Below are 57,671 nucleotides of genomic sequence, written 5' to 3'. Positions count from 1 at the left end.
TCCTTTGGGAGATTTAACGCTCGGGATAATTGGGAATAGAGATTTAACAGATTTTGTGGTTAACTCTCAAATAACAGAAAATGGTATAGAGAAATTGGGAGTTGTTGGTAATGTGTTAAATACCGGAGGAACTCCACAAGCTAATTTACTAGTTAATTTTAGTGATTTTAAATTGCACCCTTTTAGTCCGCTAGGGCAGAATGTTATTGGGAACATACGGGGTAATTTAAGTGGTAGTGCAAGATTAACAGGACCGGTTAATAATCCTGAAATAAATGGATTGTTGTCTTTGGATAATTCCGGAATAAGTATCCCTTATTTAAATGTAGATTATGATTTTGCCCCTGATTCTAAGGTTCGATTATATGAGCAAACGTTTAATTTTGAGAATATCTACCTAACCGATGTAGATAAAAAAACGCATGCAAATATTGATGGTACAATTTCGCATAAGTATTTTGATAGTTGGGTGTTAAATTTAGATGTGGATACTAACGATGACCGTTTTCTGATTTTAAACACAGAGTTTGATGAGGAGCAATTGTTTTATGGAACGGGGTTTTTAAACGGAACAGGAAGAATTTATGGGCCAACTACAGCTCTAAATATAGATGTTCTTGGAACAACAGCAGAGGGTACTTCTTTAAAAATACCATTGAGTGATGTTGCTAGTGTAGGGGATTATTCTTTTATAACATTTGTAGAAAAAAATAGGGTTAAGAATATTGACGAAGGAAGAGTTCTTAAGGATTATCAAGGATTAGAGTTAAAGTTTGATTTAGATGTTACTCCGGATGCTGAAGTAGAAATAGTTACAGATCAGAAAACTAAAAGTTCCTTAAAAGGAACCGGAGTAGGGACTATATTAATGCAGATTAATACCCGTGGTAAGTTCGAGATGTATGGAGATTTTGTTGTTGTTACTGGGCAATATCATCATAAATTTGGAGGTGTTATAGATAAAACATTTACAGTAAAGCCTGGAGGTACTATTGTTTGGGAGAGAGATCCATTGGCGGCAGAGTTAAATATGCAAGCAGTTTATTCTTTAACTGCTAACCCAGCTCCTTTGTTAGATAATGCCGGCTCTTCTACTAGAAGAATACCAACAGATGTGGTTATTAAGTTAACCGAAGAATTACAAAGCCCTAATATAGATTTTGAAATAGAATTTCCAGGGACAAATTCTATAATTCAGTCAGAATTAGAGTATAGGTTACAAGATCCCACTATAGAAGAGAAAAATGCTTTGTTTTTACTGGCTCAAGGTTCTTTCGTTAATGAGCAATCGGGAATTAATCAACAAGCTGTAACAGGAAATTTATTGCAATCGGCTTCTGGAATTTTAAATCAAATGTTAGGGGGAGATAATGATAAATTTAATTTAGGATTGTCTTATGAACAAGGGATAATAGATAGGAGTGCAGATATAGAAACGGATGATAGAATTGGAGTAACAGTATCTACAAAAATTAGTGATAGGGTTTTGTTTAATGGCAATTTTGGTGTTCCGGTAGGTGGTTCTAGTGAAACTGTGGTTGCGGGTGATGCAGAAATACAATTGCTGTTAAATGAAGAAGGTACCCTCAGCGCCAAGTTTTTTAATAGGCAAAATGAAATTCAAGAGTTCTTAGCGGATAATCAAGGGTATACGCAAGGAGCAGGACTTTCTTATGAGGTCGATTTTAATAATTTTAAGGAACTTTTTCGGAAAATTCTAGGAAAGGATAAAGTGAAACAAAAAAGGAATAAAAAGAAACCAATTCCAGATTCTGTAATGGGAAAAGATAGTCTTCTTAGGTTCTATTCTAAGGATCAAATGAGTCCAATAACCAACTAATTTTAGTGTTCAAAACCTATTATTTTATAGGAACGGAAATTATTTTCAATACGAAAACGTTTGAAGTTGTATAGTGTTGAAAATTAAAGCTTAGAAGCCTCAATTTATTGAATTAAGTTTGCTAATTTCGTTGGCATACAACTTGACAATGACTACAAAAATTGAAAAAATAGGCGTTCTAACATCCGGAGGAGATTCTCCAGGAATGAATGCTGCAATACGTTCCGTAGTTCGTACCTGTGCTTATCACAATATAGATTGTGTAGGTATTTATCGTGGATATCAAGGCATGATTGAAGGTGATTTTAAACCTATGGATGCACGTAGTGTTAATAACATAATAAATAAAGGAGGTACTATTCTAAAAAGTGCCAGATGCATGGAGTTTAGGACCAAAGAGGGTAGGAGCATGGCCTACGAACAATTAAAAGCGGAGGGTATAGATGCCTTTGTTGTAATTGGTGGTGATGGCAGTTTTACTGGGGGGATGATTTTTAATCAAGAATATAATTTCCCAGTAATAGGAATACCCGGAACAATTGATAATGATATTTTCGGAACTACATTTACTTTAGGTTTTGATACGGCTCTAAATACAGTTGTAGATGCTATAGATAAGATTAGAGATACTGCTAGTTCTCATAACCGTTTATTCTTTGTTGAAGTAATGGGAAGAGATGTAGGGCATATTGCATTAAATGCTGGTGTAGGTGCAGGAGCAGAGGAAATTCTTATTCCGGAAGAAAATTTAGGATTAGACCGTTTAGTAGAGTCTTTAAAAAGAAGTAAAGAATCAGGGAAATCTTCTAGTATCGTTATTGTTGCGGAAGGAGATAAAACAGGAAAAAATGTTTTTGAACTTAAAGAATATGTAGAGAAGCATTTACCGGTATATGATGTGCGTGTATCTGTTCTAGGGCATATGCAACGCGGCGGTTCCCCTTCGTGTTATGATAGGGTTTTGGCCAGTAGAATGGGAGTAAGAGCGGTAGAGGCATTATCCGAAGGTAAAACAAATTTAATGGTTGGTATAAAAGATAATAAACTTACGCTTACTCCATTAGAAATGGCCATAAAGGGGCATACAGAAATAGATAAAGAGCTTATAAGAGTTTCAGATATAATGACAATATAAATTAATTAATATAAAGCAATAAAAATGTCAAATTTAAAAATAGGAATTAACGGATTCGGTAGAATAGGTAGATTGGTTTTTAGAACTACTGTTAAAAGAGGAGATGTAGATGTAGTAGCCATTAACGATTTATTAGATGTAGAGCACTTAGCATATTTATTAAAGTACGATTCTGTTCACGGAAAGTTTGATGGAACTGTTGAGACCAAAGATGGAAATTTAATAGTTAACGGGAAAACGGTAAGAATTACTGCTGAAAGAGATCCAAAGCAAATTAAATGGGATGCAGTAGGAGCTGAAACTGTTGCTGAATGTACAGGTATATTCACAACATTAGAAACAGCACAATATCATATTGACGGAGGTGCTAAAAAAGTGGTTATTTCTGCTCCATCTAAAGACGCTCCGATGTTTGTTTATGGTGTTAATCATAAAGATGTAAAAGCTTCTGATTCTATCGTTTCTAATGCATCTTGTACTACAAACTGTTTGGCACCTTTAGCTAAGGTTGTTAATGATAACTTTGGTATAGAAGAAGCTTTAATGACAACAGTACACGCAACTACTGCTACGCAAATGACTGTAGATGGCCCATCTAGAAAAGATTGGAGAGGTGGTAGAAGTGCAATGTTAAATATTATTCCGGCATCAACAGGTGCTGCAGTTGCTGTAACTAAAGTAATCCCTGCCTTAAAAGGAAAGCTTACTGGTATGGCATTTAGAGTTCCAACTGCGGATGTTTCTGTAGTAGATTTAACTGTGAAAGTTAAAAAAGAAACTTCTTTAGATGAAATTAAAAAGGCATTTAAAACAGCTTCTGAAGGTGAATTAAATGGTGTTTTAGGATATACAGAAGAAGCAGTTGTTTCTCAAGATTTTATCGGAGATGCAAGGACTAGTATATTTGATGCAGGAGCTTGTATTGAATTAAATGCTGGGTTCTTTAAATTAATTTCTTGGTATGATAATGAAGCTGGTTTTTCTAATAAAATGGTAGACCTAATGCAACATGTAAACACTTTATAAGTTTATATATAGTATAATTAAATCCTGAAAGTAAAGAAACTCTTTGTTTTCAGGATTGTTTTTAAAATTTGAAGATTATGATATTAATTGTTGATAGCGGAGCTACTAAATCAGATTGGATTGCCTTAGGAGAAAAAGGAGAGAAACTTTTTTTTACCCAGACTTTAGGATTAAGTCCAGAGGTTCTAACTCGTGAAGTTATTGAAGACCGATTAGCAAATAATTTTGAACTTTCTAAAAACAAAGATAATGTTACGCATTTGTTTTTTTACGGCGCTGGCTGTGGAACGGATCGTATGAAAAAATTTTTAAAAGAGATTTTTAAAGATTATTTCCCAAAAGCAAAAGCGGTAGTTAAAGAAGATACGTATGCTGCTATTTATGCCACAACAGAACTTGGTCAGCAGGGTATTGTATGTATTTTGGGAACAGGTTCTAATTGTAGCTATTATGACGGACACCAATTATTCCAGAAAGTAACTTCTTTAGGGTATATACCTATGGATGATGGTAGTGGAAATTTCTTTGGACGTAAATTAATTAGAGATTATTATTTTCATAAGATACCATCTGATTTGGCTATTAAGTTTAATAATGAGTACGATTTAGATGCTGATGTTATCAAAGAAAATTTATATAAGCAGCCAAACCCTAATACCTATTTAGCTACTTTTGCTCGTTTTTTAATAGAAAATAAAGACCACCCGTATTGTAAAGGAGTTATTGATAAAGGATTTCAGCAGTTTATAAATAACTACGTTATGCAATTTGAATTGGCTACCAAAGTTCCTATTAATTTTGTAGGTAGTATTGCTTATTACTTAAGAGAAGAATTAACGGCTGTTTTGGAGCGTAATGATTTAGTTGTAGGTGTTATTCGTCAGCGACCTATAGATGGTCTTGTGGAGCATCATAAAAATACAATGTAAGTAATATTACTTTATTGCTATCATTGAAATTTCTACATTAACAAATTTAGGTAAATTGGCAACTTCAACTGTTTCTCTTGCAGGAGCTGTTTCTGGGTTGAAATAAGTGCCGTAGACTTCATTAACTTGGGAAAATTGATTCATATCATTTAAAAAAATAGAAGACTTTACAACATTTTCAAAAGTCATGCCTGCCTCTTCGAGAATTGCTTTCAGGTTCTCCATGGATTGCTTGGTTTCTTTCTTTATGTCTCCCTCTATTAATTTTCCGGTAGAAGAATCGATTGGAATTTGACCAGAAATGTAAAGTGTATTTCCGCTTAGAACGGCTTGATTGTATGGCCCTATAGGAGCAGGAGCTTTTGCTGTATTAATTATTTTTTTCATTTGGTTTTTAATCTTTAAGTTAAATATTACCTAACTCTTTGGCTTCTGTTTTCCCACTTAAGGTCTTTTAGGATAGAGCTTTTAATACCAATAAAGAAATACCATCTTTTGTATTGCCCAAAGGGAGTCCAGTTAAAACGCATGGTAAAACTTTTTAAATCTCTCTCAAAGCGTAATTGGGTAAGAGTAAAGCCTTGGTTTTTAAAATCGTACCCGGAAGAGCCTCCAATTTTCCATCTAGGGGAGAGTTCAATATCGCCGGAAAACATTAATGAGTGACTACTAAATTCGTTTTGTCTGGCGGTATTAGCATAACTAGCGGAGTACGCGAACCGGAAGTTCCAAGGTATTTTGGTGCCAAAAATAGGATTATCTACATCTTCACCCTTGTTTTCGTCGTCTTCCCTGTTTCTTGGGCTATTGAAATCGTCTCCTTGTCCAAAAAGATCATCTGTTCGCCCGCCACTTGAAGCTACGTAGTCAAACGGGTCTGGTTCCTCTTCTTCTTCATCAGTATCATTCTTTTCAAATGCCTTGCTGTCAATAGAATAAGAAACATTTACATTAGCTCTTGTTAAGCGAAATAAGCTACCTCCATTATCAATGTTAAACGTGTTTATTCTTCTATTGTTATTGTCAATGGCATATGGGTCTAAACCTGCCGAAAAGTTAATAGACATTTTGTTGTCAAGTATGTTAGTTCCTCCGTTGACGCTTAAGGGGCTTATTTTTAAGGAGTCGGATTCAAAATTGTATCCCGTGGAGATGTTAAAATTGCTGAGGATAGGTATTTTTTTAGCTTCGGTGGCTATAGAGTCCTTGTCCGTAACTTTAGCTTCTAATGTGTTCGCTAAAGAAAAACTTAAATTGTTAGATTTTCCTAAACTGGGTTTTCCAAATAAAGTTCCTTCGAAACGAGTAAATTGATCTATAATTGGATTGCCATCTACGTCGGTTTTTCCAGTATTAAATTCGTCATAAAATTGCTCAAAAGAAGGCGCGTAGCCGTAGCTTAATGATGGTCGCATAACATGTCGAATGGCTTGTATTTTTTTGTCTTCTCCAAAGTTAAAAGTGCCATATACTGTAGTTCCTACACTTGCACTAAAATTATATTTGTTAAATCTATCAAAGCCAGGAATCGTATCTATTACCACTTTTTCCGTAGTGGAGTCAAACCTTTTGTCAAACGTATCCAATGTCCATACATCTTCATAGCTACCACCAAGGCTGACACTAAAAAATTTAGCTACTTTAAAATTAGTGCTAATTGGAATTTTGTGTCTTGCTCCGATTTTAGAATCTGCCAGAGAAAAATTTTCGCTATCCGTCACTACACTATTTCTCGCATTTAAATCATATTGAAAATTTATATTTTGAATTATACCTTTTTTTATACCATCTCTTTTTGCAAAAGGAAAAATACGTTCCATACTAGCTTGTAAGGTTGGTAATGTTAGGTTAACGGCATCCGTATTAGTGTTTTGGCTATGTGTAGCAGATAAACTCATATTTACGGAAGGATACGCAGGAAAGGTTTTGGAGTATGAAATAGAAGATGATAGAGTATTGTTTTGAGTGTTGGGTAAATTTTGTTGTTGTAATGAGTTTCGGTAATAATTACTACTACCTAGGTTTACAGAAGCCGAAAATCTGGAATTTGGACTTGCTTTTGTGTCCTGAGAATGGGAAATTTGGATATTATAACTAGTGCTATTACTATAATCGCTGAATCCTCTTTGACTATTTATTTGGTTTTCGTATCTGAAATTTACATTTCCTCTGTATTTGTACCTTTTTGCGTAGACCGATTGTGTTCGTATGCCATAGCTACCATTGGTATAATAACTTCCATTTATAGTAAGGTCGGCAATTTCTCCAATAGGTATGTAGTATCCTAAATCTTGTAGAAAATAACCAGTGTCTGGGTCGCTACCGAAAGTAGGCATCATAACCCCAGCAGATCTACCAACGGTTAATGGAAAATAAGCAAAAGGGAGAGCTACAGGTGTGGGTACATCTGCAATGTATAGGTTGCTATAACCGGCAATTACCTTTTTCTTAGGAACAAATTTCGCTTTTCTAACTCTTATATAATAATCGGGGTTAATGGTATCTGCAGAAGTAGTAAGTTTTCCTTCACTTAAAAAATATACAGAATCATTTTCCTTTTTAGTAATATCTGCATACACCTTCATGGCATCACTGCCTAAAGAACCAGCAGCCGCTTGTTGTTCTGTTCTAGAATTCCAGATTAACGCCTTTTGGGTGTCAAAGTTAAATCGAATGGAATCAGGGATAACCTCGTTGGTTCCTTGTTTAAAAAAAGGTGTTTGAGAATAATTTCCTAAAGAATCTTTTAATCTTCCGGCGTAGACTTCATTTTTTATGTAATCCATTATTATGACACCAGCTTTCAATTCGGTGTCCTGATAATGAATTTCGGCTTCATTGTATAAATATATTTTTTGGTCTTTTTGACTCAATTTCACATAATCTTTCGCCTTATAGGTTATTTTATCTAATAAAAGAGCGGGCTTTTTATTTAAACTATCTGTAATTGTAGAGTCCCTTATTGTACTGTCTTTTAATATAGGAGGTGGAAATAACGGTGCGGTTATTGAATCTGTTACTGCTTTTATTGGGAGCGTAACTATTTGGTCTTCTTGTGCATACAAGAAATCTATGCTAGTGATTAATAGCAAAAAGAAAAGTAAAAAATGTTTATTTGATTGCAAGGCTATATGTCCTATTTTTGTAAAAGGTTTGGCTCAGCTTTTAGAGTTCAAAACTACATATATTTTTTGTTCCTCTTGTAGGGTATTACAATAATTTTAACCTTATCAAGAACCTCAAATCAGAATACTAGTATGAAAATTAAGTTGTTTTTTGTTTTTTCGATTGTTTTTTTTGCGGACTCATTGTCTTCTTTTGCTTTGTTTAATGGGGGTTTGCAGGAAGATGATCCATTCGTAATTGTTTTGGATGCTGGTCATGGAGGCCATGATCCGGGGAACTTAGGAAATGGTTATTTGGAAAAAAATATAGCACTAAATATTGTTCTTAAAGTTGGTTCTATTTTGGAACAGCATAAAAACGTTAAAGTTATTTATACTAGAAAGGATGATACTTTTATAGACTTATTTGTTCGCGGAGAAATAGCAAATAAAGCAAATGCCGACCTTTTTGTATCTGTACATTGCGATTCTCATACTTCAGATGCACATGGAGCAGGAACTTTCGTGTTAGGTTTGCATGCTAATAAGCAAAATTTTGAAATTGCAAAAAAGGAAAATTCCGTAATCTACTTGGAAGATAATTATGAAACAACTTATGCTAATTATGATATAAATTCTCCCGAATCGGTAATTGGGCTAACTATAATGCAAGAGGAATTCTTAGATCAAAGTATAGCACTTGCTAAAATGATTCAAGATCAGTTTTCAGGAAAGTTGAAGAGGAACAATCGTAAAGTAAAACAAGCTGGTTTTATTGTGCTCCATCAAACTTTTATGCCAAGTGTTTTAGTAGAAACGGGTTTTTTGACTAATAAAGAAGAAGGAGCATTTTTAAACTCTAAAGAGGGGCAGGCTAAAATGGGAAGGGCTATCGCGGATGCAATATTAAAATACAAAGAAGGAGTTTCTTCTAACGTTTCTCAAAATAGCGCAGTTATTTCTAATGATGTTTCCTTGAATACTCCTGCAGAGAAAAATGAAGATAAGAAGAAAACGGAGGAGGTTATAGAAGCGGTTGTGATCAAAAAGACTGTCACCAAAAAGGCAGAATCGAAAAAAGAAGAAGTTATTTCGACTCCCGGAGTAAAGAAGGAGATGGTAGTGAATAAAGAGGGAGGCAAAGCTTTAAAAGAAGAAGCTAAATCATTACCAGTAAAAGAAGTGATTAGGTCTTCTGATGGTGTTAGGACTAAAACTTCTGAAATTAATGAAGGACACGAACCGAAAGAAGCAAAAAAAGAAGAAGTTGGTATTAAAAAAGAGGTGTCAACTGTTTCAAAAAAAGTTAATATCGTTTTTAAAGTGCAAATTTTAGCAAGTGCCAAGAATATAGCTTTAGAGGCAGATAATTTTAACGGTTTAAATAAATTATCCAAAGAACCTATAAAAAACTTGTATAGATATATGTATGGTAATACAGAATCTTATTTGCAAGTAAAATTGTTGAAAAACAACGCAGATTTAAAAGGGTATACCAGTTCGTTCATAGTAGCTTACAAAGATGGGGTGCGTATTTCTTTAGAAGAAGCTCTTAAATACGTGTCTCAATAATAGTAGACATTAAAAAATATTTATAATTTAGTAACTCAAAATCTAATCATTTGAAATTATCTAAGGAAATTAAGACAGGAATTATCGTAATAGGAGGTATTCTGTTGTTTATAATGGGTTTTAGTTATTTAAAGTCTACGCCGCTTTTTGATAATAGTAATAAACTATATGCCATATATCCTCATGTTGGAGGATTGCAACCAGGAACACCAGTTTCTATTAATGGTTTTAATGTTGGCTCTGTTAATGATATACATTTTAAAGATGATTTGGGTAATTTACTAGTTACTTTTACGGTGAATCAAGATTTTGTGTTTTCGAAAAATAGTAGAGCAGAACTATATGATACTGGAATAATTGGAGGTAAAGGGCTTCAGATAATTCCAGTTTTTGATGGATCTCGTAACGCACAGAGTGGAGATACTTTGGTAACGGAAACCAGGCCGGGGTTAACAGAATTAGCACAAGAAAAATTGACACCATTATTTAAGAAGTTCGAATCTGCTGTTACCGATGCAGATTCTGTTTTATTAAATGTAAATGAGGTTTTAGATACTAAAACCAAGAGAGATTTACAAAAAGCAATTACCGGATTAAGTGAATTAATGGAGAGCCTTAATGGTAGTGCATCGGTGTTAAATAATATTTTGAAAAATAATGAAAGTAAGTTAGATAGTTCTTTGACAAACTTTCAGTCTATAACATCTAACCTAAGTAGTATTACCGATTCTATTAACAATGCAGGATTAGGAAGAACATTGGCAAGTTTAGAATCTACTGTAGGGAATTTAGATAAGCTAATGGCTAAGATAGAAAGAGGGGATGGTACAATAGGAAAGTTAATGGAAGATGAAGAGTTATATAATAATTTAAATAATGCTTCCAAAGAACTCGATTTGTTATTGCAAGACTTTAGATTAAACCCTAAGCGTTATGTAAATGTTTCTGTTTTTGGTAAGAAACAAAAAGAATACGCAGTTCCAGAGGATGATCCCGCGGAAAAAATTGAATAGTTTATATGGACTACATTTCAAACATTTTATTTGCAATACTCTTAATTGTTGGTGTTGGCTTTTTTGTAAAAAATATTAAGCGTCTTTCTAGAAATATAAAACTAGGAAAGGATGTTAAAGTAGATGATAATAAGTCCTTACGATGGAAGAATATGGCTAAAATAGCCTTAGGACAAACCAAAATGGTAGTAAGGCCTGTAGCTGGCTTTTTGCATATTATAGTTTATGCAGGTTTTATTATTATTAATATTGAGGTTTTTGAGATTATTATTGATGGTCTTTTTGGTACCCATAGAGTTCTTTCTTTTTTAGGCTCTTTTTATAATGTATTAATTGGCTCGTTTGAGATTTTAGCATTACTTGTAATAGTTTCTGTAGTTATTTTCTGGATTCGTAGAAATGTCATAAAGATTAAAAGGTTTGTAAAACCGGAAATGGAAGGCTGGCCAAAGAATGATGGTAACCTAATATTGTATATTGAATTACTTTTAATGACTCTTTTTTTAGTCATGAATGCAGCAGATTATCAATTACAATTATTAGATACTCCGCATTATACCAAAGCAGGAGCTTTTCCTATAAGTCAATTTATAACATCAATTTTTGGAGACATGTCTGTTTCTTCTTTAATAATTATAGAAAGAGCTACATGGTGGTTGCATATCGCCGGTATTTTGTTTTTTCTAAATTATTTATATTACTCTAAACACTTACATATTTTATTAGCCTTTCCAAATACGTATTATGGTAGTGTAAAACCAAAAGGACAGTTTACGAATTTAGATGCCGTAACTAAAGAAGTTAAACTTATGATGGATCCAAATGCGGACCCATTTGCGGCTCCAGCTGAAGATGCGCCAATTCCAGAAAAATTTGGAGCTTCCGATGTTCAAGATTTAAATTGGGTACAGTTACTAAATGCATATTCTTGCACAGAGTGCGGAAGGTGTACCTCCTCTTGTCCAGCAAATTTAACAGGTAAAAAACTATCTCCGCGTAAAATAATGATGGATACTAGAGATCGTTTAGAAGAAGTAGGAAAAAATATAGATGCAAATAATGGTGTTTTTAAAGACGACGGTAAACAACTTTTAGGAGATTACATTAGTTCTGAGGAACTTTGGGCGTGTACAAGCTGTAACGCCTGTGTGGAAGAATGCCCTATAAGTATAGACCCTTTATCTATTATTATTGACATGCGTCGTTATTTAGTAATGGAGCAGAGTGCAGCCCCAACAGAATTAAATAACATGATGTCTAACATAGAAAACAATGGAGCCCCATGGCCGTACAATCAAATGGATAGATTAAATTGGGTAAAAGAATAAAATAATAAGTGCGTTTCCCATTCGGGTCGGGCTTTCGGCAGTCGCTCTTTGCAAGGAGCTCCAACAAATGCCTCAATCCCTAACGCAAAACATTAAAAGTTATGAGCGATCAATTAAAGGTTCCTACAATGGAGCAATTTATGGCAGAAGGTAAGCAACCCGAAATATTGTTTTGGGTGGGTTCCGCTGGTAGTTTTGATGATAGAGCAAAAAAAATAACCAAAGCCTTTGTTAAAATATTAAACAAAGCTAATGTAGATTTTGCTGTTTTAGGAACCGAAGAAAGTTGTACTGGAGATGTTGCTAAACGTGCGGGAAACGAATTTCTATTTCAAATGCAAGCAGTAATGAACATAGAATTACTAAATGGGTATGAAATAAAAAAAATAGTTACCTGCGATCCACATTCTTATAATTGTTTAAAAAATGAGTATCCAGGTTTAGGCGGTACCTATGAGGTAATACACCATACGCAATTCATACAAGAATTAATAAAAAATGGACGCCTAACTATTGAAGGAAATGCTTTTAATGGTAAACGAATAACTTTTCATGATCCATGTTATTTGGGGAGAGCCAATAATGAATATGACGCCCCTAGAGCACTGTTGAATACCATTAAGGCAGATGTGGTAGAAATGAAAAGAAGTAAGAGTACGGCATTATGTTGTGGGGCAGGTGGAGCCCAAATGTTTAAAGAACCGGAAAAAGGAGATAAAGATATAAATGTTTTAAGAACAGAAGATGCACTAAAAACGAGTCCTAATATTATAGCAACAGGATGTCCTTACTGTAATACAATGATGACAGATGGAATTAAAAGTAAGGAAAAAGAAGAATCCATTAAAGTTAAAGATATAGCCGAACTCATTGCGGAATCCGAGAATTTATAGCCGTTTGGAATACTAAAGAAAATAGAAAAGAAAATGTTAGTAGATTTTAAAGAATTGCCAGATACTTCTAGAGTATGGGTATATCAGTGTAGTAGGTCTTTTTCGGAGCAAGAATTAGAAAAAATAAAAGAAGAATTAAACGCATTTATTGAAGACTGGACCGCACATGGAGCCGATTTAAGAGCAGGTTATGAAATACGCTATAACCGTTTTATAATATTAGCATTAGATCAGTCTATTAATGCAGCTTCTGGTTGTTCAATAGATGCTTCTGTTCACTTTATAATGAATTTAGAAAAGAAATATGAAGTACTCCTGTTAGATAAAATGAACGTATCCTACAAACAAGGAGAATATGTGGCTTATAAAGCGCTAACAGAATTTCGTAAAATGGCAAAGGATAAAGCGGTTTCATTGAATACTGTAGTATTTAATAATTTGGTAGCTAACAAAGGAGAATATTTAGAGCATTGGGAAGTGCCAGCTTCAGAAAGTTGGCATAGTCGTTTTATGTAATTTTTTTTGGTATAATCCTTGAACTTAGTGTATAAGTTCTACAGTGATAAAATCGTTATGATGCAATATTGTAGTACGTTTTAAGTTATTTTGATACAGATTTTTTATATGCGTTTTTATCTAGTTTTTAGTCTTACATTTTTTAGTTTTCTTTTTGTTAATGGGCAATCTAATCCTTTAGTTACAAAAGATAGTATAGCGCAACAGAAATGGGTGAATATTACCTATGAAAAAATGACTTTAGAAGAAAAGTTGGGACAACTTTTTATGGTTAGCATATCTTCGAATCAAGATAAAGCTAGTATAAATAAGACTATTTCGCTTATTAAAGATCAGAACATAGGAGGAATCATATTCTCTAAAGGAGGTCCCGTTCAGCAGGCTAAGCTTACCAACAAATTTCAATCTAGTGCAAAATTGCCTTTATTAGTAGGTATGGATGCGGAATGGGGTTTGGCAATGCGTTTAGATTCTACTTATGCATTTCCATGGAATATGACACTTGGAGCAATTAAAGACAATGGCATTGTAGAAAAAGTAGGTAGACAAATAGGCAAGCATGCAAAACGAATAGGAGTGCATATTAACTTTGCTCCGGATATTGATATAAATACCAACCCTAAAAACCCAATTATTGGAAACCGTTCTTTTGGAGAGGATAAGTATAATGTAGCGGCAAAAGGAATTGCATTTATGCAAGGAATGGAAAGTGCTGGTGTTCTTTCTAGTGGAAAGCATTTTCCTGGTCACGGTGATACATTTATAGATTCGCATATAGCCTTGCCAACCATTAATTTTACTAAATCTAGATTGGATAGTGTAGAACTATATCCTTATAAACAATTAATACAAGCAGGCTTAAGTAGTGTTATGGTAGCGCATTTAAATGTGCCAAGCTTAGAAATAAAGAAAAATATGCCATCTTCTTTATCAGAACAAATTGTTACTGGGGTTCTAAAAGAAGAATTAAAATTTAAAGGATTAGTTTTTACAGATGCTTTAAATATGAAAGGGGTATCTACAACGGGAAAAAATGGAGAGGTGGAATTGGCAGCTTTTATGGCAGGCAATGATATTCTTTTGATGCCTACAGAAGTAGAAAAAGCGAAAGAAAAACTTATAAAAGCTTATAATAAAGGAAAAATATCGGAAAACAGATTGGCATATTCTGTGAAGAAAATTTTATTGTCAAAGTATAAAGTAGGATTACATAAATATAAACCTATTGCGATTAAAAATTTATATGAAGACCTAAATAGTTTAGAAGACGATTTAATTTATGAAGAAGCAATAGAAAAAGCTATTACGGTTGTAAAGAATAAGTTTTATCTTATGGGTGTTAAAAAACTGGAAAATAAGAAAATAGCTTATGTTAAGTTCGGAGACGCCGACCATAAACCGTTTTTAGAAGAATTAAATAAGTACGCAAAGGTTACAGAGGTAAGTGGAAAAGATATTGCTACTCTAAAAAGCAATTTAAAAGCCTATAATTTAATCATTGTAGGTCATCATAGAAGTAATACTAGTCCATGGAAAGCTTATTCTCTTTCTAATAAAGAAAAAAATATTCTTCAAGAAATAGCAAAAGATAGAGGTTCCAATTTAATTTTAAGTTTATTCACTAAACCATATGCCCTTCTAAATATTAGCTCTTTCGATAATATTGATGGTGTTGTTGTAGGGTATCAAAATAGTAAAATAGCTCAAGAAAAGACAGCGCAAGTAATATTTGGAGCTATAGGAGCAAAAGGGATATTGCCGGTATCTGCCAATGACGCATTCCCTGTAAATACTGGAGTACCATTAAAATCATTACTAAGATTAGGATATAGCGATTTTCCGGAGAGAGTGGGTTTAAGTTCATCGAAACTTGCGGAGATAGATAAATTAGTTCAAAATGGCCTAGATTCTCTAATGTTCCCAGGAGCTCAAGTATTGGTAGCGCGAAAAGGAAAAATAATTTTTAACAAAGGATACGGGAAACCAACCTATAAGTCTGAAGTGAAAATTACACCAAATCATATATATGATTTAGCATCTGTAACAAAAATTTTGGCTACACTTCCCATGATTATGAAAATGGAAGAAGAAGGTAAAATAGCTTTGAATGATACTTTTCAAGAGTTAATCCCTGCTTATGCAAATACCGAGATAAAGAATGTAACAGTATTGAAAACTTTGTCGCACTACGGGAGATTACCCGCTTGGATAGCTTTTTATGCTAGTACTTTAGATAAAAAAAGAAAGCCATCTAAAGAATTTTATAGAGAAAAAAAATTACCCGGATTCTCTATAAAAGTTGCGGATAATTTGTATTTAGCAAATGCATATAAAGACTCTATTTATAATAGAATTGGACGTCAAGATTTGAAATCTAATAGATATAGATATAGTGATGTTGGGTATTACGTTATGAAAAAATATATTGAAGACACCTATAAAAAAAGGTTAGACGTTCTTGCAGCCGATTTTATTTATAAACCTATAGGAGCCTTCCAAACAGGATATAATCCTTTAGAAAAGCACCCTAAAAAGAGTATTGTTCCTTCAGAAGAGGATTCTTATTACCGTTATCAAACCGTGCAAGGTTATGTGCACGATATGGGTGCAGCGATGCAAGGTGGAGTAGGAGGGCACGCAGGACTTTTTAGTAATGCTAATGATGTTGCTAAAATAATGCAGATGTATTTACAGAATGGTTATTATGGAGGAGATAGATTTTTAGATTCTAGAACTGTAAAAAAATTTAACACCTGTTATTTTTGCGATAAAAACGTAAGGAGAGGTGTTGGTTTTGATAAACCACAATTGGAGAAAAGTGGTCCAACATGTGGTTGCGTGTCAAGAAAAAGTTTTGGGCATAGCGGCTTTACAGGAACATATACTTGGGCAGATCCAGAAGAAGAAATAGTTTATGTTTTTCTATCTAATAGAACATATCCAACGGCATCCAATACACTTTTAGTTAAATCTGGGTTAAGAACAAGAATTCAGAAGGCTATTTATGAGTCTATTTTAAATTAATCTCTAAATTTACTTTTTATGACTAACTCTCTATGGTAAGCTAGGAAACATAAATTGGAAATTAACTTGTGTTTTGTGATAAGCCTTAATAGATTTAAATTTCAGTTACCGAGTAAGTTTTTATTGTTTTTTAGGACATATAGAATAATTTTTAGATTGATTTTTTTGAAACGAAAATAATACATGAAAATAGCAATTGTTTGTTATCCAACATTTGGAGGTAGTGGTGTAGTCGCTACAGAATTAGGTATTGCATTGGCAAATAGAGGACATGAGGTTCATTTTGTAACCTATAAGCAACCTGTACGTTTAGAATTGTTAGAAAACAATATACATTTTCATGAAGTGCACGTTCCTGAATACCCTTTATTTCATTATCAACCATATGAGTTAGCATTATCTAGTAAATTAGTAGATACGGTGAAGCTTTTTGGAATAGAACTACTGCATGTACATTATGCCATTCCGCATGCGTATGCAGGGTATATGGCAAAAAAAATGTTGGAAGAAGAAGGATTGTGTTTACCTATGATAACAACCCTCCATGGGACAGATATAACTTTGGTCGGAAAACACCCTTTTTATAAACCTGCTGTTACCTTTAGTATAAATCAATCAGATGTAGTCACCTCGGTTTCAGAAAATTTAAAACAGAAAACACTGGAGCTTTTTAATATAAAAGGAGAAATTGAGGTTGTCCCTAATTTTATTGATAAGAGAAAATACAAACCATCTTTTACGGACTGCCAACGAACGGCAATGGCAGAAGAAGGAGAGAAAATAGTTACCCATATTAGTAATTTTAGAAAAGTAAAACGCATACCAGATGTAATTCATGTATTTAATAAAATTCAGAAAGAAGTGCCCTCTAAGTTAATAATGGTAGGAGAAGGACCTGAAAAAGAAAATGCAGAGATGTTATGTGAGGAGTATGGTATTACAGATAGGGTTATATTCTTAGGAAATAGTAATGAGATTGACAAAATTCTTTGTTTTTCAGATTTATTTTTGCTTCCTTCAGAGACAGAAAGTTTTGGTTTAGCAGCTTTAGAGGCTATGATTAATAAAGTTCCCGTTATATCAAGTAACGCTGGAGGTATTCCTGAAGTCAATAGGCATGGTGTTACAGGATATTTAAGTGATGTAGGTAATGTAGAGGAAATGGCAGAGAATGCTGTTTCTTTATTGAGTAATGACAATACTTTGGAATTGTTTAAAAATAATGCTGTAGAAGTAGCAGAAGAATTTGATATTATAAATATACTTCCTTTATATGAAGCTATTTATCAAAGAGCTTATGATGGCAGGTGTGATAATAAATAAGATACTATGAAGAATACCTTATTACTATTACTGTTTTTTTGTTTTGCTTGTAAAGGTCAAAAGGAAATGCTGAAAAAAGAGCCGCCAAATAAAAATAATGATTTAACTCTTTTAATAGAGGATAATTACAGTGGATTAAATACTGCAGAAAATATAATAATTAGAGATCAAAAAACTTTAGATAGTTTTTTTTCTAAAATTAATAGAACAAGAAAACCTGGTATTCCAGTACCTAAGACTAATTTTTCCGAAGAAGTTTTGATTATTGTTTGTGAAGGCGAACATGTCCAAAGCAAAAGTACAGGTCTAGTGGTGTTAAAAGAAACGGAGAAAGCAATAGAGTTACAAATTGTAAAACAGACTACGAAAAGTGATTCTAATGCTTTGGTAAGCCCTTTTAAAGTGTATAAATTTCCTCTTTCTAAAAAAGAAATTGTCTTCAAAAAGTAGATTTTTTATCGATAATTATAACAGTTAATCTATCCATCGAGAATACATACAGTTGATAGGGTATTTTCTTTATAATAGTCTCTTTTTCATAATTTTACGTCATATAAGCCCCAAATTATTAGTTATGAAAAACGCAAAACACTACACACTAATTACTGCACTCTTTTTGAGTGTTACCATGTTTGGTCAAGAAAATTTACAACTTACAGCAAAAGATAGTATTGTCAAAAGTTCCTGGATGTTTGGATTAGGTTATAATTTTGTTGATGATTCAGGAGATGTTGCTGATGGACTATTTAAATTTAAGGATGAATGGAATGGTTTGGCGTTTCCCAATAGATTAAGTATAGGGCGTTATTTTAAGAGTGGAATTGGTATAGAGGCAATTGCTACGTATAACAAATATAAAGAAGGTAAAATAATTGACCAGGCTGTAGTAATAGATGAAAGTGATTATATAGGGTTTGACACTCGATTAACATATGATTTGAATAAACTGATAGGGCAAACTGCTTGGTTTGATCCATACCTCGGAGGAGGTTTGGGATATACGGACGCTAATAATGTAGGAAGAGGTACTTATAATGCTGTAGTAGGTTTTAGAACATGGTTTTCAGATAGAGTAGGTTTAGATATTAATTCCTCTGGTAAATGGGCTATGGGTAATAATGATGCCACCAATCATTTACAACATTCTGTAGGGGTTGTTTATCAATTTGGTATAGAGAAAGGTTTGTCTAAAAAAGGAGGGGAAAAGTTAGCTCTGATACAGGAACAAGAGAAAGAAAAGCAACGTGTAAATGATTCTATTGCGAATGCTAATAGAATAAAAGAAGAAGCACTACTAGCAGAACGTTTGGCTCAAGAAAAAGAAAAAGCAAGGTTGGCTGCTATTGAACAAGAGAAGATAAAGGCAGAAGAACTGCGTAAAAAGAGAATAGAAGATAAAATATCTAATTTAGGGTATGTTTATTTTAATTTAAATTCTTCTTATATAACTCCTAATTCTAAGGATGTTTTAAATGATTTAGCGATAATTTTAAAAGAAACTCCGGACTTAAAATTAAAAGTAACATCGCATACAGATTCTAGAGGAACTTCTACATATAATAAATGGCTCTCGGAAAGGCGAGTTAAAAACACCAAGAATTATCTTGTAAAACAGGGTATATCGGAAGAAAGACTAGAATTACAGGCCTATGGAGAAGAGAAGTTATTAAATGAGTGTTCCGATGCTGTTTATTGTCCTGAAAGTAAGCACAAAATTAATAGAAGGTCTGAGTTTATTGTTGTAGAGTTTTAATTTTTCTTAATTAAACTTTTTAAATAATTCCTTAGAGGATGTTCCCTAAGGAATTGTTTTAATTTTAAGTAGTATATGTGTCTATAAGCAGTTATTTTTGTTAGAAATGAGCTTGAATCAAAAATAATATGATGTTCGAAATGATACGGCGTATTACACCAGGTTTTTTTATAAGGGAAATACCCTTTAGAAAAATCAAATTTCTTGATTCCTTTAGAAAAACACCATTCTAATTGTTTTATTAGCATGATAGTGCCCACATTAAATTTTGAATATGAAGAATCATATACTGTAGAGTCACCAAAAAGAATAGTATCGGAATTGTAATTTAAAGATATACCAATAGGGATTTTGTCGTTATATATGACGAAAATTGATGCTTGTTGTAATTGTATTAAATCAAAAAGAACTTCCCTAGTAAAAGCAAAATTTTTAGGAATAAGCTTTGTATTTTTAATTTTCTTTTTATTAAAACTAATAATTGATAAATCATAAAAATATTTCATTATGGAGTCGTATTCAATTTTTGTTATTTCTCCAAAAAACATTTTATATTGAATATTAAAAGTGGCTTCTATTTTTTTTATATACCCTTTTATTTGAGTTCTTTTTTTAGAACTAAAACGACTTTTGATATATGATTCTAGGGAGGTTACTCCGTTAGTATCTATAAGGTATCCTATATATTCTTTTACTTTAACTATTTTTATTTTAGGATTTTCAAACCTATTATTTATTACAAAATAGTTTGGAACATCATATATTATGATTGTTTTTTTGTTTAATTCCTTAGAATGTACTGGGTTATTTATGCAATAATAATGTTGCAGAGTAAAATTACTACCCGTATTGTAATATATGCTTCTCCGTTTTGTTTTTAGAAAGCTTTGGCCGCTAATAGATTCAAAATCAATCACATTCGGAGGTGATGTAAAATGTTTAATCCATTTAGTTCTAAAAATTTGGGAAGAGTACGGGTGTCTATCCATAGTAATTATCAACAAGGTGTAAGTATTTTAAAGATAATCTAAGTTTATTACAATTTCGGCACTTCTGCAGAGACCTTCGAATATGTACGTGTTTCGTTTGTCTTTAAGGTAATAAACTTTTGTAGAATTAATTGATTCCGTATTTAGATAAAGAAACTCATGTAAGAATGGTTTTAAAAAATTATTTTCTTTTTCATTTAAATGAATCAGTTCTAATTTTTCTTCTTTATATGGTTGAGACAAAGAGATCGACTTATAACCCTTCTTCGTCTTCTTCTTATTTGTTTTGTGGTAATTTTTTAATTTATAAGAAAATTTATGCAGCGTATCATTCACCTTTTTATCTCTCAAAAATTGTTTAAACTCAAATACGTTTTTAATTATAAAAGCAATAAACGTGGCGGTATATGATTTAGAATCATATAAAAGGTGATATTCAAAATCATATTTATTGGAAGCCCATCTCTTTTTATAGTCAAAGTAACCTTTGGAGAAATCGAAAATCTTAAATTTATGAGATATGCTCCATTCTATTAACTTCATTATTGTAACTGAGCCTAAATGAAATTTGGAGTAATCAATATCAAAAACTGTAATGGCATCAAAAATAATCTCATCGGAGAAGTAACATAAAGTTACTCCAATGGGTTGTTTTTCATTATAAATTACAAAGAGCCCTGCTTTTTTTTCTAGAATCATAGGATAAGCCACTTCGTAATAGAAACCCCATTCTTTTTTTTCTAAATTGTTGTTGGTTATCTTTTTGGCGTCAAACCTTTTTTTTAGTAATGTATTGAAGCTGCTAAATATATAATCATATTCTTCTTTAGATATCTCACCACGAAACATTTTATAGTCTATATCAAAACATGTTTCTAGTTTTTTTGCATATTTTTTTAATTTGTATCGGCTACTTTTTTTGAAAGTAATTGCCATATATTCGTTTAAATCCTGAAAAAGTTCTAAATTTATTAGGAAACCAGGGTATTGCTTTATTTTATGTGTTTTTAATCTGTTCTTAGAGATTTCCTTTAGATTAAAAAAAGTAGGAATGTCATACATTAAAAATACTTTTCCATCTATTTCAGTAGTGTCCGATGTATCAACAGCGTAACTAATTCCTTTAGTGTGCGTTTTTCCAACATTAATATATAACGGTAAGTTCTTAAATTTTACAAAGCGCAATTTTTTAAAATTAGAAAAGTGAAACTCTTTATTTTCTTTATTAAAATGATTGAGCCAAGTCTTTTTAAAAATATCAGACAAAAAAGGGTTGTTTGTCATTCTCTCTTTTTTTATAAGTCGCACCTATAACAAGGGAAATAATGTGTGCACTCCATGTAATTAGTTCTACATGATTTTGTTTCTTTTTGCAATATCAATTCTTTATATATTTCAGGATTTATAACGTATTTCCACAGTTTAAAGTTTCTGAAGTTTTTTGAAAAACCAGATTTAAAATGTAGCAACGAATCATCTTTATTGTTTAGGCCTCCTCCAAGATTAAAGTATTTATACCCCTCTTTAGTGGATTTGATTCTCATTTCGTCTATGAGTAATTTAATAGCGTTGAAATGTAAATATTCAGTTTTTGTGCCAGATAAATGATATTGTACGATGCCTTTTTGTTTAATAAACATTGCTCCAGCAATTATTTTATTGGTGTTATTACATATAGCTATTAAAATCTCCGTTTTAAATGAATTAGAATTTACTAAATTAAAAAAATAGTCCTCAGTAAAAAAATAGCTATTCTTAGCATTGACCCTTCTCATATTTTGGTGATAAATTTCAATAAATTCTAAAATATCACTTTTGCTTTCGGCTTTTTTTACATAACATAATCTTAATGATTTGTTTATATAAGTTTTATATCTTTTGTTGTATCCCGCTCTTTGAGATTCTAAATTCTGCTTAATATCAATATTCACAATTTTACCTGACGTATCTACTCCTCCAATAGTATCTAAAATATTTTCTTGAAAAGGAATATATGGGTTAAGTCTTGAGAAAATTGTTATTATTTTATTATCAGAAAGTATTTTGTTAAATGCTGTTTTGAAATTGGAATTATCAAAATTAGCATTAATATTTCGTGATATAGGGCCAGGATATCCGTAAACGGATGTAGCATCTAAATATGGTGTTTTTGCTATTTTACGTATAAGTAGCGGAATGCATATTATTTTATCTTCCTCTGTATAGGAAAAAAGCATGGGTGTTTCATCCCTTTTTTTGGATAATTTGTGATAATCATAAGTATGATAAAAATCGAAATTTTCACATGAACTTACTAACGTATCCCACTCTTCTTTATGTTGAATAATTTTAATGAACAATTATAAGGTTTTTTTGGTAAAACGATTAAAATAAAAATATAGTGTTGTATTACATTTATTTCTTTGTAGGTTATAGTGAAATTATTTGGTTTATGATTACATTTAAATCAAGAACTAGGAATAAAACTTTTCTGCCCCATCATCAATTAAACACATGGTTTTCCATCCTACTGGGTTTGGTGTCATAAAACCTTTTTTTTAGTATTTTCATCAACGTAAAAGTTATATTTTGGGGGTAATTTATCCTCTCTGTTTTTAAAGTTTTTTGTTTGGTCATTCTGCCCCCAAAATGTTTATAAATATAAGCACAATTAAGATATTTAGATATTCTCAAGGTATCAATTTTATTATTTTGAGCTATGTTTAGGTTACCAGTAACAGTGCTTTTGTTAAAATGTTTAGGTATTATGTAGAACATAAAATCATTGATTTTGGAAATGGTTAATGCTAAAGGGTAATAAATTCGAAAAATGAACGGAAATCGATTAAGAGGTTCAGAAAAAACTTCAGTTACGTTGAACTTGGGTGCCTATATATCTCCTGAGAATATACAAGAGTTCGTGGTTTTTTTAAACTCAGAAATTTGTATGTAAAAACTACAAAATAGTAGTGCTTCAAGATTGGCATTCATGGATTTAAATTTTTAAGGATCAAATATTGGCCCATTTTCACCTTGAATGGCGAGTTATTCAAATAGATTGTAAAAGCTAATTCAAAGACAAGAAATCATTAAGCTTTTTTTTAAATTAAATTTGGGAATATTTGCGGTGCATTTTTGGATTTTTAAGATACTTTGTCAGCTTCCAATTGTTTTTTTCTGTAAATATTGAACCAGTCTAGAAATTCATCTTGGTCAATCGCAACATCAGATTTTGACAATATTTTCAGTAAGGTCCAGTACAGTATTTTTATATCTAACGAAAAACCCAGGTTTTCTACATAATGGACATCAAAGTCAAAGCGGTCTTCCCATACTAGATTGTTACGACCCTTTACTTGTGCAAGCCCTGTTATACCTGGTCTCACAGAGTGTCTTTTACGTTCCTTGTCATTGTAATATGGGAGGTAGATTACAACAAGAGGCCTTGGGCCTATTAAGCTCATGTCCCCTTTAATGACATTAAGTAATTGCGGAATTTCATCCAGAGAATAGCGTCGAATATACTTGCCCAGCTTTGTTGTGCGAATTCTATTGGATAGCAAATTGCCACTTGCATCCTTTTTGTTATTCATCGTCTTAAATTTTATAATCTTAAAAATTTTCTCCCCCTTGCCTGGACGCTCTTGTAAAAAAAAAGGAGAGCCCTTATAGTCAATCAAGAGAATTATCATCAAGAGGATGAATATTGGAGACAATACTAAAAAACCAAGAACAGAGGCAGTAAGGTCAAAAGCCCGTTTGAAGTAAGCAGAGTATAAATTGTTGGTCATGACAGTAAAGGGTTTAATGATAAATTATCACGTTGTTTATTGATAACAAATAAAAACAAATAATTTGGTCGTTGCCAATTTAGACGATGAATAAGCCAATTCATAGGTTATAACACAACTATTTAATCATTCCCCCAATTTTTGAAATTTGTCTGAAATTAATGAATGGGTAATTGACGAATTATAGTTTTACAACATATTCCAATTTGAAAATTTAGAAAGACATAATATTGTCTTTCTAAATTCAAAACTTTTGAAAATAGCTGTAAGAACAAGAGGGAGAAATTTGGATATTGAATTTTCAAGAGATGATAAATCCCAAAGTTAGTTTTTCAAAAGAATCGAGGAATTCCATTATATTCAAAACCTGCGGGCACCCTTCTACGAGTTAAAATTTGGACAGGTACACTGTGTTTTCTACCAAGAAGCTGGTGGAATTCAAAATTTTTCTTACAGAATAAAAGACCATTCAAGGTTGTTCGGGTCTGATCCAAAACGATGGTTGCGGTTCATGTTGTCGAAAAGGCCTATATCTGCTTTGGATAGTTTAAAATCAAACATGCTAGCATTGAATAATATGTTCTCTTTTGGACGATTTGGGAATGGTAATATCCACTTTCTATAAGTTGTATCGCAATACAATTAGAGCAATACTCCTATCATATTTAGTTGCTAATGGTGAAATTCAAGTAAATCCTGCTGAACCAAATAAGGAGGAATTCCATTTGGTTAACCTTTGGAGATATCGAAATAATCAAGTGCACATGGTATTCCTGAACGTTTAATTCCTCAACATCATACCCCTTCCATTGGTAAAAGGAACGGATATCGGATTCAAGCAAATCACGAATCAATCTTTTTAGAACTCTAAAAAAATGATAGTCACCTTTTTATACCTACCTATGATTATATATAGACATAGGTAATTATAACATTACCAACACTTATGTAGTTGGTTTTTCAATGATGAACAATTTATTGACTTCTAATATCTGACTCCTGTAGCATTTATTATTTCAGATAAACCACCTTTTATCGACACTTTGGGATAATAGTTAACCTTTTTATAAATGGTCTCATCGTATGTAAATACATTTCCTATGGCTTCTTTGTTTTTTATAAGTTCAATGGCAACATTATTATTCGTTAATTCAAAGACGATATGAGCAATCTCCAAATAAGTATTTGGAGTTATTGTGGTACAATCGTATTCTCCTAGTACACCATTTTTGACTACCCTGTAAAGCACTTCTACAAAATCCTTAATATGAAGATAGCTTGCACTTGCACCATGCTTTCCATATAAAGAAATTTTCTGACCTTTAGATGCCATTTCTATCATTTGATAAAGAAATGGATGATGATTTATGAAAGAAGGGTCATTACCATATAACTGAGAAGGCCTTAAAATGGTGTATGGAATTTCGTCCCTTTTCAAACAAAATTTTACAATTTCTTCCGAATGTCTTTTAGAAATAGAGTATATACCGTAGTTTGGTGATAGTTCTTGCAAATGAATAAATATACTCGAAATGTGAATAAAGTGTTTTACATTCATTTTTTTCAACTGAAAACACAAGTTCATTGTATTCAATACATTAAATTTTTCAGTTTCATATATCTCCTCTTCTGTCTTACCGCCAAATGCAGCAGCTGTATGAATTACAATGTCTACATGGTTAGGTAGCTGATCAGCTAAAGGTCTATTTGGGTCTAAATTAATATCACAGTCTCTACGACCAATTGTAATTATTTCGTAATCTTTAGAAAGCAATGGCTTTACATACCTTGAAACGCTAGAATTTCCTCCAGTAATAAGTATTCTCATTTGTTTTTAACAATTAGCACCTATTCCCTGAGGTGAGTTAAATATTAATAATAGCAAAAGTAAAACAAATATTTGTTTAATCCGTAGTGCTTTTAGAGGTTGCGTGTAATTTGTTTAAAATCAGTAAATTGAAATATTTTAACTTCAATTTACATGTGCGTTTAGGAATCAAATTACTAAAAAACAATGAAGGTTTTGCATATTCTAGATGAAAAATTAAGTTTTCTATTTAAAATGCGAAAACCAAGACTCAATGATAAGGAACAGTTTTGTGAGAACCTTCTGGTTCCTCTTTGAAAATCTATTAATTTTGTATATGAAAAAGGGAATTTGTCGCGCACCAGATAAAGGGGTTATTTGTCGAATATGAACTTGCGAAATAAGAGTTTTTAAAATAATAACCCTAACTTTATTCCCTTTTAGCTATTCCAATTCATATGAGTTGGCGTATTTGATTAATTTAAATAAAACAATAACCGAAATTAAGACTTAAATGAAAGAAGAATATTTGAAAAGTGTGCAAACCATAGACGATTTAATAACAGCATTTTATGCTTGCTTAGGAGGTGAACCTGGTGAAAAAAGAGACTGGGATTTCTTTAAGTTTTTATTTCATCCTCAAGCCTACAAAATTGGCTACGAGAAGGATATAAATCGCAACTTTAGACTTCAATGGATACACCCAAATGATTACGTTGAGCGTATTGGGTATTGGTTTGACAATACTCGAGAAACAGCTTTTTACGAAAGAGAAATAGGTAGGGTGGTAGAATCTTATGCAAATATTGGTCATGCATTTAGTCATTGCGAAGCTTTCCATAGTAAGGAAGATATGGCGAACAATAAGCCTTACAAGCAAGATGTAAAAAGTATCCAATTGGCCTACTACCAAGACAGATGGTGGATTGTCAACATGTTTTGGCACGGAGTTACACCAGAATTTCCGGTTCCTGATAAGTATAAAAAAATTCAATAATTCTTTTAGATTGTTTTTTTTCAGATAGGTCTACGAGATTATTAGGCTAATAAGTATAGTAAATTTTGTTTCCATACAAGCTTCAATGCTAGTTAACTAGGTTGTAGGTTTTTCTGAAATCAATTTTTAAGATATTAAAACCAAAAAAAACGAAATTTATATAAAGAGATTATTACCAAAATTATTAATTTATTATGTATAAAAAGCTTTTTAAAAGAATTTTAGATTTTTCAATATCACTTGTGGCATTGATTTTATTATCACCGGCTATTGTTATATTAATCATTCTATTGATGTTTGTTAATAATGGAAAACCGTTCTTCTTCCAAAAAAGACCCGGGAAGAATACAAAAATATTCACTATCATAAAGTTCAAGACCATGAAGGATCCAAAAAATAATGAAAGTGAATTAATCAATCAAGAACAGCGTATTACAAGAGTTGGAGCATTTGTTAGAAAAACTTCCTTAGATGAGCTGTTGCAATTGGTCAATGTTTTAAAAGGAGATATGTCACTCATAGGCCCTAGGCCCCTATTAATTGAATATCTTCCATTATATAATAAAGAACAAGCAAGAAGGCATTTGGTTAAGCCAGGTATCACAGGATGGGCGCAAGTGAACGGTCGCAGTGCGTTATCATGGAAGGAAAAATTTAGTCATGACATCTGGTATGTTGATCATTTAAGCTTCAATAATGATTTAAAAATCTTGTTGAAAACTATTCAAAAAATATTTAATCAAGAGGCTATATCTTCCATTGAACGGGCTCCGTTTGGTGCTTGGGATGGTAACACTTAATAAAGAATTTAATTAATCACAAAAACTCTGTATACTACAGCCTAAAAAATCCTAAAGATTAAGTTTGTTGGTTTTTACATTGTACTTAACTAATAAAATGTTGTTATACAAGGGTATGATTTTTAATATAACAATCCAATCTTGGTATTAAGTTTAGAACAACGAACATAAAAAAAAGTGGCAAGTTCTATTGTTTTAAACCACAGGTATTATAGACCTTATTATTGCTTTAAACGATATTATTTCAATTATGTAGAAAAAAAATTTGAGACTAGTAATAAATAATTAGATTTGGTCAGTAGTACAAATTAAACCAGAAAATTAAATATAATGAAGACAGTAATGATTTTAGGAGGGACCAAGGGCGTTGGTAACGAGATACTAAAATCCTGCTTAGATAAGGGGTATAACGTGTCTTTTTGCGGAAGAAACTTTGATGAAGGTAATAAAATAATCCAATCATTACAATCTGCCGATAAGCTTTATTTTCATACGATTGATTTAAATAGTATAGAGGGAATTGAAGATTTTTGCATACAGACAATAAAAAAATTCGGAAAAATAGATGCATTGGCTTTATATGCGGGAATAACACCTGTTTCATCTATCATTGAAACTGAAGAGGATGTTTATGATAGTGTTTTTAATATTAATTTAAAGGCGGCATTTTTTTTAGTAAAACATGTGTTAAAATCAATGATTAAATTTAAATTAGGGTCAATTATTTTCTTTGGGTCTCCTCATATGGATTATGGAGATATTGATAGGGCTCCATATGCCCTTACTAAAAGTGCACTTTATACTCTGTCAAATCATATTGCACATCATTATGCTAAAGATGGAATTCGGTCAAATTATGTAGTTATGGGGTGGACGGATACTGAAGGAGAACTTGAATTAAGAGCAGGAGAGGGTGTTGGTGAAGAAGAATTGAAAAATAAAGCAAGTAATGTTATTCCTATGGGACGTTTGTTGAATAGGTATGACCCAATACCCGCAATAATGTATTTTATTTCTGATGAATCGGCTATGACAACTGGCTCGGTACTAAGAATTACTGGAGGACATTATATTTAATAATATGCTAACATGAATTCAAATCCATCACTTATTTTTCACCTCAATTCGGAGCTTTTAGAAGGGCCTGTTTTTGATCATAAGGAAAATCTACTTTATTTTGTATCTATATTGGATTGCTTGGTTTTTTGTTACAATCCATATAATAGGGAGATTTTGAGCGTAAAATTAGATTCTCCTGTGAGTTGTATTTTCTTATTGGATAAGAAAAGAGTTATGGTCGCCTCTAAAAACGGTTTTTTTGAAGTGGATTTTAATACATTGCAAAAGCAATTTTCTTTTCAAATAGATATAGCAAATTCCGTTAGGTATAACGATGGAATCAAAGACCCAGAAGGAAGGTTTTTAATTGGAACAATGGGGTTTCCCGAAGTCAAGGATAATATAGGAAAGGTCTATTCTTATTCAGAAGGAAAATCCAAGGTTATAATCAAGGATACGACAATCTCTAACGGTTTGGCATTTTCGCAAGACGGTTGTAGCCTTTATTTTATAGATACTCCTACGAAAAAAGTGGCTAAATATGCTTACGATATGAAAACAGGGGCAGTGTTATTTGAGTCTTACGTGATAAAGTTTAATGGAGAAGGAAGTCCAGATGGTATGTGCATGGATAAGGAGGGAATGTTATGGATTGCAGAATGGGGGGGGGGCTGTGTATCTCGTTGGAACCCTATAAGTGGCAAAAAAATAGATGAGCGAAAATTACCATGTTTAAATGTTACATCGTGTTGTATTGACAATCAATTAAACCTATATGTAACGACTGCAAAGTCTTCCAAAGATGATATGAATGGGGGGGGGCTTTTTTATGTTGAATTAAATTAACTGTTATTATGAATGATGTTAGTATTAGTGTTATTGTACCTATATATAAGATAGAACCCTATCTTTCTAAATGTATTGATAGTATTTTAGATCAATCTTTTACAGACTTTGAGCTGATTTTGGTCGATAATGAAAGCCCTGACAATTGTCCTCAAATTTGCGATGAATATGCAGTTAAAGATAACCGGATTAAGGTAATTCACAAAACTCACGGAGGACTTTTGAGTGGTAGAAAAGCAGGACTTAAACAGGCTAAAGGTAAGTATGTTGCTTATATTGATGGGGATGATTGGGTTGATAAGTTTTATCTCGATATTTTATTTAAACTTGCCGAAGTTAATGATTCCGATCTTGTTGTGTCTGGTCATTTCAGAGAATTCGACGGAAAAATTGAAACAGTAAAGCCTTCATATACAGGTGTTTTTGAAGAACATGAAATTAAAAATTCAATACTGCCGAAAGCTATGTATAATGGTGTCTTTTGTGAACACGAATTATCTACTTATGTGTGGAGTAAACTATTCAATAGAGAATTGCTCAATAAAGTATTATTTGATGTTCCTGATGAGATTGTTATGGGTGAAGACGCAGCCATTACTTATACTTATTTAACTATTTCAAAAAAACTAACAATAAGTAAAATACCGCTTTATTACTATCGGCAACGAAATGATTCTATCCTAAAAACGATTAAAAATTTAAGTTTAGAATATGCTAGATTGGGAGTTTTGAAAAAGTTTTTAGAAATTAAATTAAGCCCTTTCCTTGATAAGGATAATTTAAATACACAGATACTATATTATCTTTACTCCTTAATCTTGGTAAGATCTGGAGGTTTAATTCATGATGTTTCGGGAAATATTACTTTCAACCCTTTTTTAAAAGCAACAAAAAATTCCAAAGTTATTGTTTATAGTTCGGGTTCGTTTGGGCGTCATCTTTTGTCATCTAATAGTAAAAGCAATTTTTTTCAAATTGTTAAATGGATAGATATTGATTTCCATGAACTGAATATGGGGGACAATTTTGTTAAGCCACCTAGCTCTATTATCAATACTGAGTATGATTTTTTAATAATTGCTACAACGAATCCATCTATTTTTAAATCAATAAAAGCAGAATTGGCACTTATGGGGACTGACCCTGATAAAATTGTGCAAATTAATACGGATGAAAAAGAAGTCTATAATCTCTTACAACAATTAGGCTTTGATAGCAACTTAACATAGTAGTTGTAATATTACTTCGGTATTATACAAAGTTTTAAGAACTGCACAAATTTTTTCACTAGCGCAACAAAAGCAGTAGAATAAACTATTAGATTGATGTTTGATTCAGGGTCCGCAAAAGACCTTGATTAAGTGTGTAATTTGGTTTCCACCCCCAGGAGGTAAGCAAGTTAGGTATGGCTTTTGCTTCCATAATTTCATTTTCCCGATAGGGCAATTTTCCAAATCGAAGTTCAGTCTCGGTATTTCCGGATACCTCCTTAAGAGTCTCTAGAAAATAACGTAGCGTATGGGATGAACCAGTGCCTAAATCTGTTTGAGTATAAGCGGTTTGTAAATCATCAAATCTATTTAAAGTCAATTCAATGGCAGACACTACATCTTTTATATAGATAAAATCTCTTTTTTGCTCACCAGGGGTCAAGTCGATAAAAGGTGTTCTTTTTTTTATAGTCTTTACCATATTGGTAACGAACTTAGAATCTGAATCGCCAGGTCCATATGGGTGGTATAAGGTAAAGTCGATTACTTTACAGGTGTTAACTTTATTTGCTATAAGTCGAAGCCATTCGGAACATTGCTTTTTAGATAGTGCGTAATCTTGCAAATAGTTATATCCTTTGCCTTGGGTGATGAAACTTCCAATATTAATGAATGCTTTGGAGTTGTATTTTTGCGATAGTTCTAGTAGGTGTACTGGTAAATCAACATTTACATCAAGCATACTGGGAACAGACTCCTCGGTTCTCCCGTATTTAGTTGCTGTGTGAACAATTCCGACAGGTCGGTATTTGTCAAAAACTTCGTTTAGAGATTCATCGGTACTGCATAGTGTTATCTGCCCAGTTCTTAGGCGTTTAAGGTTTTGAGGGGATCTAACTAAGCCAATGATATGATAGGTTTTGCCTAATTGTTGGACTAGGTGGTGACCTAAAAAACCATCGGCTCCAGTAATAAAAAGAGATTGTTTCTCCATATTAAATTAATGTTGAAGGAATTCCTCTATTTGCTTTTGACAAAGTTCTAAGGCGTCTTGCCCTTCGGAAAAAGCTTTATACCAATCTACAATTTGTGTTACAGTTTTTTCCATGCCCCACTTAGGCTTCCATCCTAATTCTTGTCGAGCTCTAGAAATATCTAAACGCAATAAACCTGCTTCATGAAAAGTATCATTGCCTTCAATTTTATACGAAGCTGATTCCCCCCATGCTTTACAAACTTTATTAATAAGAGATTCCACCGTTCTAATATTGTCATCTTCTGGACCGAAATTAAAACTCGTTTCTGTTTTTTTGTGAGTAGATAATTTTGATATAAGATGTAAGTACCCACCTATGCAATCTAGAACATGTTGCCAAGGCCTCACAGCTTTTGGGCTTCTTATTACCACCTGTTCACCAGATTGGATAGACCTAATAAAATCAGGTACTAATCTATTAGCCGCCCAATCACCTCCTCCAATAACATTTCCTGCTCTTGCTGTAGCTATTATCGTACTGGAATCAGTAAAAAAAGAATCGCGATAGGATTGTGTTACTAATTCGGAACAAGCCTTACTGTTGGAATAGGGGTCGTGCCCTCCTAAAGTATCTGTTTCGCGATAGCCCCAAAGCCATTCGTTATTTTTGTAAACTTTATCCGTGGTAATGTTTAGACAAATATCTACATTGGGCAATTGACGAACTACCTCAAGTAAATTTGCAGTTCCCATTACATTGGTCCCATAGGTATATAAAGGGTTTTTATAAGATTCCAGAACCAGAGGTTGAGCAGCCATATGGATTACTATTTCAGGATCCGCTTTTTTCATGGCATCTTGTAAAGCGGAAAAATCCTGAATATCCCCAATATGAGAGTATATCCTTTTTTCTAAGCCAGCAGAATCGAACAGGTTTTGTTCTTGATCTGGGGAAAGCGCGTAACCCGTTATTTCAGCTCCAAGAGCTTGAAGTAATAGGGTCATCCATGAACCTTTAAAACCAGTATGTCCGGTTAAAAAAACTCTTTTTCCTTTAAAAAAATCATCATATGCTACCATGTTTTCCATTTTGCTGTATTGTTGGATAACATTTCTTCTAGTTGGTTTTTGTCTCTAAGAGTGTCCATCGGTTTCCAAAAACCTGTGTGTTTAAAGGAGTAGAGTTCTTTATCCTCTGCCATCCTTTCTAAGGGTTTTCTTTCAAAAATGGTGGAATCATCATCTAAATAATCCAAAACTTTAGGGTCGCAAACAAAGAAACCACCATTAATCCAGCCTCCATCACCTTTGGGTTTTTCTAAAAACTGACTAATACGATCTCCTTCCATTTTAAGGGAACCAAATCTCCCATCAGGTTGCACAGAGGTCATGGTAATACAGCCAGAATGACTTCTATGATATTCTTCTAAGGCTTTAATATTTACATCAGATACTCCATCGCCATAGGTAAGCATAAAGGGCTCATCTCCAATATACTTTTTGGCTCTAAGTATTCGCCCACCAGTCATGCTATGCATACCGGTATCCAGAAGAGTAATCTTCCAGGGCTCTGATTTATTATCATGAATTGTTATTTTATTTTCTGCCAAATCCACAGTAACATCAGAATTATGCATAAAGTAATTGGCGAAAAATTCTTTTACTACATACCCTTTGTAGCCTAATAGAACAACAAATTCATTAAAACCGTAATGAGAATACATTTTCATAATGTGCCATAAAATTGGCTTTCCTCCAATTTCAACCATAGGCTTCGGCTTCAGGTGTGTTTCTTCAGAAATCCGTGTTCCAAGCCCACCGGCTAACAATAAAACTTTCATTTTTTATAAATAATATTAAACGTTAATTCAAAGCATAATCTTTGAACAATATCAAACTTATAATAATTCATATTATTGCATGATGTTAATACAAATCTAATTCCTTTTTTTTATAAAAGTTCATCTGTTCATCTCTTTTTTTTGAAAAATAAGTATCTTTGCCGAAAAGTATAATTTGGTTAACGGAAGACTTTTTAGACAACAACTTTGAACTAAGCTTTTTTTATTTAAATAATCCTATTCATTTATAGTATATGCAAAAAAAACTAATAATACTTGGTGGAAATCCTGAGACAGGGGTTTTGGTTGATATTGCCGAGTCTATGGGTATTTATACCATTGTTATCGACCCTAACCCCAATGCTCCTGCAAAAAAAAATGCTTCAGAAACTTACGACATAGATGGTTTTGATATTGATAAAATAGTAAGTGTTGCCAAGGAAAAAAAAGTAGATGGAGTTTTAGTTGGAGTTGCTGATATTTTGGTAAAGCCATATAGAGAGATTTGTGAGAGGTTGAATTTTCCTTGTTACGCTACAGAAAAGGCGGTAGAAGCTTTTTGTAGTAAGGATGGATTTAAGCGGTATTGCGAAAAGTATGATATTCAGGATATTCCAGGAATTTACTTAACCAAGGATTCTGAAATTGTAAAACCGCAAAACATTAGTTACCCCTTAATAGTAAAACCAGTAGATAGTGGAGGTGGGGTTGGAGTGAAGATTTGTAGAAATAATGAAGAATATATTGCTACGGTGGAAACCGCCTTAAAATATTCGAAGAAAGGAGTGGTTTTAGTAGAAAAATATATGGATACTAACTGTGATGACATGGCCGTATATTATACCTTTAGAAACGGTATTCCTTATCTTTCGGCTACTTTTGATAGGCAGCTTACAAGACTGCAAGGTGATTCAAGTCCTATTGCTTTAGGTACGGTATATCCGTCTAAGTTTACAGAAAAGTTCGAGAAAGAGGTTCATCCTAAATTGTGTACAATGTTTGAAGGCTTAAATATAAAAGCCGGAGTGCTCTGTATTCAGTTTTTTGTTGAAAACGAAGAGTTCTATATTTATGACCCTGGATTTAGATTGCAAGGCGAAGCTCCGCATATTCATCTGGCTCATGTTAATGATTTTGATCATCGAAAAATGCTTATTAATTATGCTTTAACAGGTGTTTTTGGGGAAGACGATTTTTCCCAAAAAAACGATTTTATGTTTCAAGGTAAAGCAGCTTGTTCAGTTTGGGTTCTCTTAAAAGGAGGAAAAATTGATTCAATTGAAGGGTTAGATGAAATGAAAGGACATGAGAATGTTCATTTTGTCGTAGAACGATTTCATGAGGGTGATATTGTAAAGGAAGAGTTTATTGGTACCGAAAGACAGGTCTTGTATAGAATTTATACAGCTGGGGATTCAATTCTTGAGGTTAATCAGACGATTGAAGACATACAAAATTTACTAAAAGTTACGGATTCTAATGGAAATGATATGGTTTTAGAATGGTTAAAACCATGGAATACGAAAGAATATAGTTTTAATTTGAAAAATTAATTGATATAAATAAAATATATGATAAATAATATTTTAGACTCTTTTGGTCTAGAGGGGAAAAAAGCAATAGTTGTTGGTGGAGCAGGAGATCTTGGGAAAGCAATGGTTGAGGCAATATCTCAAGCGGGAGCCCAAACGGTTGTAATTGATTTTGATGAAAGAGTGTTTGGTATTTGTAAAGATTTAAGAAATGATGGTCTCAATGTGAGTCCTATAAAGGCGGATGTCAGTAAAATTACAGAGATTAAAGAATCTTATAAAAACGCATTAGAAATACTTGGTGGCACAATAGATATTTTAATAAACTCTGCTGGTATTCAAAGAAGATATTCTAGTGAAAATTTTCCGGAAGATGAGTGGAGTAAGGTTATAGCAATAAATTTAGATGCTATTTTTTACTATTGTAAATATGCGGGTAATACTATGTTAGAAAATGGTGGAGGTAAAATTATAAACATTGCATCCATCATGAGTTTTTTAGGAGGTATTACTATTCCTGCCTATGCTGCCTCAAAAGGAGGTGTTGCGCAATTGACCAAAGCTTTATCAAATGATTGGGCTGCAAAAGGAATTTGCGTAAATGCTATCGCTCCAGGGTATATGGATACACAGTTAAATACAGCCTTAATAAACGACAAAAAGAGAACAGATGAGGTGTTTAATAGAGTTCCGATGAAAAGATGGGGAAATGGGGAGGATTTAAAGGGGTTGACTGTTTTTTTGGCTTCTGCTGCTAGTGATTATGTTACCGGTACTGTTATTCCTGTAGATGGAGGTTATTTAGCCAGGTAAAAGTAGCATCTAAATTTGATGGTGTGAACTACGAACATTATTTTGGATTGAAAATTTGGTTTAATGTATTAAAAGTTTTGATTTATTGGGGTAAATAGAGTTTTGTTAGTTTTAAAAAAGTAGTTAAAACTTGGACTATAGTGCCTTAGGTCTTAACTTCTAAAAAGACTTAGCTTTGGTTTACAGAGGGATAAAGGGCTAATGAACATAGTGTTTCGAGATTGATAGCTCACTTAGTTTTGAGTACAAAATATCGTTATTCTGTTTAGAAAGGAGATATTTGGATTAGTTGTCACGCAATATTAATACAAGTATGTGACGCTGAAGCTGTTGAGGTATTGAAGGGAGTTGTCTTCAAAGATTATGTTTATATGTATATAGAATATGGTTCTTCTATGAGTTTGAGTTATTTGGTTAAGAAGTTAAAGGGAAGAAGTTCTGGTAAACTTCAGAAAAAATGCGCTGTGTTGAAGTTTAAATATAGGGTCGTCATTTTTGGAGAATAGGTTATGGTTGCTCGAGTACAAGGGCAAATATAACTGATGAAATGGTACATCAACATGTGGAACATCATAGAAAATCAGACGATGGGAAAAGCATAAATTTCATATTAGAACTATGACCTTTGGGTTACTTTAATTACCAGCCCGAAAAATATGGACTTCAAGTCCATAGTGGTTCATTTTATTTTATGTCATAACAAGGTTGTCAGCCATTGCTTTATTTTGGGTATACTTTATTATTTTCCCTGGATTCCCGACAACAACTGCATAATCGGGAATATCTTTAATAATTACGGCGCCAGAGCCAATAATAGAATCCTTGCCAATAATTTTCACCCCAGTAGTTATAATTGCACCTATACCAGAAAAGGCTCTTTTCTTTAAAATAACATTTGCACCTATGTTGGCTCCAGTAGCAACAAAAGTACCTTCTTGAAGAACAGTATGATGAGCAATTTTAACTCCCATGCTAATAATAACAAAATCGTCAACTTTGGTATGTGGCATTACTATTACTCCTGGAAGTATGTACGATCCATTACCAATTTTCACATCTTTGTTTATTATAACGGAGCTATGAATAAAATTTGGAATTTCAAAGCCTTTGTTTTGCAATTCTCGTAAGTATCTTGTTCTTGTTTTGTTATTTCCAATTGGGCAAAAAACTTGATGTATTTTTTTTTCATAGTTATTTTTTAATAAATCGTTAAAATTACCAAGAACAGGTACACCATGGATGATTTCGCCTTTTTTCTTTTTATCGATATCAAAAAAACCGATTATATTATAGCCCTGCTCTATTAAATAAGTTAAAAATACTTCGCCATAAGAACCGCTACCAAGTATTGCTGCATTTTTCATTGAAATCTTTTAGTGTAGTTGAAAAAAAAGTTTTTGTTCAATTTTTTAGTTAGTCGCGGCAAAAGTAGTCATATTTTATTTTTTATTGGCTTAGTATATTTTATTATGATTGCTTTTTTTCGTTCGGAATAAAAAAATATCTCTAAATGAGGGGAGGGTATAATACATATACATGTATATATATTATACCAAAAATCAAATTCAAATTTTGTTCGCAAGAAATGGTATTTCTGGTATTTGATTGTGTTTAACCTTTTAGTTATAGATTTTAAATCGTGTCATTACTTTTGTTCTATACTATAGAAGGATAAGTATTATAGTGTGTAAGGAAAATAGCTATAGGTTAATAGTCAGCCTAAAAATATAAGTTAAGTTTCAATTATAATAGGTTATATTTTTGAATAAAAATAAAGCTCTTACTATTTTATAAAATTGGGATGTTTTTTAGGGTAATTAGAAAAAAAAAGTTGCATTTCATCGAATAAATGAACTTCTTAACGTCCAAAGATTGCTTTCTGCCCGTACAAGCTAAGTACTTGTTTAATGAAAATTAAGAAAAAAGTGCATTTCATCGAAAATATTGAAGTTTATATCGATGATCTTTAAAATTTAAATATTTTTACAACCCAAATCAGTAATGCTTTTAAGACAGACCTACAAATTATGAAATACTCCCGAATTAATTTTATATCCATGTCGCCGTTATTCTTTCTTTTTATTTTAGTGTCTTCATGCTCTAAAGATTCCGATTTATTAACGGATTATGTGCTAGCAGATTCAACAGATAGTAAAGAATTGGGGCTTATTGCTGTAAATGATAGTTATTTTTCTGTGCCAAATTCAAGTACTGTCTTAGATGTTTTAGCAAATGATAATATAGAAAATGGGCAAGAGGTTGAAATTGTAAAAACATCTAACCCCATAAATGGAATTGTTGTTATAAATAGTAACAAAACCTTAACCTATATTCCCGCTGATGCTCCGGAGACTACAACTACAGCTGCACCGGATACTTTTACATATACTACACAAGTGACTGATAACGGGAATGCTACAACCCAGCAGGCTACAGTTACCGTTAATACAGCTACCCCAACTTCTGGAGAAAATGTATATTATGTTACTACTTCTGGAAAGGGTACTAATACGGGTAAAAGTGAGGCTGAATCTTGGAGTATCGCTCATGCGTTTGCTAATGCTGTTGCGGGTGATATCGTATATGTGAAAGCCGGTAATTATGATAGTCCTATACTTACAACAGTTCGGAATGGTACAGCTGCAAGTCCTATTAAATTTATTGGTTATAAAAATACCCCTGGTGATATTATTAGCGTTAACAGACCAACATACACAAAGGCTATGTTTGATGCAGATAATACGGTATTGGACGGTGTTGATATGCCTTTATTTAATAACGATAGGGGCTCAGATTTAAATCCAGATTCTACAGACTGGGCTATACGTATAAGTCACAATTATATTCACATTGAGAATATTAAATCACAATATTATAGATATGGTATTATATCAAATAATAATTGTATTGGTCTTACTATAAAGAATTTTATATCTAATGAAAATGGAGACTGGGATCCAAATGGTGCTGGTTATGATTTACCATATTCAACGAGTAATTTAACCGGTCAGGGAATATATTTGTTAAATGTTAGTGATTCTTTTGTTTACAACTGCTCGGTTTTTAATGCAGGAGCGGCCGCTTACTTTACTAGTAATGTTAACAATGTTTTGATAGACGGATGTGAAGCTTATAGTACTAAGACAGGAAACGCAAGTGATTATTTATTTGATTTGGCAGGCTTTGTTAATTCTACATTACGTAATTATTACGCATATAGGGAAGATTTAGATACTTCAAAAATGCACTTATCAAGAGCTGTAATGCTTCAATTATATTCTTCTGGTAGTGTTATTGAAAATGGTACCCATGTAAATACACGGACGCAGGTTTCTACATTTTCGGATAATAATATACTTAGAAATATAAATGTAATTGGAAACGGTAAAGCTAATCAAGGTAATATACAGGTGTCAGGTGAAAGTGATAATAATGTATTTTATAATTGGACTATTGATGGTACAGAAGGTATACAATTTGTTGGAGAAGCTGATTCGCGATCTCCAGGGAATAACCCTGCATTTTCAGGAAATGATAACTACTTTATTAACTTTAAGATAACAAATGTGCCAGCTGGAACTGGCAATGCTGTTTTTAGTTTTCATAGATTAAGTTTTTCTCAAAAAGATCCGGGGGGAACTAACTATGTAGTTAATATGACAGCTGATAAATCTGTTGCATTAGTAAATACAAATACAACAGGAACTTTAAATATTTATAATAGTACATTTAGTAATGTTACTAATTACGATACTTTTAGTACAAGTGGAGGGGCAACAGATGCTTTAGTGCAATTAAACTTTACAAATTGTAATTTCTATAACAATGGATTTTCTACTCCTACAGATGATGCTGAAAGAACCTTAATAAATACTAAGGCATTAAATCCTTTATTTAATGCTGATTATACTTTGCAATCGGGAAGCCCTTTAATAGGTGCTGGAATGGATGTAAGTGGAATACATTCAGAAGCTGCAAAAGACATTTTAGGTAATATAAGATCGTCATATGATATAGGAGCTTATGAGTATTAATTTTGTTTTAAATGACTATTTTTTTAACAAATAACTAGTATTATATTTTGTTTGGGTAATGAAAGCTTGTCAAATTGATTATCCAAAGATTTTTGGAAGCTAATTTTCATAAAAAGGTGTAATCTGATAAAAGTGACAAGGGTTAAAATGTAGTAACAGTTGTTTTTTTAAAGAAAATGGACTGTGTCTTATATAGCTAACTAATAACGTTTCCTTCACAAGATAGTATGGTGATAATGAAGTTTTATTTATTCTATATTTCTTCATGAGAACTTTTTCGTTTTGTAGGTAGTTTAAGAATAATTCTTTTTTAGACTATGAAGAAAAGTAAACCTAAATAGATAATGTTTATGCTTTGTAAGTATGATTGGAGAATATAAGTAGCGGATATCTTATCTATTGAGAGAAAGTGGGTTAATGCGGTTCTTTAAAGATGGAATTGCGAATAGGGCGGTATTGATATCTGGAAACTAAAGGAAATGAGTTTCCTTTAAGAAGAGAATCATAGTTTGATGTAAATATGTGCTAATCTAGATATTGATTTAGAAATCTAAATGATATAGACAAAACGACTTTATCCTTGTGAGTGCAGATAGTTAGTTTAAATAGTTGTCAATATTAGAAATTTTATATGAGTCGACCTACAAAGTGTTACAAGTCTTGAAAGGAATATATAGAGGTAATAACAAGTTAATTAGGCAAAGTGAAATGAGTATTATACTGTCTAATCGAATAATATGCTATGTATGCGGAGGTTTGTATAAAAGAGAAAAGATACTAAGATGCTCTGAGCTTCTATTTCTTCAGGAATTTTGAAGAAGTGTAATCACAATCCGCTTGTCATAGGGGAGTTATAATGGTAATCATTCTCTGGAATTCTTAGATAGGGAGATTTTGAAAAATATTCTGTTAACTTATATCTTGCGTAAAGAAGTTGTAGCTCAAGGGTTTCTTTAAAATTGATTAATTTGTTCTTTTAAATCTTTTATTTAATTTATTAATGTTTTTATAAAAACGAAAACGAAAAACACTTCGTATGTTCCTAATTCAATAGTATTAATTTAGTTAATTATAATAGTTTTTTTATAGTATATTTTATTTTTTGATCATATTTGTCAAATAAATATTGATTTAAGATAAGATTATGAAAATAGTTTTTTTTGCACTATATCGGTTTTTTGGTTATTACTTGCCTAAGTCAGCTACACCGTTTATTGGGAAGTATTGCAAAAAGATTCGTGGTGTATTATGTTCACATATATTTAAATCCTATGGAAAAAATATAAATATTGAAAAAGGAGCTAAATTTGGCTATGGCGCAAATATCATAATAGGTAATAATTCTGGAATAGGAATAAATGCTTCAATTCCACCGAATACGATTATTGGGGATGATGTAATGATGGGGCCAGAGTGTATAATATATGCTTCAAACCATCAGTTTTCAGATTTGTCTATCCCTATGAATAAACAAGGGCACTCTCCAAGTAAACAAACATTTATAGGGAATGATGTATGGATTGGGGGAAGGGTCATTATATTACCCGGAAAAAAAATAGGGAATGGGGTTATTATTGCAGCTGGAAGTATTGTGACGAAAGATTTGGAAGATTATGGTATCTATGGGGGTAATCCAGCTAAGTTAATTCGTAAAAGATCTTCTGAGTCATTAGTGTAATTTGTAAAATACAAAGTGGTTATTATAGTTAATGAAAATTAAACATTTTTTAACTAGTTAAGATTTTCATCTCCATTACAACTCCTAAAATTATTAAAAAAGATTCCAATTTTGGATATTTTCCGTTAATCGGTTTTCTGTCCAATTTGAACCATTAAATGTTCAATCGAAATTATTATAGCTATATTTGCGTAAAATTAAAACGTTGATTTCTTGAAAAAAAAAGCTTTCCTGGATTTAGAAGGGGTTATACTATTTGTTTTCATAATTTTTAATGTAGTGCTTGGGAAATATTTAGGTGAAATTTATCAACAATTCGCCACATTACTTTTGCTTCCAGTATTAACTATTTTAAGTTTACAAAATGTTTTTCACCAAAGTAGAGGTAGTGCTGGTAGTACAATTTTAATGTACTTTGTGGTTCTTGTTTTATATGCACTTATCGGAGTCTATTTTTTGGAGGATTATACCCGGTTTTCTGATGAATTTAGGAAAATGATTTATACTTTAATGGCAAGTATTTCGGCTTATATATTAGTTAGAACTAAAGGGCTTGAAAATTATATTCATATTGGTTTTGTTGTTTCAATTTTGTTACTTATTTATATTGCATATATAAATGGAAATTATCTTTTAGAAGGCTTTGCTAGCTTAAAAGGAAGAAGGAATCGATTCTTGTTTAATGCGAATTATTACTCTTATTTAAGTTATTTTGCAAATATCTCAATTCTCTGTATCTATGTCAAAAATAAATCGAAAGTGGTGTTTATTTTATGCATGATTTTGCCTATTTTGTTTTTAGTTCTTGCATTTGTTACTCAATCTAGGTCTGGATTGTTATTTGTTTTATTGATAAACGTAACTTTTTGGTTTTTAATAGACAGGCAAAAGGGTGGGCAGTCTTTTAAACAAATTTTTCGATTTATATTAATTTTTGGGCTAAGTATAGTTTTTATACTTAAGCTAATTGATACATACTCAAATTCTAATATTGCAAATAGAGTATCTAATTCTGCTGAAGATAGTAGAAGTGTACTGGCAAAAGAAGGTATGGAGGTTTTTTCGGAGTACCCTTTGACTGGAGTTGGACTAGGGCAGTTTCCTCTATATACTCCACTACGACAGTTTACTCATAATTCCTATGCAGAAGTTCTTTCAGAGCATGGTATTATAGGGGGCATATTACTTATATTATTATTATTCACGCCATTTTTTAGAAGTATTGTTCTCTTGAAAAAATCAAAGGATTCAATGTTGAAACTTCTTTTATTATTTTTCTTCACTTTTATTCTATATAATAATTTTTACGTTTTCTATAAGTTTCCCTACGCAATGTTATATTTTTTTATGTTTGTTGCATTATTGGAAAACGAGTCTTTAATTGTAAAAAACAAATTTTCCGAAAATGTCATTGAGAAATAAGGCAATAAGTGGTTTTGGATGGACTGCTTTTGAAGGTGTTTTTGGTCAAGGAGTAATTTTTCTGGTTGGGGTTATCTTAGCAAGATTGCTTACTCCTGAAGATTTTGGAATTATAGGTATTATTACAGTTTTTGTTGCTATAGCTAGTTCTTTGGTGGAAGGAGGGTTTAGTGATGCTTTAATAAGGAAGTCAAATGTAAACAGCAAGGATTATAATACTGTTTTCTACACGAATCTTATTGTGAGTATTGGTATTTACATCATAATCTACGCATTCTCAAATAAAATTGCTGATTTCTTTCATGAAGATATTTTAGAAGAAATACTAAAATATTCAGGAATAATAATTATTATAAATGCTTTTACTATTATACAAAATTCAATTATAATAATTCAATTAAATTTTAAGATTTTATCTATAGTAAAAATCATTTCATCAATTTTAAGCGCTATAGTTGCGATTTATATGGCTTATAATAACTTTGGTGTATGGAGTATGGTGGCTTTGTCTATTTTGAGACCTTTAATAGTGTGTATATTACTTTGGGTTCTCAATAGTTGGAGGCCTTCATTTGTATTTTCCAAAAGTAGTTTTAAAGATTTGTTTAGTTTTGGGTACAAAATATTAATATCAAAATTGATAAATACCATATATAAAAACATATACTATTTCTTAATTGGGAAGTATTTTTCTCCCGCGGATCTTGGGTATTATACTAGAGCTGATCAATTTCAAAGGCCTTTTTCAGTGAATATTACTCAAGCCATATCAAGGATTAGTTATCCGATATTAGCTACTTTTCAAAAAGATCTTTTAGGGTTAAAATCTGTGTTTCGTAGATTTCTTAGATATAGTGTACTTTTAAATTTCACTATAATTCTTATGATTGCTGCAATGGCCAAACCTATTATTTTACTAACAGTTGGAGATAAGTGGTATCCGTCCATATACTATTTACAGCTTTTGTGTATTCCTGGAGCTTTATATCCTTTACAGATTTTAAATATCAATCTATTGACATCCCTTGGCTACTCTGATTTAATGCTTAGGTTAGAAGTAATTAAGAAGATTATTTTAATACCATTATTGCTTAGCACAGTTTTTATCAGTATAGAAGCTATGCTGTATGGTTTAATACTATTTTCAATAATAGAATATTTTATCAATAGCTATTATGCCAAGAAATTGATTTCATATTCATTATTGGAACAAATTAAGGACATAATCCCCTTCCTTATAACTCCAGTTGTTATGTTTGTTGTGATGTTTATAATCTCAAAATTTGATTTTTCTTTGTTATTAATGCTAGTATTACAAATTTTTGTAGGCCTAGTTACCTTTTTATTGATTAATGAAAGACTACAATTAAAGGAGTATATAGAGATTAAATCGAAGGTAATATCAATAGTTAAAAAGTAATTTTATGAGTTCCGTTGTAAAGAAAAAAAATATTGGGTTTTTAATGGGGAGACTTGCTGAAAGAGGGGGTATTTCTAGAGTTACTTCAATTGTAACTCAATCTCTAGTCAATACTGAACTTTACGAAATACATATTTTCAGTTTTCATCCAAGTAATAGAGACGGTTATGAATGGTCAAATGAAATAATATATCATGATTTGTTGAGCGATAGGCTTTCAATGAAGAAAGGAATAATAAAGGCGAGTTTTAGACTACGAAGCCTTCTACGCCAAAATGACATCTCCATACTAGTTAGCTGCGGTCACCTCGTAGGTCCTTTAGGGGTTATTAGTTCCTTATTCAAAAAAAGTAAATTGGTTTATTGGTCTCATTCAAGTTTTAAAGGTGAAAAGCATTTTTTTAAAATGTTTAATGAAAAATTTACTTCATTTTTTTCTGATACGGTAATTACGCTAACAAAATCTGGCAAAAAGGACTATGAGAATAATACTCTAGCAAAAAAAGTTGTCCAAATTTACAATCCTATTGACAATAAACTTACATCTAGAAAGTTATCTTATAGCGCGGATTCAAAAAAAATACTAAGTGTAGGAAGAATTACCGATTCTAAAAATTTCGAATCATTATTATTAGAAGTAGCTTCTATTGTTTTAGTGAATCACAAAGATTATACTTGGCATATTTTTGGTTCAGGAGAATTGGAGGAGGTGTTAAAGCAAAGAATTATTGAAATGAAACTTACAGATCGAGTTATTTTCGAAGGCCACACTTCGAATATTTATGATGTTTATCAACAACATTCGATATTAGTAATGACTTCGTCATTTGAGGGATTTCCTATGAGTTTACTTGAAGGAATGGCGAATGAACTACCTCTTGTGAGTTTTGATGTGCCTACAGGGCCTAGTGAAATAATCCATAATAGTATAAATGGTTTTTTGATAAAACCATTTGATACTGAGGAGATGGCTAATAAAATTTCCTTTTTAATAGATTCTAGAAAAACTAGAGTTAATTTTTCTAGAAATAATCAAAACTTTATTCAAGAATTTAAACTTTCCAATATTTTGGAGCAGTGGAAAAATGTTTTAAATTAATACTAATAATCTGTAAAAAGATATCATTTTGATGCTATTGTTGGTTTTTACGAATGATATATTGGCTAATGAGATTATTGCTTTTTTCTATCAAATATTATATTAAACTAAAAAATGAGATACCTATATTATATAGCTTCAATTTTTTCTTATAAAAAATTGTTCTACAAAGACATTTCGTTCCTGTCCTATTGGGATAAAGATTCAACTTTTACCAATGTTAGCAAATTGGGGCCTTTCGTAAGATTACTTAAATCCAATATTGGAAAATATACAAGGGTTAGTAAAGGCTGTTCTTTATTGTATACTACAGTTGGTAATTTTAGTTCATTTGCTGACAACGTGCAATTCGGAGCAGGAAGACACCCGATAACGCATGGCTCTACCAGTCAATTATTCTATAATCGAAACTCATTGTTTAATAAATGGGTAAAACCCATTAAGTATGAACAGAATCGCCCTATTAAGGTAGGTAATGATGTGTGGATTGGAAGCAAGAGTCTTATTATGGGAGGGGTAACTATAGGAGATGGGGCAGTGGTAGGTTCCAGGTCCTTAGTTACAAAAAATGTACCTCCTTATGCCATAGTGGGAGGTGTTCCCGCCAAGATAATAAAATACAGATTTGACCAAGAAACAATTAAGCGATTGTTGGAAATAAAATGGTGGAATTTTACGGAAAATGAAATTGATGAACATATTGGTTTCTTTAGGGAGTCAAAAATTGATATCAATACATTAAATAAGTATTTCCGCGAATAAACTAGAGTAAATTGTTGTCTCCTGTTTTAAATTAAATCAGTTTATTGTTATGAATTATAAAGTTGCAATGATTCCTATGATTTCTCCATTATATAGGCTTTACATATGGGAAAAAATGAATAGTCTAGAAAATATGGATTTTGTTTTCTATTTGGAAGCTAAAAATACGCACAGTAATATTGAGTATATTCCAGTTGACACCTTAAATGAGAAATTCAATTGGAATGAAGTGAAGAATATGTTTTTTAAGAAGCAGTTTTATTGGCAGAAAAATGTAGTGAAAACAGCATTCGAAAAATATGATGCTTTGATATTTAGTGGAAACCCTAGAGGAATATCTACATGGATTACAAGTATATTGGCAAGGATGAATGGCAAGAATGTATATTTTTGGTCTCATGGTGCGTACGGTAAGGAGGGCAAAATAGAAATGTTTATCAAAAAACTTTTTTTTTCCATTCCCAATGGTATTCTATTATATGGTAATCACTCAAAGAAAATTTTGGAAGCAAAAGGGATTGAATCAAATAAATTAAAAATAATTTACAATTCCTTGGATTACGATTTTCATAAAGAGCAAAGATCAAAAAAAATAGAAAAAGGAGTGTTTAAAAATTATTTTAATAACGATTTTCCTGTTCTACTGTTTATCGGTCGCCTAACGGCTCAAAAAAAATTGCATCAGCTATTTGAAGCTTTGAAATTGATTGAAAGTGATACTCTTAGATTTAATATTGTGTTGATTGGTGATGGTGATGAAATGGAAAAATTAAAGATTCTCTCGAAAACAATAAAATCGCAGACATGGTTTTATGGCTCCTGTTACAATGAGTCAGTCTTGTCGGATTTAGTGTACGAAGCAGATTTGTGTGTTTCGCCAGGTAATGTAGGTTTAACTGTAATCCATTGTTTTAGTTACGGAACCCCTGTAATTACCCATGATAATTTTGCTTACCAAATGCCAGAGGCCGAGGCAATCCTTCCTGGTGAAAACGGAGATTTTTTTAAGATGAATTCAATTGAGGATTTAGGTGGCAAGATTAGTACATGGTTTAATCCTAATAAGCCCAAAAATAGAAATAATATAAGAGAAAACTGTTATAAAATAATAGATGAGAAATATAACCCATATTATCAATCAAATTTAATAAGTAAAGTTTTAGAACATGATTTAGATAAATCAAGGAAATAATTCTTAAAAAAAATAGTTATTAAAAGAAAATAAAAAAATTAACAAGGCATATATTATGTTTAAAGATAAAACATTACTTATTACAGGCGGTACAGGGTCCTTTGGGAATGCTGTATTAAACCGTTTTTTAGAAACTAATATTAAAGAGATTCGCATTTTTTCTAGGGATGAGAAAAAGCAAGATGATATGCGTAATACACTAAGGAATGAAAAAATAAAATTTTACATAGGAGACGTAAGAGATTATAAAAGTATTGCTAAAGCAATGAAAGGCGTAGATTATGTATTCCATGCAGCGGCTTTAAAACAGGTGCCTTCTTGCGAGTTTTTTCCTTTAGAAGCCACTAAAACAAATGTTTTTGGTACTCAGAACACAATCGATGCGGCTGTTGAAAATAATGTAAAACGTGTTATTTGTTTAAGTACAGATAAGGCTGCTTACCCTATTAATGCAATGGGAATAAGTAAAGCGCTAATGGAGAAAGTTGCTGTTGCAGCTTCCCGTAATATTCCAGAGGATAATACTATTGTTTGTCTAACCAGATATGGTAACGTTATGGCTTCTAGAGGTTCTGTAATACCATTATTTGTAAAACAAATAAAAGAAAAAGCACCGTTGACAATTACAGATCCAAATATGACTCGTTTTTTGATGTCTTTAGAAGATGCTGTGGACTTGGTGATATTTGCTTTTACACATGGTAATCAAGGAGATTTATTTGTTAATAAGGCTCCGGCAAGTACCATAGGAGATCTGGCAGAATCAATAAAAGATATTTATAAGGCGGACAATGAAATAAAAGTTATAGGAACCAGGCATGGTGAAAAGTTATATGAAACACTTTGTACTCGCGAAGAAATGCAAAAAGCAGAGGATATGGGAGAATTTTACAGAATTCCTGCAGACAATAGAGACTTAAATTATAGTAAATTTTTCTCAGAAGGAAAAGAAGATGTAAGCGTTATTGAAGATTATCATTCCCATAATACTGAACAGCTAACCAATGATGAGCTTAAGCAAACCTTATTAAATCTAGATTTTATTAAGGAGAATTTGTAGTTATGAAAATTACAAATATTCAGGGCGATGCCCATAATGATGAAAGAGGGAAACTCGTTTTTTTTAATGAATTTTCTATGGAACCAATAAAACGATTTTATGAAATTAACCCTAGTAATACAACAAGCATAAGAGCTTGGCAAGGGCATTTGTTAGAAACTAAGTGGTTTTATTGCAGCGCAGGGTCATTTGTTATTCATTTAATAGCGTTAGATAAAGAAGGAAATTTGAGACCTGACTTATTAATAGAGCGTTTTGTATTGAGTAGTGCTAACCCTCAAATATTGAAAACTCCTGGTGGTTATGCATCTGGTTTTAAGGCAATAGATGAAAATTCTAAATTACTTGTTTTTTCTGACGTCACTTTGTCAGAATCCATGGGAGACGATTATAGGTTTCCGGAAACAGAATACAACGCCAATTGGCATAAAAAAATATAAATGAAAAAAGTAGGTATAACTGGTCAAGCAGGCTTTGTTGGAAACCATCTATATACAACCTTATCTTTAGATGATACTATTGAATTAATACCGTTTAATCGATCATTTTTTGAAAACACCAAAAATCTTGAAAATTTTGTAAGCTCGTGCGATGTTATTGTTCATTTAGCAGCCATGAATCGCCATGAGGATGCTAATGTTATTTATGCAACTAATATAGCATTAGTAGATAAATTGATTGCGGCTTGTGAGGCTACAAATGTAACTCCGCACATTATATTTTCTTCTTCTTCGCAAGAAATAAATGATAACCTATATGGAAAATCAAAAAAAGAAGGGAAAGAAAAATTTATCGCTTGGGCGGATAAAAACAACTCTAAATTTACATCTTTGACGATACCTAATGTTTTTGGTCCTTTTGGTAGACCCAACTACAATTCGGTTGTGGCAACATTTTGCCATAAAATTGCACGTGGAGAAGAACCTACTATTATAAATGATTCGGAAGTTGGTTTAATTTATATTAATGAATTAGTAGCACTGTTTATAGCTGTAATTAAAAATACAGAAAATACTATAAGTCTTAGTAGGACAAGTTCTGAGCTAAATATAAAGCCTAATCATTACAAAAAAGTATCCGAAATATTAAATCTTTTAAAAAGATATAAATCGGACTATATGGAAAACGGAATTTTCCCAAGTTTAGAAGCTGCTTTCGAAAAAGCGCTATTTAATACCTTTAGGTGTTATGTTCCTGAGACGCATTATCCTGTGAAATTTACTAAGCATACGGATCCCAGAGGAAGTTTTGTTGAAATAGCAAGAACGCAGACTAGTGGTCAATTTTCTTTTTCCACAACTGTACCAGGGATTACTAGAGGAAATCATTTTCATACTAGAAAAGCAGAACGTTTTGCTGTTATAAGTGGTAAAGCACTTATACAATTACGTAAAATTGGTACAGATGAAGTAATAGATTATTATTTAGACGGTAAAGAGCCTGCCTATGTAGATATGCCTATTTGGTACACACATAATATTAAAAATATAGGAGAAGAAGAATTAATTACATTGTTTTGGATAAATGAGCCGTATAATCAAGAAGATGCGGATACATATTTTGAAAATGTTTAAAAATAATTAGATACAGATAATATTTTGAAAAAATTAAAAGTTTTTACCGTTGTTGGAACAAGACCAGAAATAATTCGTCTTGCTTGTGTTTTAAATGCCTTAGATGCTAACGAAGCAATAGAACATATACTAGTTCATACCGGACAAAATTATGATTATGAACTTAATGAAATTTTCTTTGAAGATTTAGGGATAAGAAAACCGGATCATTTTTTAAATGCAGCAGGAAAGAATGCAACAGAGACTGTAGGGAATATTTTAATTAAAATAGATCCGTTATTAGAAGAGATTCAACCCGATGCTTTTTTGGTTTTGGGAGATACAAATTCTTGTCTATGTGCTATTCCTGCTAAAAAAAGAAAAATTCCTGTTTTCCATATGGAGGCTGGTAATCGTTGTTTTGATCAACGGGTACCTGAAGAAACTAACAGGAAAATTGTTGATCATGTTTCTGATGTTAACCTTACATATAGTGACATTGCAAGAGAGTATCTATTAAGAGAAGGCTTGCCGTCAGATAGAATTATTAAAACTGGTAGTCCTATGTTCGAGGTTTTAATGAAATATAAATCTAAAATAGAAGCCTCGAATGTTTTAGAAAAATTAAAACTGGAACAAGAGAAATATTTTGTGGTTAGCTCTCATCGAGAAGAAAATATAAGTAATCCTAAGAATTTTGAAGGACTTATTACCTCTTTAAATTTAATAGCTAAAAAATACGACTACCCAATCATAGTGTCTACACATCCAAGAACGCGAAATATGTTGGATGCAAAAAAACTAGATGTTCATAAAAATATACAATTTCTAAAACCTCTGGGTTTTTCTGATTATAATGCCTTACAATTGAATTCGTTTGCTGTTCTGTCGGATAGTGGAACAATATCTGAAGAATCTTCTATCTTAAATTTTAGAGCCTTAAATATTAGGGATGCTCATGAAAGACCAGAAGCTATGGAGGAAGCTTCGGTAATGATGGTAGGTATGAATCCTGAACGTATATTGCAAGGACTGGTAGCTTTAGAAGCTCAAAAAACAAATCCTGAACGTAACTTTAGACCAGTGGGAGATTATTCCATGCCCAATGTGAGTGAAAAAGTAGTTCGTATTATTGTCTCTTATGTAGATTATATAAACAGAGTAGTTTGGTCAAAATAATTGTACGATAAAATAATAGTATGAAAAAAATAATTTTCCTTGCTTTAGGTTTTCCGGATGTATCCAAATTTACGGGGCTGTATACCGATTTAATTCAGGAGTTTCATAAAAATGGTCATGATGTACTTGTAATTGCTCCTGCAAATAATAAAAAGGATATAGGTTTACGATTAGAAGGTGGCGTTAAGGTCATTCGTGTTGCAACCTTGCCTCTTTTTAATGTCGGAATTGTAAAAAAGGGGATAGCAAACATTTTATTATCTTACCAATATAAAAAAGCTCTAAAAAGAAATAAAATAAAATTTGATTTTGATTTGGTCTTGTTGGCTACACCACCTATTACCTTAACTAAAACCGCAATATGGATAAAGAAAAAATCTGGTGCTAAATTATACTTAATCTTAAGAGATATTTTTCCTCAGAACGCTGTGGATCTTAAAATGATGAAAAAAGGAGGGCTTTTATATTCTATTTTTAGAAAAAAAGAATTAGAGCTTTATAATGTTTCTGATAGTATTGGTTGTATGTCTCCAGCTAATGTTAGTTATATAGAGCGTCATAATCCAAAATTGAACATTAGTAAATTACATTTATTGCCTAATTGGGAGTACCTCCCTAATTATAATGGAATAACAGCTTCAGATGAATTGTTGTTAAATTATGGAGTAAAAGACAAGTTTATAGTCATTTTTGGTGGCAATATAGGAAGGCCACAAAAAATGGAAAATATTATAGAGTTAGCAAATAGCTGTAAAGAATTTAAGGATATAGTTTTTTTTATTATTGGTTCCGGAACAGAAAAACAAAGAATTAGTAATCTTGTTAAAGAGTTAAAATTAAAGAATGTAATTCTTGAAAATAAAATCCCAAAAAATGATTATAATGATTTGTTACGATTAGCCGATGTTGGTTTAATTTCCTTGAGTGAAGATTTTACTATCCCTAACTTCCCTTCTAAAGTATTGTCTTATTTTGGTAATAAAATACCGGTATTGGCCTCTGTTGATTTACAAACAGATTTTGGAATAATTTTAGAAGAAACTAACTCTGGATTATGGGCGGAAGCTGGAAAGACTGCTTTATTAAAAGATAAATTAATGCAACTTTATAATAATCCTGAATTACGTAAAAATTTAGGGGAAAACGGCTATAATTATATGAAAGATAATTTACAGCCCAATAATGCTTATGAGACTATAAAAACTCATTGTTTATGATTAAAATTTTAGTTTTTGCTCAAAATATTACTAATCTATGAATTGGGATGATGGTATTTAGATAGGTGATTGATATTCTGACGTTTTTTGAGTTAAATAATGTAAGAGGTTTTAACAAACAGTTCTGTTAAATTTGCGAAAACATTTATAAGTTAATATTAAAGTCTACCATCCACTTTTATGGGTAATATTCCTTTTACATCATAAATAATACCATTGTTGGTAAGCATAGATTTTAGGTCTAATGAGATAAATTCGTTATGTGCAACTGTTAGGATAATAGCATCATATTTGTTTCTTTTTGGTAATATATTATTTGTAGTTAAATCGTATTCTTTTTTTACTTCTTCAGGAGATGCCCATGGGTCGTAGATAGTTATGTTCGTATGGTAACTTTTCAGATTGCTTATAACATGGACAGATTGGGTATTCCTAACATCGGGGCAGTTCTCTTTGAAAGTAATACCAAGAATTAATATATTACTTCCTTTTACTTTGATGTCTTTTTGCACCATTAGTTTAACTATTTCTGATGCCACATATTGTCCCATACCATCATTCATGCGTCTACCCTCCAGAATAATCCCGGGGTGATAGCCATACTCTTGAGCTTTTTGTGCTAAATAGTAGGGGTCTACACCAATACAATGACCACCAACTAATCCAGGTTTAAATGGAAGAAAATTCCATTTTGTTCCGGCGGCTTCTAGGACATCATGCGTATCAATACCCATTAAATTAAATATTTTGGCTAGTTCATTCACAAAAGCAATATTAATATCTCTTTGAGAATTCTCTATGACTTTAGATGCTTCCGCTACTTTTATGGATGTAGCTAAAAATGTTCCAGCTGTAATAACCGACTTGTATAACGTATCTACTTTTTGCGCTATTTCAGGAGTGGAACCAGAGGTTACTTTTAGTATTTTTTCAACTGTATGCCTTTTGTCGCCTGGGTTTATACGTTCAGGAGAGTAGCCTACAAAAAAGTCTTCATTAAATTTTAGACCACTTACTTTTTCTAATACAGGAACGCATTCATCTTCTGTAACACCTGGATACACGGTAGATTCATAAATTACCGTGTCTCCATTTTTTAATACTTTACCAACCGTTTCGCTCGATTTGTAAAGAGGTGTTAGTATTGGTCTATTGTTACGATCCACTGGTGTAGGTACCGTTACAATATAATAATTGCAATCTTCTAGAACTTGAGAGTCATTGGAGCAATATAAACCTTTCTCCATTTTTGGAGTCTTTTGAAGTACAGCTTGTAAAACACTGTCTGTAACTTCTAAAGTGTTATCAGAACCATTTTGTAACTCCTTTACTCTGGTTTCATTAATGTCAAAACCAATTACAGGGTATTTTTCTGCGAAAAGCCTTGCTAGAGGTAGTCCTACATAACCAAGACCAATAACGCCAATTTTTAGTTTTTTCAGAATTTTATTTTTTACCTATTTGGAAATATTCAAAACCAAGTTTTTTCATGCGAACATCATTATATTGGTTTCTACCATCAAAGATAATAGGTTTATTTAATTGTACTAATAATTCATCAAAATCAGGAGACCTAAATTCTTTCCATTCTGTTAAAAGAATCATGGCATCTGCATTTTTTAATGTCGCATACTTAGAATTCATATATGTAACACCTTTTACATCTTTTAAATAAAAGTGTTGCGCTTCCTCCATGGCTTTTGGGTCATACGCATTGATTTTAGCACCTCTTTTAACCAATTCTTTGATAATGTAAATAGCCGGAGCTTCTCTCATATCATCTGTTTCGGGCTTAAAGGATAGCCCCCAAACAGAGAAAGTTTTTCCGGTAAGATTTTCCCCAAATCTGTTAATTACCTTTTTCGCAATTACTAGTTTTTGTTTGTCGTTAACATCTTCCACAGAAGAGATTAATTTTGCGGTATAACCATGTTCTTCTGCTGTTTTCTTTAAAGCTTTAACATCTTTAGGGAAACAAGAACCACCGTAACCACTACCAGGATAAATAAAGCTGTAGCCTATTCTACTATCAGAACCAATACCAATACGTACTTTGTTAACATCTGCGCCGACTAATTCACAAATATTCGATATTTCATTCATGAATGAAATTTTTGTGGCTAACATTGCGTTGGCAACATATTTTGTCATTTCTGCAGAACGGACATCCATGGTTATTACACGGTCTGCGCTACTTCTAAAAAATGCAGAGTATAAAACTTTCATTTTTTCAGTAGCCTCTTCGTTATCAGAACCAATAACAACTCTATCGGGTCTCATAAAATCGTTAATAGCGTCTCCTTCTTTCAAAAATTCGGGATTTGAAACTACATCAAAAGTTATGTCCAGTTTTCTTTTTTCTAATTCCTCCTGAATAGTCTTTCGAACTTTGTCCGCTGTTCCAACAGGAACCGTAGATTTGTCAACTATAATTAAGCTATGGGTCATATTTTGACCTATTTCTTTTGCTACTTGTAATACATATTTTAAATCTGCAGAACCATCATCTCCCATTGGAGTGCCAACAGCTATAAAAGCAATATCACATTTTTCTAAATTATCCGACAATTTGGTGCTAAAACGTAAGGTTTTGTTTTCGAAATTGCGAGATACCATCGTATCTAAGCCAGGTTCATAAATAGGAATAATGCCATTCTCTAAGTTTTTGATTTTCTTTTGGTCTATGTCAATACAGGTAACGGTGTTACCCATTTCTGCAAAACATGTACCACTTACAAGGCCAACATAGCCAGTTCCAATTACTGTTAAATTCATTTTTTTAATTATTTAATAATATTCCAATACAACAAATAGATTAGTTCAATTTCTTTCTAATACTCTAAAATTGAATTGTATACTCAAATAACTCCTTAATTTTGTTTATTGAAACTAAGGGTTTTGAATGTACATTGAAAGATTAGGAACAGAACTAATTTTTACTGTTTTTGGGTTATATTTTTCAAAATTTTATTTTAATAATATATGTTTTTTTAAAATTTTTGGTCTTCTTTTAAACGAAATTATAAACGGTCTTATGTATAATATTATTGCTTTCGGTTAGCTTTAGTAATACTCTTTATGCCATTTTATATATTCACTGATTCCGTAGTCAATTGTCGTTTTAGGTGAATATTGATAATCTTTCATTAAATCATCAACATTAGCTCAGGTTTTTTCAACATCTCCAGCTAGCATTGGTAGCCATATTTTTCAGCTACTTTATCGAGGTTTTGTTCAATACATGTTATAAAGTCAGGTAATTTTACAGAATTGTTATTACCATTGTTATAAACCTTGTATATAGCTTTTCTGTTAAGGTTGTTTTTTAATGCTCTTCTGATACCTAATGTTATGTCTTCTATAAAAGTAAAGTCTCTCTCCCGTTTTCCGTTGTTACATACTCGGATTGGTTCACTTTTTATAACTGCGTTTGTAAAAAGGGAAATAGTTATATTTTCTTCTTTAAAAAGTTTCTGTAAATAAATTTTGTAATTTTTTTTACAACGAAAAAACTTAAATTCTTTGAATATTTCACTGAATACAAGTTGATTAAAACTCTCGGTCTGAGTTTGTTCAATTCCCAACTTCTTAAGTCGTGCATACTTAAGGTTTACATCGTAATAGTCATTGATATGTTCAAGGTCAACTACCTCATTACCTTGTTTAATTAGGGATTGGGCTGTGTGGTGCCCTATAAAGCCTGCTACACCCGTGATTAGTATTTTCATTTAAAACATGCTGAATTTTAGAGAAGTATATTTTTTTTATACTTAAAGTGCAAAAGTAATATATATCAGGCTTATTAGGAATTCTTTAATGCACATAAAAATTCGTTGATGGTCTTTTGACCTACACTTAAGCGAGTTTTTAAGAAATTTTGACGATTTAAGATAATTATAGTTTATTGTTGTTTAAAATCATGGTAATTTTGCAATATATAATAATTGATTGAGTTTTGAGTTAAAGTTAATTGTAAATGATTATCAAATAAATGAGCTTAAAAGAAGAAAAAATATGGCTTTCCTCTCCTCATATGGGGGGAATGGAACAGCGCTTTGTAAAAGAGGCTTTTGATACCAATTGGATTGCCCCGTTGGGTCCTAATGTAAATGAATTTGAAAATTCGATTAGAGATTATGTAAATGAAGATGTTCACGTAGCTGCTCTTAGTTCTGGGACTGGTGCTATTCACTTGGCTTTATCTATATTGGGGGTTTCTTCTGGAGATGAAGTTTTATGTCAAAGTTTTACTTTTTCTGCCTCGGCAAATCCTATAACTTATTTAGGCGCAACCCCTGTTTTTGTGGATAGTGAAAAAGATACCTGGAATATTTCTCCTGTATTGTTGAGAGAAGCCATTGTAGATAGAATTGCAAAAGGTAAGAAGCCAAAGGCAATTGTTGCAGTACATTTATATGGAATGCCGTATAAGATAAATGAGATTAACAAGGTGGCTAAAGAATTTAATATACCAATTATTGAAGATAGCGCAGAGGCTTTAGGAAGCAATGTTAATGGTGTTAAGTGTGGAAGTTTTGGTGATATTGGAATTTTTTCTTTTAACGGTAATAAAATTATTACTACCTCTGGAGGAGGGGCGCTTGTGACTAAAAATGTTGAAATTAAAAATAAAGCCATATTTTTAGCAACACAGGCTAGAGATGAAGCTCCACATTATGAACATTCTAGTATTGGGTATAATTATAGGATGAGTAATGTTTTGGCTGGTATTGGTCGTGGGCAAATGTTAGTTTTAGACGATAGAGTATCGGCGCGAAGGTCTAATTATCAATTTTATTATGATAATTTGAATGAATTTGCAGAGATTGAGTTTTTAGATGAACCTGAAAATTATTATTCAAATAGATGGTTAAGTTGTATATTGACCCCTTCTTTTGAAATAAGAGAAAAAATTAGATTGGCACTTCTAGAGGTTAATGTAGAATCGCGACCTTTAT

At 32.1% G+C, this 57,671-nt stretch carries 46 protein-coding genes and 2 pseudogenes (2 of these 48 cut by a window edge); 34 read left to right on the top strand and 14 right to left on the bottom strand.

Annotated features, from left to right (window positions below):
* From Q0856_RS13320 to Q0856_RS13305, 4 genes are all read left to right on the top strand, one after another.
* On the top strand, positions 1-1,840 hold the final stretch of the coding sequence (locus Q0856_RS13320; protein ID WP_298505807.1) for a translocation/assembly module TamB domain-containing protein. Its footprint begins 2,579 nt before the window's first position; only the last 1,840 of its 4,419 coding nucleotides appear in the window; its start codon lies off the left edge, out of view; the stop codon is at positions 1,838-1,840.
* Positions 1,841-1,988: 148 nt separating this feature from the next.
* Positions 1,989-2,975 (top strand): 6-phosphofructokinase, encoded by a 987-nt coding sequence (gene pfkA / locus Q0856_RS13315; RefSeq protein WP_298480543.1) that lies wholly within the window; start codon positions 1,989-1,991, stop codon positions 2,973-2,975.
* Between the two features lie 24 nt (positions 2,976-2,999).
* On the top strand, positions 3,000-4,001 hold the full coding sequence (gene gap, locus Q0856_RS13310) for a type I glyceraldehyde-3-phosphate dehydrogenase (RefSeq protein ID WP_298505804.1): 1,002 nt from the start codon (positions 3,000-3,002) through the stop codon (positions 3,999-4,001).
* 77 nt (positions 4,002-4,078) lie between these two features.
* Positions 4,079-4,930: an N-acetylglucosamine kinase gene (locus Q0856_RS13305; RefSeq protein WP_298480548.1), complete on the top strand. Its 852-nt coding sequence runs from the start codon at positions 4,079-4,081 to the stop codon at positions 4,928-4,930.
* 6 nt (positions 4,931-4,936) lie between these two features.
* Here Q0856_RS13305 and Q0856_RS13300 read toward each other — a convergent pair whose 3' ends face one another.
* Together Q0856_RS13300 and Q0856_RS13295 are read right to left on the bottom strand one after the other, a co-directional pair.
* Positions 4,937-5,317, bottom strand: coding sequence for a RidA family protein (locus tag Q0856_RS13300; protein ID WP_298505801.1), 381 nt, complete (start codon positions 5,315-5,317; stop codon positions 4,937-4,939).
* A 26-nt stretch (positions 5,318-5,343) separates the two neighbouring features.
* Entirely contained in the window at positions 5,344-8,055 is a 2,712-nt protein-coding gene (locus Q0856_RS13295; RefSeq protein ID WP_298505799.1) for a putative LPS assembly protein LptD, read from the bottom strand.
* A 132-nt stretch (positions 8,056-8,187) separates the two neighbouring features.
* Between Q0856_RS13295 and Q0856_RS13290 the strand changes: the two genes are divergently transcribed.
* From Q0856_RS13290 to Q0856_RS13250, 9 genes are all read left to right on the top strand, one after another.
* The gene (locus tag Q0856_RS13290) at positions 8,188-9,606 is read left to right on the top strand and encodes an N-acetylmuramoyl-L-alanine amidase (protein ID WP_298505797.1); all 1,419 of its coding nucleotides are present in this window, start codon (positions 8,188-8,190) and stop codon (positions 9,604-9,606) included.
* Between the two features lie 50 nt (positions 9,607-9,656).
* Positions 9,657-10,619, top strand: a complete 963-nt coding sequence (locus Q0856_RS13285; RefSeq protein WP_298480560.1) for an MlaD family protein — start codon at positions 9,657-9,659, stop codon at positions 10,617-10,619.
* Positions 10,620-10,624: 5 nt separating this feature from the next.
* Positions 10,625-11,947, top strand: coding sequence for a (Fe-S)-binding protein (locus Q0856_RS13280; protein ID WP_298505794.1), 1,323 nt, complete (start codon positions 10,625-10,627; stop codon positions 11,945-11,947).
* A 101-nt stretch (positions 11,948-12,048) separates the two neighbouring features.
* A complete protein-coding gene (locus Q0856_RS13275; RefSeq protein ID WP_298480566.1) occupies positions 12,049-12,840 on the top strand; it encodes a (Fe-S)-binding protein in 792 nt (263 codons plus the stop codon).
* A 33-nt stretch (positions 12,841-12,873) separates the two neighbouring features.
* Positions 12,874-13,356 carry an ABC transporter ATPase gene (locus Q0856_RS13270; protein WP_298505791.1) on the top strand — a complete coding sequence of 161 codons (483 nt, stop codon included), beginning with the start codon at positions 12,874-12,876 and terminating at the stop codon, positions 13,354-13,356.
* Between the two features lie 108 nt (positions 13,357-13,464).
* Entirely contained in the window at positions 13,465-16,380 is a 2,916-nt protein-coding gene (locus tag Q0856_RS13265) for a glycoside hydrolase family 3 N-terminal domain-containing protein (RefSeq protein WP_298505789.1), read from the top strand.
* 183 nt (positions 16,381-16,563) lie between these two features.
* Positions 16,564-17,703 (top strand): N-acetyl-alpha-D-glucosaminyl L-malate synthase BshA, encoded by a 1,140-nt coding sequence (gene bshA, locus Q0856_RS13260; protein ID WP_298480575.1) that lies wholly within the window; start codon positions 16,564-16,566, stop codon positions 17,701-17,703.
* Between the two features lie 6 nt (positions 17,704-17,709).
* Positions 17,710-18,153, top strand: a complete 444-nt coding sequence (locus Q0856_RS13255) for a hypothetical protein (protein WP_298505787.1) — start codon at positions 17,710-17,712, stop codon at positions 18,151-18,153.
* Positions 18,154-18,277: 124 nt separating this feature from the next.
* Complete coding sequence (locus Q0856_RS13250; protein WP_298505786.1) at positions 18,278-19,456, top strand: OmpA family protein; 1,179 nt, start codon at positions 18,278-18,280, stop codon at positions 19,454-19,456.
* Here Q0856_RS13250 and Q0856_RS13245 read toward each other — a convergent pair.
* From Q0856_RS13245 to Q0856_RS13225, 5 genes are all read right to left on the bottom strand, one after another.
* Positions 19,453-20,460, bottom strand: coding sequence for a GNAT family N-acetyltransferase (locus tag Q0856_RS13245; RefSeq protein WP_298505783.1), 1,008 nt, complete (start codon positions 20,458-20,460; stop codon positions 19,453-19,455). The two genes, Q0856_RS13250 and Q0856_RS13245, sit on opposite strands and share 4 nt — an antisense overlap.
* Before the next feature lie 12 nt (positions 20,461-20,472).
* Positions 20,473-21,729, bottom strand: a complete 1,257-nt coding sequence (locus tag Q0856_RS13240) for a GNAT family N-acetyltransferase (RefSeq protein ID WP_298505780.1) — start codon at positions 21,727-21,729, stop codon at positions 20,473-20,475.
* 11 nt (positions 21,730-21,740) lie between these two features.
* On the bottom strand, positions 21,741-22,784 hold the full coding sequence (locus Q0856_RS13235) for a peptidoglycan bridge formation glycyltransferase FemA/FemB family protein (RefSeq protein WP_298505777.1): 1,044 nt from the start codon (positions 22,782-22,784) through the stop codon (positions 21,741-21,743).
* 783 nt (positions 22,785-23,567) lie between these two features.
* Positions 23,568-24,215, bottom strand: a complete 648-nt coding sequence (locus Q0856_RS13230) for a sugar transferase (RefSeq protein WP_298505775.1) — start codon at positions 24,213-24,215, stop codon at positions 23,568-23,570.
* Between the two features lie 985 nt (positions 24,216-25,200).
* On the bottom strand, positions 25,201-26,043 hold the full coding sequence (locus Q0856_RS13225) for an NAD(P)-dependent oxidoreductase (protein ID WP_298505772.1): 843 nt from the start codon (positions 26,041-26,043) through the stop codon (positions 25,201-25,203).
* A gap of 493 nt (positions 26,044-26,536) precedes the next feature.
* On the opposite strand from Q0856_RS13225, the gene Q0856_RS13220 reads away from it, so the two are divergent.
* The 5 genes from Q0856_RS13220 to Q0856_RS13200 all read left to right on the top strand — a co-directional run bounded on the left by Q0856_RS13220 (position 26,537) and on the right by Q0856_RS13200 (position 30,953).
* Positions 26,537-27,019, top strand: coding sequence for a hypothetical protein (locus tag Q0856_RS13220; protein ID WP_298505769.1), 483 nt, complete (start codon positions 26,537-26,539; stop codon positions 27,017-27,019).
* A 194-nt stretch (positions 27,020-27,213) separates the two neighbouring features.
* Positions 27,214-27,819 carry a sugar transferase gene (locus Q0856_RS13215; protein WP_298505767.1) on the top strand — a complete coding sequence of 202 codons (606 nt, stop codon included), beginning with the start codon at positions 27,214-27,216 and terminating at the stop codon, positions 27,817-27,819.
* Between the two features lie 330 nt (positions 27,820-28,149).
* Positions 28,150-28,896, top strand: a complete 747-nt coding sequence (locus Q0856_RS13210; protein ID WP_298505765.1) for an SDR family oxidoreductase — start codon at positions 28,150-28,152, stop codon at positions 28,894-28,896.
* A gap of 12 nt (positions 28,897-28,908) precedes the next feature.
* Positions 28,909-29,724, top strand: coding sequence for an SMP-30/gluconolactonase/LRE family protein (locus Q0856_RS13205; RefSeq protein WP_298505764.1), 816 nt, complete (start codon positions 28,909-28,911; stop codon positions 29,722-29,724).
* A gap of 8 nt (positions 29,725-29,732) precedes the next feature.
* The gene (locus Q0856_RS13200) at positions 29,733-30,953 is read left to right on the top strand and encodes a glycosyltransferase family 2 protein (RefSeq protein ID WP_298505761.1); all 1,221 of its coding nucleotides are present in this window, start codon (positions 29,733-29,735) and stop codon (positions 30,951-30,953) included.
* Positions 30,954-31,041: 88 nt separating this feature from the next.
* Here the strand turns inward: Q0856_RS13200 and Q0856_RS13195 are convergent, their stop codons facing one another.
* The 3 genes from Q0856_RS13195 to rfbF are packed head-to-tail and all read right to left on the bottom strand — an operon-like array spanning position 31,042 to position 33,752.
* Positions 31,042-31,929 (bottom strand): NAD(P)-dependent oxidoreductase, encoded by an 888-nt coding sequence (locus Q0856_RS13195; protein ID WP_298505758.1) that lies wholly within the window; start codon positions 31,927-31,929, stop codon positions 31,042-31,044.
* A gap of 6 nt (positions 31,930-31,935) precedes the next feature.
* The gene (gene rfbG, locus Q0856_RS13190; protein ID WP_298505755.1) at positions 31,936-33,000 is read right to left on the bottom strand and encodes a CDP-glucose 4,6-dehydratase; all 1,065 of its coding nucleotides are present in this window, start codon (positions 32,998-33,000) and stop codon (positions 31,936-31,938) included.
* Entirely contained in the window at positions 32,985-33,752 is a 768-nt protein-coding gene (rfbF, locus tag Q0856_RS13185) for a glucose-1-phosphate cytidylyltransferase (RefSeq protein ID WP_298505753.1), read from the bottom strand. Before rfbF ends, rfbG begins: the two co-directional genes overlap by 16 nt.
* 254 nt (positions 33,753-34,006) lie before the next feature.
* Between rfbF and Q0856_RS13180 the strand changes: the two genes are divergently transcribed.
* The 3 genes and pseudogenes from Q0856_RS13180 (at position 34,007) to tnpA (ending at position 36,719) form a co-directional block, all read left to right on the top strand.
* Positions 34,007-35,305, top strand: a complete 1,299-nt coding sequence (locus tag Q0856_RS13180; protein ID WP_298505750.1) for a carbamoyl-phosphate-synthetase — start codon at positions 34,007-34,009, stop codon at positions 35,303-35,305.
* An 18-nt stretch (positions 35,306-35,323) separates the two neighbouring features.
* A complete protein-coding gene (locus Q0856_RS13175; protein WP_298505747.1) occupies positions 35,324-36,097 on the top strand; it encodes an SDR family oxidoreductase in 774 nt (257 codons plus the stop codon).
* Between the two features lie 221 nt (positions 36,098-36,318).
* Positions 36,319-36,719: pseudogene (gene tnpA, locus Q0856_RS13170) on the top strand (IS200/IS605 family transposase).
* Positions 36,720-36,786: 67 nt separating this feature from the next.
* On the opposite strand, the gene Q0856_RS13165 reads toward tnpA, so the two are convergent.
* A complete protein-coding gene (locus Q0856_RS13165; RefSeq protein WP_298505745.1) occupies positions 36,787-37,461 on the bottom strand; it encodes a NeuD/PglB/VioB family sugar acetyltransferase in 675 nt (224 codons plus the stop codon).
* Positions 37,462-38,124: 663 nt separating this feature from the next.
* Here Q0856_RS13165 and Q0856_RS13160 point away from each other — a divergent pair.
* From Q0856_RS13160 to Q0856_RS13105, 12 genes and pseudogenes are all read left to right on the top strand, one after another.
* On the top strand, positions 38,125-40,131 hold the full coding sequence (locus Q0856_RS13160; protein WP_298505742.1) for a hypothetical protein: 2,007 nt from the start codon (positions 38,125-38,127) through the stop codon (positions 40,129-40,131).
* A 1,189-nt stretch (positions 40,132-41,320) separates the two neighbouring features.
* Positions 41,321-41,809: an acyltransferase gene (locus Q0856_RS13155; RefSeq protein WP_298505740.1), complete on the top strand. Its 489-nt coding sequence runs from the start codon at positions 41,321-41,323 to the stop codon at positions 41,807-41,809.
* Between the two features lie 213 nt (positions 41,810-42,022).
* On the top strand, positions 42,023-43,231 hold the full coding sequence (locus Q0856_RS13150) for an O-antigen ligase family protein (protein WP_298505738.1): 1,209 nt from the start codon (positions 42,023-42,025) through the stop codon (positions 43,229-43,231).
* Positions 43,215-44,651: a lipopolysaccharide biosynthesis protein gene (locus Q0856_RS13145; protein WP_298505736.1), complete on the top strand. Its 1,437-nt coding sequence runs from the start codon at positions 43,215-43,217 to the stop codon at positions 44,649-44,651. Before Q0856_RS13150 ends, Q0856_RS13145 begins: the two co-directional genes overlap by 17 nt.
* Positions 44,652-44,655: 4 nt before the next feature.
* Complete coding sequence (locus Q0856_RS13140) at positions 44,656-45,750, top strand: glycosyltransferase (RefSeq protein WP_298505734.1); 1,095 nt, start codon at positions 44,656-44,658, stop codon at positions 45,748-45,750.
* Positions 45,751-46,218: 468 nt separating this feature from the next.
* A pseudogene (locus tag Q0856_RS13135) lies at positions 46,219-46,512 on the top strand (CatB-related O-acetyltransferase); the annotation flags it as partial.
* 49 nt (positions 46,513-46,561) lie between these two features.
* A complete protein-coding gene (locus Q0856_RS13130) occupies positions 46,562-47,704 on the top strand; it encodes a glycosyltransferase (RefSeq protein WP_298505731.1) in 1,143 nt (380 codons plus the stop codon).
* A gap of 55 nt (positions 47,705-47,759) precedes the next feature.
* Complete coding sequence (locus Q0856_RS13125) at positions 47,760-48,764, top strand: polysaccharide biosynthesis protein (protein WP_298505730.1); 1,005 nt, start codon at positions 47,760-47,762, stop codon at positions 48,762-48,764.
* Between the two features lie 2 nt (positions 48,765-48,766).
* A complete protein-coding gene (locus Q0856_RS13120) occupies positions 48,767-49,204 on the top strand; it encodes a hypothetical protein (protein WP_298505729.1) in 438 nt (145 codons plus the stop codon).
* A complete protein-coding gene (locus tag Q0856_RS13115; protein WP_298505726.1) occupies positions 49,205-50,338 on the top strand; it encodes an NAD-dependent epimerase/dehydratase family protein in 1,134 nt (377 codons plus the stop codon).
* Between the two features lie 24 nt (positions 50,339-50,362).
* Positions 50,363-51,496 carry a UDP-N-acetylglucosamine 2-epimerase (non-hydrolyzing) gene (gene wecB / locus Q0856_RS13110; RefSeq protein WP_298505723.1) on the top strand — a complete coding sequence of 378 codons (1,134 nt, stop codon included), beginning with the start codon at positions 50,363-50,365 and terminating at the stop codon, positions 51,494-51,496.
* Between the two features lie 20 nt (positions 51,497-51,516).
* The gene (locus tag Q0856_RS13105) at positions 51,517-52,713 is read left to right on the top strand and encodes a glycosyltransferase family 4 protein (protein ID WP_298505721.1); all 1,197 of its coding nucleotides are present in this window, start codon (positions 51,517-51,519) and stop codon (positions 52,711-52,713) included.
* A 158-nt stretch (positions 52,714-52,871) separates the two neighbouring features.
* Here the strand turns inward: Q0856_RS13105 and Q0856_RS13100 are convergent, their stop codons facing one another.
* The 3 genes from Q0856_RS13100 to Q0856_RS13090 form a co-directional block, all read right to left on the bottom strand.
* Positions 52,872-54,155 carry a nucleotide sugar dehydrogenase gene (locus Q0856_RS13100; RefSeq protein WP_298505962.1) on the bottom strand — a complete coding sequence of 428 codons (1,284 nt, stop codon included), beginning with the start codon at positions 54,153-54,155 and terminating at the stop codon, positions 52,872-52,874.
* 4 nt (positions 54,156-54,159) lie between these two features.
* A complete protein-coding gene (locus Q0856_RS13095; RefSeq protein WP_298505718.1) occupies positions 54,160-55,488 on the bottom strand; it encodes a UDP-glucose/GDP-mannose dehydrogenase family protein in 1,329 nt (442 codons plus the stop codon).
* A 413-nt stretch (positions 55,489-55,901) separates the two neighbouring features.
* Positions 55,902-56,441, bottom strand: coding sequence for an NAD-dependent epimerase/dehydratase family protein (locus Q0856_RS13090; RefSeq protein ID WP_298505715.1), 540 nt, complete (start codon positions 56,439-56,441; stop codon positions 55,902-55,904).
* Positions 56,442-56,704: 263 nt separating this feature from the next.
* Here Q0856_RS13090 and Q0856_RS13085 point away from each other — a divergent pair, with 263 nt between their 5' ends.
* Positions 56,705-57,671, top strand: the 5' portion of a protein-coding gene (locus tag Q0856_RS13085; protein ID WP_298505712.1) for an aminotransferase class I/II-fold pyridoxal phosphate-dependent enzyme. Its footprint extends 164 nt past the window's final position; 967 of the gene's 1,131 nt are visible here — the first part of the coding sequence; its start codon is at positions 56,705-56,707; its stop codon lies beyond the right edge, outside the window.

It is taken from the genome of uncultured Maribacter sp. (assembly GCF_947496775.1).
In the GTDB taxonomy this organism is placed as follows: domain Bacteria; phylum Bacteroidota; class Bacteroidia; order Flavobacteriales; family Flavobacteriaceae; genus Maribacter_B.
The sequence above is the reverse complement of the archived record's forward strand: the minus strand, read 5'-3'. Positions and strand labels throughout refer to the sequence as shown.

Excerpts from the sequence above, each read along its gene's own strand:
- Q0856_RS13175 (WP_298505747.1), top strand. The coding sequence starts at position 35,324 with ATGATAAATAATATTTTAGACTCTTTTGGTCTAGAGGGGAAAAAAGCA.
- Q0856_RS13225 (WP_298505772.1), bottom strand. The coding sequence starts at position 26,043 with ATGAGAATACTTATTACTGGAGGAAATTCTAGCGTTTCAAGGTATGTA.
- Q0856_RS13095 (WP_298505718.1), bottom strand. The coding sequence starts at position 55,488 with ATGAATTTAACAGTAATTGGAACTGGCTATGTTGGCCTTGTAAGTGGT.
- Q0856_RS13290 (WP_298505797.1), top strand. The coding sequence starts at position 8,188 with ATGAAAATTAAGTTGTTTTTTGTTTTTTCGATTGTTTTTTTTGCGGAC.
- Q0856_RS13250 (WP_298505786.1), top strand. The coding sequence starts at position 18,278 with ATGAAAAACGCAAAACACTACACACTAATTACTGCACTCTTTTTGAGT.
- Q0856_RS13255 (WP_298505787.1), top strand. The coding sequence starts at position 17,710 with ATGAAGAATACCTTATTACTATTACTGTTTTTTTGTTTTGCTTGTAAA.
- Q0856_RS13210 (WP_298505765.1), top strand. The coding sequence starts at position 28,150 with ATGAAGACAGTAATGATTTTAGGAGGGACCAAGGGCGTTGGTAACGAG.
- Q0856_RS13280 (WP_298505794.1), top strand. The coding sequence starts at position 10,625 with ATGGACTACATTTCAAACATTTTATTTGCAATACTCTTAATTGTTGGT.
- Q0856_RS13115 (WP_298505726.1), top strand. The coding sequence starts at position 49,205 with ATGAAAAAAGTAGGTATAACTGGTCAAGCAGGCTTTGTTGGAAACCAT.
- Q0856_RS13275 (WP_298480566.1), top strand. The coding sequence starts at position 12,049 with ATGAGCGATCAATTAAAGGTTCCTACAATGGAGCAATTTATGGCAGAA.
- rfbG (WP_298505755.1), bottom strand. The coding sequence starts at position 33,000 with ATGGAAAACATGGTAGCATATGATGATTTTTTTAAAGGAAAAAGAGTT.
- Q0856_RS13215 (WP_298505767.1), top strand. The coding sequence starts at position 27,214 with ATGTATAAAAAGCTTTTTAAAAGAATTTTAGATTTTTCAATATCACTT.
- Q0856_RS13145 (WP_298505736.1), top strand. The coding sequence starts at position 43,215 with ATGTCATTGAGAAATAAGGCAATAAGTGGTTTTGGATGGACTGCTTTT.
- Q0856_RS13200 (WP_298505761.1), top strand. The coding sequence starts at position 29,733 with ATGAATGATGTTAGTATTAGTGTTATTGTACCTATATATAAGATAGAA.
- Q0856_RS13090 (WP_298505715.1), bottom strand. The coding sequence starts at position 56,441 with ATGAAAATACTAATCACGGGTGTAGCAGGCTTTATAGGGCACCACACA.
- Q0856_RS13140 (WP_298505734.1), top strand. The coding sequence starts at position 44,656 with ATGAGTTCCGTTGTAAAGAAAAAAAATATTGGGTTTTTAATGGGGAGA.
- Q0856_RS13240 (WP_298505780.1), bottom strand. The coding sequence starts at position 21,729 with ATGACAAACAACCCTTTTTTGTCTGATATTTTTAAAAAGACTTGGCTC.
- Q0856_RS13165 (WP_298505745.1), bottom strand. The coding sequence starts at position 37,461 with ATGAAAAATGCAGCAATACTTGGTAGCGGTTCTTATGGCGAAGTATTT.
- Q0856_RS13125 (WP_298505730.1), top strand. The coding sequence starts at position 47,760 with ATGTTTAAAGATAAAACATTACTTATTACAGGCGGTACAGGGTCCTTT.
- Q0856_RS13120 (WP_298505729.1), top strand. The coding sequence starts at position 48,767 with ATGAAAATTACAAATATTCAGGGCGATGCCCATAATGATGAAAGAGGG.
- pfkA (WP_298480543.1), top strand. The coding sequence starts at position 1,989 with ATGACTACAAAAATTGAAAAAATAGGCGTTCTAACATCCGGAGGAGAT.
- Q0856_RS13305 (WP_298480548.1), top strand. The coding sequence starts at position 4,079 with ATGATATTAATTGTTGATAGCGGAGCTACTAAATCAGATTGGATTGCC.
- Q0856_RS13160 (WP_298505742.1), top strand. The coding sequence starts at position 38,125 with ATGAAATACTCCCGAATTAATTTTATATCCATGTCGCCGTTATTCTTT.
- gap (WP_298505804.1), top strand. The coding sequence starts at position 3,000 with ATGTCAAATTTAAAAATAGGAATTAACGGATTCGGTAGAATAGGTAGA.
- Q0856_RS13130 (WP_298505731.1), top strand. The coding sequence starts at position 46,562 with ATGAATTATAAAGTTGCAATGATTCCTATGATTTCTCCATTATATAGG.
- Q0856_RS13180 (WP_298505750.1), top strand. The coding sequence starts at position 34,007 with ATGCAAAAAAAACTAATAATACTTGGTGGAAATCCTGAGACAGGGGTT.
- Q0856_RS13230 (WP_298505775.1), bottom strand. The coding sequence starts at position 24,215 with ATGACCAACAATTTATACTCTGCTTACTTCAAACGGGCTTTTGACCTT.
- bshA (WP_298480575.1), top strand. The coding sequence starts at position 16,564 with ATGAAAATAGCAATTGTTTGTTATCCAACATTTGGAGGTAGTGGTGTA.
- Q0856_RS13105 (WP_298505721.1), top strand. The coding sequence starts at position 51,517 with ATGAAAAAAATAATTTTCCTTGCTTTAGGTTTTCCGGATGTATCCAAA.
- Q0856_RS13195 (WP_298505758.1), bottom strand. The coding sequence starts at position 31,929 with ATGGAGAAACAATCTCTTTTTATTACTGGAGCCGATGGTTTTTTAGGT.
- Q0856_RS13300 (WP_298505801.1), bottom strand. The coding sequence starts at position 5,317 with ATGAAAAAAATAATTAATACAGCAAAAGCTCCTGCTCCTATAGGGCCA.
- Q0856_RS13220 (WP_298505769.1), top strand. The coding sequence starts at position 26,537 with ATGAAAGAAGAATATTTGAAAAGTGTGCAAACCATAGACGATTTAATA.
- rfbF (WP_298505753.1), bottom strand. The coding sequence starts at position 33,752 with ATGAAAGTTTTATTGTTAGCCGGTGGGCTTGGAACACGGATTTCTGAA.
- Q0856_RS13205 (WP_298505764.1), top strand. The coding sequence starts at position 28,909 with ATGAATTCAAATCCATCACTTATTTTTCACCTCAATTCGGAGCTTTTA.
- Q0856_RS13265 (WP_298505789.1), top strand. The coding sequence starts at position 13,465 with ATGCGTTTTTATCTAGTTTTTAGTCTTACATTTTTTAGTTTTCTTTTT.
- Q0856_RS13270 (WP_298505791.1), top strand. The coding sequence starts at position 12,874 with ATGTTAGTAGATTTTAAAGAATTGCCAGATACTTCTAGAGTATGGGTA.